Source organism: Pseudomonas sp. NY8896, from assembly GCF_039634505.1.
Genome location: NZ_CP132350.1, coordinates 4,241,833 through 4,297,718, shown reverse-complemented (window position 1 = coordinate 4,297,718; position 55,886 = coordinate 4,241,833). Strand labels below are relative to the sequence as shown.

Here is a 55,886-nt window from a genome sequence, read left to right as displayed (position 1 = left end):
TCGACCCACGGTTCACCAACACCATGATCAGCGTGACGGTGTGGGTCGAAGGCACGGCTGAAGAGGTGCGTGGCCGGTTGTTTGAAGAGGCCAATATGAAGGTGACTCAGGCCAGCAGCGCGGCACAGATAGCCTTGGTGGATGTCTCGGTGGCGGCGGGGACGCTGGAGGCGAATGCGCGCAAGGTGTTGCAGGGGATGAGGATCACTTCGCAGCAGGCGGCGCAGTTGGTGCGAACCGGCTTTCGCGGCTTGCGCGGTGTGGCGGGAAGTTGGGAGTTGCTCCTGGCGATTGGAGGGCTGTACTTGCAAAGTAACAGCCTCAAAAAAAACCTGGAAAAAGCCGACATGGAGGTGGGGCCTAAATCCAAGGAGTCTGTGATGGCTTTATATGCTTCTGGGTTTGGCTTGTTAAGTGGTGGGGTAGAGGCGGTCGGACTATCCGTCAGGGCAGCCGCAATATCATTAAATGGCAGGGTAGTGGTCAATGCCGAGAATTCAGGTGCGACGCGGACACCTGCCCTGCCGGGGCAAGCAATTATTAAGCTAGGCGCATTACTAAGTGCGGTGACAGGTGCATTTGACGCAGTGCAAATGTACTTTGCTATGCGCCGAGCTGAAGCAGCAGGTGATAAGACTGCCGCTAATCTGTATAAGTTGGCAGCAGGGAGCTATGTTTTTGCAACCGGCGCTGCCGCGCTAGCTGTATTTTATCCTTTCATACTGGGGCCGCTTGGATTAGCTGTCGTGTTTGCGCTGGCGGCTTACGGTTTGAGTGAATGGGCCGAGAAACATGAATCGACTCAGTTGGAGTTATGGGTAAGGCGCTGTTATTTTGGCAGGGCCGATGAGCTACCAGCTATCCATTGGAATATGCCCGAGCACGCTGATATGGCGTTTGCTGAACTGAACGCAGCTACGTTAGGCGTTCAAGCAAAGGTAGGGTTTGAAACGCGTCCGGCAATGCCAAACATTGGGGAAAAAATAGGAGGGTTTGCCTACCTTTCCAGCGAGCAGAGAATAAAATTTCAGATAATTATGCCTTGTTTTGGTGAGGCCTCCGTCTATAGATGGGTGTTAACGGTCCACCGGGTTGGAGATGGGGTTTATCCTGAATTTTTTGGTGGGGAGGCGGTGGCGGAAGGAGGGTTGTGCTCCACGCACGTAAATTCCAAAATTCAGGGGCTGGTATTTGATAGCTTCAATCCACCTCATATACCTGATTACAAACATGAGCGTGCGTTTGCCAAGGAGGAGATCAAGCATACCGTCGACGCGAAAGGCAACAAAATCTCATGGAAGCACATCTTTGGCGAGATAGAGCTGATTAAAATTTTGGCTGGGCACAGTATATTGGCTGCAAGCCTCGCCTTGGCGTATTGGCCGGATCGAGGTGTGTCAGATGCTTTCGTTCAAGTGACGATGCGGAGTGAAAATGAATAAATTTGATTATTTGCCTGTGCGCGGCATAGGTTGGAAATATGACCTGCCAGGTGTGGGTGAGCTGCCGGAAAGGAAATGGAGTTTGGAAGATGTTGAGCCTGCACCCAATCAGCTAGACGAGAATTATATCGAGCTTTCGACACGTACCATTAGTGTGAGAGGCGTTGGTGTTTTGATTGGCTCTATAACATTGGTGGTGGGTGTGTGGCTGTCGCTGTGGGTTTTCTACGATATGCTTGTAGCGTTCTCGGAGGGGAAGGGAGGGAGGTTGGATTTTTTGTTCATGATCTTGGGTTTTGCTATGGCTTGGAGTTTTATTCCTTACGTGAAGTTGGACTTTGTGCTTCCTCGTGATGAACCGATACGTTTCAATAGATTGCGCAGAAAAATCTATGTGTATCGCTACCGTTTCGATCGGTTCTACGTATTCAGCCGCATACGCTGGGGCGTCAAACCTGTGGTCTACAACTGGGACGACCTGACAGCTGAGGTCTATCGGTTTTACGCCCCAGGCTGTGGAGGTTTGATCGAAAACGTCATGCTGTCAGTTCGCAATCCCATAACTGACCAAGTAATCGACCGCTTCATTTTTACCCACGACCTCTACCAAGGCGAGGCCTACTGGGCCATCGCCCGGCTGTTCATGCAGCAAGGCCCCGAAGCCCTTCCGAAGTTCGTCCATCCCCCCCGGGACTGGAACGATGACGATGGTCTTAGCCCCATGCATCGCCTAGCACCCAAGGTCCGGTGGCCAACGGAAATCGACCTTGAATCTCGCAGTGCACCCGCAACAAACGATGTCCGCTAAAACGCTTGCCCCCAAGGCCCTGTGCTGTTCACTCAGACTGCCTGCTGCGCAATCAACGCCAGGCACCGCTGCACCACCGGGCTCACATCCCCCTTGCGCCGGCTAAGGATGATCGGGCTGACCGCGCCGCTATCCAGCAAACCGACATACTCGATATCGGTGCGATGCTGCTGCTGTACCGACGCCGGCACCAGGGTTATCCCTACACCTACAGCCACCAGGCCGATAGCGGTCTGCAGTTCGTTGGCCCATTGGCTGACGCGGATACTCATGCCGTGCTGCGCGAACAGCGCCAGCACATGGTCGGCATAACTGGGCCGAGGGTTGGCCGGGTAGAGGATGAACGCTTCGCCCGCCAGCTGGGCCAGGCTGAGCGGGCTGCCCGCCAGCGGGTGGCCCTTGGGCAGCACGGCCACCAGCGGGTCTTCGCGCAGTACCTGTTGCTGAATGGCCGCGTCATCGATGCGAATGCGCCCGAAGGCGATGTCGATGCGCCCGGTCTTCAACGCTTCCACTTGCTGCAGCGTGGTCATCTCGCTCAAGCCCAGCTCCAGCTCGCTGTCCTGACGTAGCTCGCGGATCAGCTCTGGCAGCACGTTGTACAGGGTGGAGGGGGCAAAACCGATGCCTAGCCACTGGCGCTGGCCCTGGCCAATACGACGAGTGTTGTCGCTGATGTTCTGCAACTGCTGCAGCACGGTGCAGGTCTGCTCGTAGAAGAAGCGACCCGCTTCGGTCAGCCGCAGCGGGCGTTCGCGCACCACCAGCAGGGTGCCGAGCTGGTCCTCCAGCTGGCTGATCTGCCGGCTCAACGGCGGTTGAGCGATGTGCAGCAACTCGGCGGCGCGGGTGAAGTTCAGGGTCTCGGCCAGAACCTTGAAGTAACGCAGGTGGCGCAGCTCCATCAGACCTCCAGGGTATGGTGGGAGATTCATTTGATATTGGACTGTCATCAGGGTCTCGCGCAATCCTTGAACAATCAAGTAAATGCACCATTCGGGCCTGCAACTGGCAGCCCGATCTGACGGGACCTGGCAACAATGACAAGTGCGCTGATTGAACGTATAGAGGCAATTATCGTCGACCTGCCGACCATTCGCCCGCACAAGCTGGCAATGCACACCATGCAGCAGCAGACCCTGGTGGTATTGCGCGTGCGCTGCAGCGATGGCGTGGAAGGTATCGGTGAGGCCACCACCATCGGCGGCCTGGCCTATGGCTACGAAAGCCCCGAGGGCATCAAGGCCAATATCGACGCGCACCTGGCACCTGCGCTGATCGGCCTGCCGGCAGACAACATCAATGCCGCCATGCTCAAGCTGGACAAGCTGGCCAAGGGCAACACCTTTGCCAAGTCCGGCCTCGAAAGCGCCTTGCTCGACGCCCAGGGCAAGCGCCTGGGCCTGCCGGTCAGCGAGCTGCTGGGCGGCCGTGTGCGTGACAGCCTGGAAGTGGCCTGGACCCTGGCCAGCGGCGACACCGCCCGCGACATCGCCGAAGCTCAGCACATGCTGGAAATCCGCCGCCACCGTGTGTTCAAGCTGAAGATCGGCGCCAACCCGGTGGAGCAGGACCTCAAACACGTGGTGGCGATCAAGCGTGAGCTGGGTGACAGCGCCAGCGTGCGTGTCGACGTCAACCAATACTGGGACGAGTCCCAGGCCATTCGTGCCTGCCAGGTACTGGGCGACAACGGCATCGACCTGATCGAGCAACCGATTTCGCGCATCAATCGCGGTGGCCAGGTGCGCCTGAACCAGCGCAGCCCGGCACCGATCATGGCCGATGAGTCGATCGAAAGCGTCGAAGACGCCTTCAGCCTGGCCGCCGACGGCGCCGCCAGCATCTTCGCCCTGAAAATCGCCAAGAACGGTGGCCCGCGCGCCGTGCTGCGCACCGCGCAGATCGCCGAGGCCGCCGGCATCGCCTTGTACGGCGGCACCATGCTCGAGGGCTCGATCGGCACCTTGGCCTCGGCCCATGCCTTCCTCACGCTGCGCCAGCTCACCTGGGGCACCGAGCTGTTCGGGCCACTGCTGTTGACCGAGGAAATCGTCAACGAGCCGCCGCAGTACCGCGACTTCCAACTGCACATCCCCCATACCCCAGGCCTGGGCCTGACCCTGGACGAACAGCGCCTGGCGCGCTTCGCCCGTCGCTGATAAGCAAGCAAGGAGATAACCATGCTGTTCCACGTGAAGATGACCGTGAAACTGCCGGTCGACATGGACCCGGCCAAGGCCGCCCAGCTCAAGGCCGACGAAAAGGAACTGGCCCAGCGCCTGCAGCGCGAAGGCACCTGGCGCCATCTGTGGCGCATTGCCGGGCACTACGCCAACTACAGCGTATTCGATGTGCCCAGCGTCGAGGCGCTGCATGACACGCTGATGCAGCTGCCACTGTTCCCGTACATGGACATCGAGGTCGACGGCCTGTGCCGGCATCCCTCGTCGATCCACAGCGACGACCGCTGATTCGCACCTGTCTACCTGACAAGAACAATATGAGGTAAGCACGATGACCGTGAAAGTTTCCCACACTGCCGACATTCAAGCCTTCTTCAAGCAGGTGGCTGGCTTGGACCACGCCGAAGGCAACCCGCGCTTCAAGCAGATCATCCTGCGCGTGCTGCAAGACACTGCACGCCTGGTCGAAGACCTGGAGATCACCGAAGACGAGTTCTGGCACGCCGTTGACTATCTCAACCGCCTGGGCGGCCGTAACGAGGCGGGCCTGCTGGCTGCTGGCCTGGGCATCGAGCACTTCCTCGACCTGCTGCAAGACGCCAAGGACGCCGAAGCCGGCCTTGCTGGCGGCACTCCGCGCACCATCGAAGGCCCGCTGTACGTCGCCGGGGCGCCGCTGGCGCAAGGCGAAGTGCGCATGGACGACGGCACCGACCCAGGTGTGGTGATGTTCCTCCAGGGCCAGGTGTTCGATGCCGACGGCAAGCCGTTGGCCGGTGCCACCGTCGACCTGTGGCATGCCAACACCCAGGGCACCTATTCGTACTTTGACTCGACCCAGTCCGACTACAACCTGCGCCGGCGCATCATCACCGATGCCGAGGGCCGCTACCGTGCACGTTCGATCGTGCCGTCGGGGTATGGTTGCGATCCGCAGGGGCCGACCCAGGAATGCCTGGACCTGCTCGGCCGTCATGGCCAGCGCCCGGCGCATGTGCACTTCTTCATCTCGGCGCCGGGGTACCGCCACCTGACCACGCAGATCAACTTCGAGGGTGACAAGTACCTGTGGGACGACTTTGCCTACGCCACCCGTGACGGGCTGATTGGCGAGCTGCGCTTTGTCGAAGATGCGGCGGCGGCGCGTGACCGTGGCGTGCAAGGCGAGCGCTTTGCCGAGCTTTCGTTCGACTTCCACCTGCAGGGGGCCGCGGCGCCGGAGGCCGAGGCGCGCAGCCACCGGCCGCGTGCGTTGCAGGAAGGCTGAGTACCAGGCGCAGAACGTTGGGGCTGCGCAGCAGCCCCCGGCATTCTGAGCGTCTTTCACTGTGTTTTTTGCCTGGGCCTTTCCGTGCGGGGAGGGCCTGGGCTTTTTGCTGTCCGCTGAAAATCCATCTGCATTTCCCTTCTGTTTCCCCCCTCTGGTCCTTTCGAAATATCCCTCGCCGAATTACGTGAAAAGTGGTCTAAATATTTTTCGCTTGCGCGTGAGCTCAGGTCTATCTGTTTCTTATAAAAACCCACATAAATCAACGATTAACGTGGTTTTATCTGTTTTCAAGCGCAAATGAGTGAGGTGATTTTCTTTGTTTTTAGCGTGAAAATTCAATTGACAATTCACGTAAATAATCGCAAATATCTGTCACCGGCACCCAAAACAAGAGAGACAGATATGCCGCCCCAACCTGCCTTCGCTTCCCCGCGTGGCCGGTGCTTGCCAGTGGCCAGCGCCGCCCGCCATTCCCAGCCTCAACACCCGAACCGCGCCTGAGACGGAGATAGTCCATGGATTCGCTTTGCCTGCGTGACGCGCCCCTGTCGGCGCTTGCCTGCGGCCCTGCTTTCGAGGCCTTGCTTGACGGCGTTCGTGATCGTGCCCGCCTCGGCGAGTTCGATCGCCAGCGCCATATTTCCCGCGACGTGATCGATGCGTTCAAAGCACATGGCGTATACCGCGCCCTGGTGCCCAAGCGCTTTGGTGGGTTGGAGTGCTCGCCAGCGGCCTTCTGCGAAATGATCGAGCGCATCGCCCACGCTGACGGCTCTGCCGGCTGGGTCGCCAGCTTCGGCATGAGCCCGGTGTACCTGGCGGCGCTGCCGCTGGATACCATCGCCGAAATCTACGGCAACAGCCCTGACACCGTGTTCGCCGGTGGCATCTTCCCGCCGCAGCCGGCCGAAACCGTGCCCGGCGGTTTCAAGGTCAACGGCCGCTGGAAGTACTCCAGCGGCTCGATGGGCGCCGATATCGTTGGCGTCGGTATCACCCCGCGCAACGGCGACAAGCTCGACCTGCCGCGCCTGGCGGTGCTGCCGCGCAGCCAGGCGCGCATCGAAGAAACCTGGGACACCGTCGGCCTGCTCGGCACCGGCAGCCACGACCTGGTGGTCGAGGATGTGCGGGTGGGCGAGCAGTGGACCTTCGTGCGCGGCGGCAAGCCGAACCTGGACGAGCCGTTCTTCCGCTACCCGTCGCTGTCGTTCGCCACCCAGGTGCTGTCGGTGGTCGGCCTGGGCATTGCCCGCGCCGCACTGGACGAGCTGTCGGGCATGGCCAGCGGGCGCATTTCGGTCACCGGCGCCCCGGCCCTGGCCGACCGGCCGCTGGCCCAGGTGGACGTGGCCAAGGCCGAGGCCGCCCTGCGTTCGGCGCGGGCCTTCTTCTACGAAGCCATCGAGCAGGCCTGGGGGCATGTGCTGGCTGGCGACCCGGTGCCGGTCGAGGTGACCAACCTGCTGCGCCTGTCCTCGACCCATGCCGCGCGCGTTGCCGCCGAAGTGGCGCGCAGTGCGCAACTGCTGTCCGGCATGACTGGCATCTACAACGAGAGCCCACTGGCGCGCTGCGTCAACGATGCGCAAGTGGTCACCCAGCACGCCTTCATGGGCGACGTCACCTACCAGAACGCCGGAGCCATGTTCTTCGGCAAACAGCCCCTGCCGGGCTACCTGTAACCCTCGGGAGATTTGTCATGAGCGACACAAAAGCCTTGCGCGTGCTGTTCTGCATGGGCATCAACCAGAACTTCTTCGATGCCCCGCGTGAAGAGCAACTGCAGGTGTGGGCCGCCTTCAGCGCCATGTGGAACGGCATCCACGACCTGCCCGGGGTACGCGTGCTGGGCAACATGGACGATGACCAAGCCATGGTCGGGCCGTCCGATGGCTTCCCCTGGACCACCTACCTGCTGGCCGATGTGCCCAACATCGAGGCCGTGCACGCCGCCTGCAACCTGTTCCGCACCACGGCGGTGGGCGAGGGGCCTTACAAGCTGTGGCGCTACGCCAAGGTCGAGGCCCGTGTTGGCCGTGAACTGATCATCCAGCGCGCCTGAGAAGAGGAATAATCCCGTGAGCAACCTGATTCCCGCCATCAACCTGGCAATCGATCCGGCCGAGCTGGTGCAGCCCGACCGTGTCCACACCTCCCTGTACACCGACCCGGCGCTGTTCGATGCCGAGCTGGAAAAAATCTTCCACAGCACCTGGATCTGGGTCGCCCACGAAAGCGAAATCCCCGAAGCCGGCAGTTACAAGACCACCTACATCGGCAAGCAGCCGGTGATCGTGGTACGCGACCGCAAGAAGGCCATCAACGTGCTGCTCAACCGCTGCCGGCACCGTGGCGCCACCGTCTGCGAGCACAAGAAGGGCAAGACCAACAGCTTTGTCTGCCCGTACCACGGCTGGGGCTATGCCCTGGATGGTTCGCTGCGCGGTATCCCGCACCCGGAAAGCTACGGCGACTGCCTGGACAAGGCCGAGCTGCCCTTGGTCAGCCTGCGCACCGAAAGCTACGCCGGCATGGTCTTCGCCACGTTCAAGGATGACATCGAGCCGCTGGAGGACTTTCTCGGTGCGGCGAAGAAGTGGATGGACCTGTTCATGAAGCAGGGCGCCGGTTATGGCATCAAAGTGCCGGGCGAGCACCGCTTCCGCTTCCCCGGCAACTGGAAGATCCAGCTGGAAAACACCACTGACGCCTACCACTTCCCGCTGGTGCACAAAAGTTTCCTGTCCTCGGTCGATGAGCAGACCCTGGAGCTGTTCGACTTCGTCAAGGGCCCTGGCTATGTCGAAGACCTGGGCAACGGCCACAGCGTGATGGTGATGATCCCCGAACTGGTCGACCTGGAGGCCGACCTCGACAAACCGATCCCGGAGCGCTTCGAAAGCCTTGCCGCCGAACTGCGCGACGAAGGCATCGACGAGGCGCAGGTGCGGCGCATCGTCCGCGCGGTCGGTGGTTCGGGCTTCAACCTCAATTTGTTCCCCAACGTGGCCTGTTCGATGGCGTTCTTCCGTGTGCTGCAGCCGATTTCGGTGAGCGAAACCGAAATCCATCATGCGGTAATCACCATGGATGGCGGCCCGGCGGCGGCCAACCGCTATCGCCTGCGCTTGCACGAGCATTTCCAGGGGCCGATGGGCTTCGGCACCCCGGACGATTCCGAGGCGTGGGAGCGGGTGCAGAAGGGCGCCCGCGCCGGTGAAGACCTGTGGATCATGCTCAACCGTGGCCTGGTGGGTGAAAAGCCCAGCGCCGATGGCCTGATTTCCGACGTCAGTGCCGAGACCGGCATGCGCGCGGCGTACCAGCAGTGGAAGAAGATGATGACCGCGGAGGCCAAATGATGAACCTGAACCTGTTCAACGAAGTCACCGCGTTCATCTGGCAGGAAGGCGACATGCTCGACCATGGCGAGTACGACGCCTGGCTCAACCTGTGGACTGACAAAGGCACCTACATCATCCCGATCGACCCCAAGGAAAGCGACTACGAGAACACCTTGAACTACGCCTATGACGACCACCACATGCGTGCCCTGCGTGTGCAGCGGCTCATCGGTGGCGAGTCGATCTCGACCAGCCCGCAGCCACGTACCGTGCGCACGATTTCGCGTATCCGTGTGCTCGCGGACGACGGCGTCAATGTCACCGTGCGCGCTGCGCAGAACGTGCGCGAGTTCCGCAAGGAAAGCCTCAAGCACTACAGCGCCGACCTCACGTACACCCTGGTGCGAGCCGAGGGCGGGTTCAGGGTCCATCGCAAGGTGATCAGCCTGATCAACAGTGACGATACCCTCGCCGGTATCGGCTACATCCTCTGAGGGCAAGGCCATGAACCAAGTCGCATTGGTAACCGGCGCCGGCCAGGGCCTGGGCCAGCGTTTCTGCGCCCGGCTGCTGGCCGCAGGCTTCGACGTAGTGGTCTCGGACCGTGACCTGGCACTTGCCCAGGCCACTGCCGAGCAGCTGCAAGGGCAGGCTGGACGCACGTTGGCGGTAAAGCTGGATGTCGCCAGCAAGGCCGATTTCGAGCAGGCCCTGGCCCAGGTGCTTGAGCGCTTCGGCGGCTTGCACGTGGTGGTGAACAACGCCGCCGTGACCAGGATCACGCCGCTGATGCAGATCAGCCCGGAAGAGTTCGACGCCGTGGTCGGCCTGAACTTGCGCAGCGTGTTCCTCGGCTGCCAGGTGTTCGGCGCGTACCTGGCCGAGGCCGGTTACGGGCGGATCATCAACATGGCTTCGCTGGCAGGGCAAAACGGCGGCACGGCCACCGGCGCGCACTATGCGGCGAGCAAGGGCGCGATCATCACCCTGACCAAGGTGTTTGCCAAGGAGTTTGCCGCTCGCGGCGTTACCGTCAATGCCATCGCCCCGGGCCCTGTCGACTCGCCAGCGGTGCATGCCGCGGTGCCGGTCGAACGGCTGCCGGGCCTTCTGGCCAACATTCCGGTACAGCGCCTGGGGGATGCCGACTTTCTGGGTGACCTGATCGTGCAACTGGCACGGCCCGAGGCCTATTTCACCACCGGGGCGACCTGGGATGTGAACGGCGGCTTGTTCATGCGTTGACATTGACGGGGCGCCCGCGCGCCCCTGGTTACTACAGGACACCGAGCATGAATGAAGAACTGTTGAACGTAGTCGTGCGCAAGCGCGAGATTCAAGGGGCCGACGTGGTCGTACTCGACCTTGGGCGAGCCGACGGCGCTGCCTTGCCGGCTTTCGAGGCCGGCGCGCACGTGGACATCCATGTGGCGCCCGGCCTGGTGCGCCAGTACTCGCTGTGCAGCGACCCGGCGGATGTGACGGTGTATCGCCTGGGCGTCTTGAAAGACCCGGCGTCCCGTGGTGGTTCGGTGGGTGTGCACGAGGCCCTGATGGAGGGGCGCGAGGTACAGATCAGCGCACCGCGCAACCTGTTCCCGTTGGCGGCTGGCGCCGCCCGTTCGATCCTGCTGGGTGGCGGCATCGGGATCACACCCATGATTGCCATGGCCCACGCCTTGCACCAGCAGGGCGCCGATTTCGAACTGCATTACTGTGGGCGCTCGCGTAGCCGCAGTGCGTTTCTCGAAGCGCTGGCCGATGCGCCATTCGCGGCACGGGTGGTTACCCATTTTGACGATGAAGAGGCGACGCAGCGCCTGAACCTGGCCGATGTACTCGGCGCTGGCATGCCCGGTACGCACCTGTACACCTGCGGCCCGTCGGGCTTCATGGACTGGGTGATCGCAGGAGCGCGCCAGCAGGGCTATGCCGAGGAGCACATTCACAAGGAGTACTTCCAGGTCGAGGTCGACGCCACTGGCCAGGGCTTCGAAGTGGTCGCTGCGCGCAGCAACAAGACTGTGCAGGTCGCCGAGGGCCAGACCATCCTCGATGCCTTGGCCCAGGTGGGTATACGCATCGATATTTCTTGCGAGCAGGGTGTGTGCGGCACCTGCATGTGCGAGGTACTCGAAGGCGAGCCCGACCATCGCGATGTGTACCTGACCGATGAAGAGAAGGCCGCGAACGACCAGATCCTGGTGTGCTGCTCGCGGGCCAAGTCGAACAAGCTGGTGCTGGATATCTGAGGAGCATGACCATGGTAGAGGTAACCCGTTTTCGCAACGCGATGGCCATGCTCGGTGGCGCCGTCTCGGTCATTACCACCGACGGCCCGGCCGGGCGCTTCGGCTTCACCGCTTCGGCGGTGTGCAGCGTGACCGACTCACCGCCCACCTTGCTGGTTTGCATGAACCGTGCTTCGTATTCCAACGAGCAGTTCAAGGCCAACGGCGCATTGTGCGTGAATGTGCTGGCCGGCACCCATCAGGAGTTGTCCGGGGTGTTCGCCAACCGCAACCTGAGCATGGAAGCACGCTTTGCCTCGACGTTGTGGACGGTCCTGGAGAGCGGGGCGCCGGTGATGCAGGAGGCGTTGGTGAACTTCGACTGCCGCATTGCCCAGGTGCATGAAGTTGGCTCGCACAGCATTTTCTACTGCGAGATCCAGGACATCCGCCAGGGCGGTGCCGATGATGGGCTGGTGTACTTCAACCGCGCGTATCACCGGGTGTGCGAAACCTCCAAGGCCTGCTGAACGCGCTCCTGCGGCCTAGAAGGTATCCAGGTTATGGAAAACCACTTCGAGCATCTTGTTCAACCGCTGCACCTGCGCCTCGGTCAGCCCCTTGAAGCTGCGCTGGAACAGGTCGCGGGTCACATCCTGCATGCGCGCGATGCTCTGCAGCCCAGCCTCGGTGATGCGTACCTGGGTCACGCGGCCGTCCTCGGGGCTGGGGGCGGTGTCGACCAGGCCGTCGTCTTTCATCCGATAGACGATTTTGGTGATGGTCGACAGCTTGGCGATGGCATGGGTGGAGATTTCGGAAATGCTCGATTCGCCGTTCTCGTTGAGGATCCACAATACGCGCCAGCGCGGCACGTCAAGGTCGATCTTCTTCAGCAGCCGTTCCATGTTCTGGGTGTAGCGGCCATGCACACGGGCCAGCCAGTAAAAAGGGAAGTCTTCCTTGCGAAACTCATCGCTGGCCGGATCGTGATGGCTGTGGCCTGTGTTCTTCGAAGTGCTCATCGCTTCACTACGTGTGCGGAAATAGTCGCGACATCATAGACGTTTCCATGCATTTGGCTATTACAAAGGTGCGCCTAGGTGCTGGAATATTCAGTTGACATTTCAAGTATCTGGCAAGGCTCCCTCATCCAAAGGGCGGTATGACAATGACAATAATCGTAGAACCCCTCGACCTTGGCGGCAGCGGCCCGCGGGTCGCGATCAAGGACACCATCGATGTCGCCGGCACCGCCACCCGTGCCTCTAGCCAAGCGCTGGAGGATGCGCCGTTGGCGGTGCGGCATGCCGAGGTGGTCAGCCACCTGCTGGCGGCCGGTGCGCGCTTGACTGCCAAGGTCGGCCTGCACGAGCTGGCCTTCGGCACTACCGGTATCAACCGCCACACCGGCACGGCGGCCAACCCGCGTTTTCCGGGGCGTATTCCCGGAGGCTCGTCCAGCGGCTCGGCGGCTGCAGTGGCTGCTGGCCTGGTCGACTTCAGCCTGGGCACCGACACCGGTGGTTCGGTGCGCGTGCCGGCCTGTTGCTGTGGCGTGTTCGGCTTGAAGCCGACCTTTGGCCGGGTCAGCCGCCAAGGGGTGATGCCGGCCAGCAGCAGCCTCGATTGTGTTGGCCCGTTCGCTGCGAGCCTACCGATGCTGGTGCGCGCCATGGCCATGATAGACCCGACGTTCGTGCCCGCCCAGGTACCTGCGAAGGCGCGTATCGGTGTGCTGCGGGTAACGGCTGAAGTGGGCATACATAAGGCGGTGCAGGGGGCACTCAGCGCCAGCGGCTTGCCGCTGGGCAATGTCGAGCTCAAGCATTTTGGCGCGGCGTATGAGGCTGGCATGGTGGTGATCAACCGCGAAACCTTCCAGGCCTGTGGCCACCTGCTGGAAACCGGCAAGGTTGGCAGTGACATCGCCGGGCGCCTGGCGGCGGCGGGGCAAACCCATGATGCCGCGCTGGCTGAGGCAGAGGCGGTACGCCAGCGGTTTACCGAGGAAGTCGACCAAGCCCTTGCCCGTTACGATGTACTGGCGTTGCCGACCATGCCGGACTTCCCGCTGCGGCTGGAGGAGGCCAGCGACACTCGCGCCGTACTGGGCATGACCTCGCTGGTGCGGCCGTTCAACCTGTCCGGGCACCCGGCGTTGAGCATCCCACTGGGTAGCGAGGCCGGCCTGCCGGTGGGCCTGCAACTGGTGGGGGCCAAAGGTGCGGACGAGAAGCTGTTGGCAGTGGCCGAGCGTTTGTTGCTCAACTTGTATGGCGGCAACGGGGGCAGCAATGACTGACTTGCATGAGTTGCAGGCCCGCTTGCAGGTGTTCGAGCGTCAGCAGGCCATTCGGGTGTGCATCAATCGCTATATGGAACTGTGCGATCAGCTCGATTGCAGCACCCCGCTGGACGAACTGGCTGGCTTGTTTACCCGTGAAGCCGTGTGGGAAGGCAAGGGCGCCCGGTATGCCGCCAGCTTTGGCGGCTACCGTGGCCGTGAGGCGATCCGTGCGATGTTTGCCACCTACATGAAAACCCCGGCGCACTTTGCCTTGAACGTGCACTTTCTCACCAGTGAGGTGATCGAGATGGACGGCGAGCAGGGTGTGGGGCGCTGGGTGATGTTGCAGACCAGCACCTTTGCCGACGGTGCATCGCACCTGAATGCTGCGCGGCTGACGGTGCGCTTTGCGCTGGAGGAGGGGCAGTGGCGCATGGCGCATTTTCAGACTGAGAACCAGTTCAGCCGACCGGTTACGGCCTGGAACAGTGAGGCCCCCTTGCCGGTGCCTAACGACTAAGCCCAGACGCGATCCCTGTAGGAGCGGTGCAAGTGCTTTAGAAGGTACTGACGAACACAACCTGGCTGTACAGGTTGTTGTTGTCATTGCCCAACTGTGTACCGCCTTGCTCGGCACTGCGCTCAGGCGTGTACAGCCCCACCAGTGGCACTATCATCAGGTGCTCGTTGAGGGTCCACTCCGCATACAGGTCCACCTCGTGGCCATCTACATTGCCCAGGCTGCGGTCGATCGTGTCGAACTTGAAGCCCATCAGCCCCACGTTCAGTGACGAAGCCGGGCTTACCGTCAACCCCACCTTCTGGATCCGCGCATTGCTGTTGAACGGCCCGGCATAGTTGCCCGCCACCTCGCCTTGAAACCAGGTGCCCAACCCACGGCCCAGGCCATAGAACAGCGTGTCGTATTGCTCCGAGAACCGGCTGTAGCGGTAGCTGACGTTCGGTGCCCAGGGCAGGTCGGCAAAGGTCCAGCCAGCTTCCAGATACCAGGCGTCTTCAGTCGCGGCGTGCGGTTTGTCCTGCTTGGCATATTCGCCAGACAGGAACAGGTTCTCCACCCCGGCATTGCCCTGGCCACGAATGCTGTAGGTCTTCATGCCGTCGCGTTCCTGCTGCATCGGCGAGGCGTATTGCTTGTCGATATGGGTGGTGTCGATGTAGGTCAGCCCGACCGTACCCGCGTCTGCCACATGCTCCAGGGTGGCCACATGCATTTCGGTGTTGGCCTGGGCGCGGTTGTCCGACTGCAGCCACATCAGATCGCCGCGCCAGCCTTTGCTGCCGCCAAGGCGCAACACGGCGGTTTTGTCGAAGCTCTTGCGCGCAGCCAGGTAGTACGCGCCGCCACGGTTGAACTCGCCATTAGCCAGGCCGTGGCCAACATTCAAGGAATCGCCCTGGATCAGGAAACCATCGCCTACCGCGACCATCTGCTTACCAAACGACAGGTCGATGCCGTCTTCGCCAAGCAGTGGCACCAGGTTGCCGGACTTCCAGCCCAGGTAGGCGTCCTCGATCTTGGTGGTGCGTTCGCTGCCATCGCTGAAGCCGGCGGCGTCGCCGTCGCCCCAGGTGCCAGAGCTGAGCAAGGCGAAAGCGCCGTACAGCGAACCGGCACTGCCCAGGCGTTGGTCACCGCTCAGGCCGTATTTTACATAGCCCTCGCGCCATGATGTGGAGCCGGGCTGGTCGCGCGCGACGGCGTAGCTTTCCTCGCTGTGGAATACACCGAACACGGCTTCGACATTGGCGTTCAGGTGGCGCTCGGCATCGCTGTAAAGCTCCTGCGCGCAGGTGCCCAGCGAAGCCCCGGCCAACAGTGCGGCCAAGGTGAGGCGGAATGGGCGGTGGTGCATGGTCTGGCTTCCTTTGTTATGGGTTTGGCAGAAGTCCTGAAGACATGCCAGTGATCATGCAGGAAGCCTCGGCGCGGGCTTTTGCCCTGGCTGCCAGTTGCCTTTGGCGTTGTGCCAGGCCGATAAAAACACAAGGCCCCGTGAAGGGGCCTTGGTGGGAATGCCTTGAAGGAATGCGTTATTTGAGCCCGGCGAGGAAGCAGGTCACCGCCTGGCGTTCGCCAGCATCCGGCAGCCCGGCGTAGGGCATGTAGGTGCCGGGGACTGCGGCCTGTGGTTGCTCGATGAAGGCGCCGATGGCTTGCGCCGTCCAGCTGGCCTGGCGGCTCTTCATGGCCTGCGAGTAGTTGGCGCCTGGCACGCTGCCAGGTGTACGGCCTACCACGTCGTGCAGGTTGGGGCCCATCATTGCCGGGCCGCCCTTTTGTGCCGAATGGCAGGCTGCGCAGTCACGGGCAAACACCTGTTCGCCTTGCTGGCGTTGTGGCGCGGCGCAGTCTTCGGCCAGGGCAAGGGGGCTGACCAGAGTGGCGAGCAGGAACGGGATTGCGAACTTGTGGGGGGCGAGGGTGGGCATCACGCACGGGTCCTGGGTGGGTTCTTGTCGGTATTCGGTTTGATTGTGCGCCAGCGTCGGTCGCTGGGTTTTGTTGTGCCTGCCAAGGTGTTTTCTGGTATTGCCACAGCGTTGTCGGTACCGCTCAATTGGCATGCTGACGCCGATACTCCCCAGGCGTTACCCCAAATCGCGCCTTGAATGCAGTGCTGAAATAGCTCGAATCCGAGAACCCCCAGGCATACCCCAGCGACGACACCTTCTGGTCCATCGCCGGGTTGCGCAGGTGCTCGGCGCAGAAGTCGAGGCGGCGGTTGCGGATGTACTGGGCAATCACCAAGCCATGCTTGGCAAAGATGCGGTACAGGCTACGCATCGAGATCCCCACTTCGCGGGCAATGAACTCGGGGGTGAGCTGTTCGCAGGTAATACGCTGGTCGATCAGCGCCAGGGCCTTGCGGAACATGCGCTCGTGGCTGCCGGGCACCGTGTCGTGGCTGATGGCTGGGCGCAGCAGGGCGATCAGTGCGTCGAGCACGGCCTGGCTCTCATGGTCGCTCATGTGCCGGGTACGCCCCGTTTCCAGCATCATCAGCCGGGCCATGTTGGCCAGCGGCGTTTGCGCCTCGATACGCTTGGCGCAGGCGACACCGGTGCCACGGGTGCCGCTTTCCACCCGCGCGCGCGGCAAGATCAGCGACAACTGCCGCGAGCGCTGGTGGAAGTGCATGTCCAATGGCGCGCTGGCGTCGATCAACGTGAGGTCGCCAGCCTGCAACTCGATGCGTGCACCCTGGTGTTCGATGTGCGACGTGCCGGCCATCTGCAGCACCGCATAGTAGTTGTCGGCACCGCTGGCGCGGATTTCCCGCGGGCCGCGGAACAGGTTCACCTGGGTCATGTCGACGATGCTCATGGAGATCTGGCCTGCCTGGCACTTTTCCAGCTGGCCGACGAACCCTGGGTCGAGCTTGCGGCCGTTGAAGTGGCCACAGGCTTCATTGACTTGGCTGAGCCAAGCCTGGAAACGGTCGTCGGTAATGCGGGTTGCAGGGATCATAGGGGCCTCGCACGGGGTAGCGTTGTAACGGGTCGCTTGGGCGACTCTTGGGAGATAAAGTTTAAAATTCACTTGAATATTCAAGCAAAAAGCGAGCCCTATTGCCGATACGAAACATGTGGATACACCCCAAGTCGTTGATATAAATAGCTATTAAATTTGTGTGCTGGGTCTGGTTTGCTCCTTGGTGGGATGTTTATGAGGGCTATTGGTGCAGCACTGTGCAGATACTTCCCACCCGATGTTTCGTCATCGCGACAATCTGACAGGCATAAAAAAGCCCGCTGAGCGGGCGGGCTGAAGGTACAACGCTTGCGTGATGCTTCAATGGCCAAGGCCGTCGCCGATGGCGATGCCCCTGGCCCGCATGTCTTCGATCAAGCCGGCGCGCACATGAGGCAGGTTCAGCATACTTTGCTGGCGCACACGGTGTACTTCCGCGCCGGTATAGGCCGCCCACTGTTCAGGCGAACTGTTACCGGCCATGCCATCGCGCATCAGCAACCAGTTGAGCAGGTCGGCGATCTGCTGGTCGTTCAGCGCCGACTGGGATATGCCCGGCACCCGCACCAGAAACTCGCGGCCACCGGGCACCCGCAGGAAGTTGCCGACAAAGCCCTGCATGCGCGGTGTGTCGTTGGCCGCCGAGCCTTCGCCATGGTCACGGTGGCAGCCGGCGCACTGCAATTGGTAGTTCACCGGCACCGAGTAGCCGGCCTGGGCGATCGGTACCGGTGGTACTTCGTTGCCGGGGGCAGGCCGCTGGTTGGGGTTGGGCAGGGTCCTGGCCTGGGCCACGGGGGCCAGCAGGCACAGGAGCAGCAACAGCGTCACACCGCGCATGGCGCTACACCGCCACGCCACGGATGATGGTGACGGTGCAGTTGTAGATCTTCGAGGCTGCACCCAGGCACCAGTTGATGTCGTTGTTGTTGAATGGCCGGTACAGCGGCTGTTCATCGTCGTTGCGCGAGCAGGCGCACTGGCCGCAAGCGTGCTTACCGCAGCAGTCGTTGTACGAGATGATGTAGTTCTTGCCGTCGGCCGGGTTGCGGCAGGTGCCGATCCAGGTCACCAGCGAGGCTTCGGTGCCAGGCGGGCAGGAGGTGATCGAGCCGCCGCAGCACGAACACAGGAAACCGTCGATCGAACAGTTGCGCCAGTAGTCGCAGCTGGTCGGGTCACCTGGGTCGCCCATCTTCGGCTGCTCGGCGGCCAATGCCTTGGCGGTGCGGTCGATGGGCAGCAGTACCGGCAGGGCGGCGCCGGCGACGATCAGCGAGCCCAGCCGCGCCAACACTTTGCGCCGCGAAGTGGTATCGGCGACATGGCGGCTGGAGCGTTCAAACAGTTTGTCGAGAAAACTCATGGTCGGCTCCGCGGTCAGTGCTGCGCGCTGTGCTGGTGGGTGTGGGCGTGTTCGTGGTCATGGCTGTGCGACGGGTCGCCGTGCAAGTAGTGCTGCAGGCTGGCGCTGCCCAGGTGCAGGGTTTCGAACAGGCTGTCCAGGTGTTCGCGCGAGTTGACCAGGCCTTTGGCGCGCAGGGTGCCGGCTGCGTCGATCAGTACGGCATAGGGCAGTTTGCCGATCTGGTAGGTCATGCCCACCTCCGGGCCGACTACGTAGCTGGCTTGCTGCAGGCCGTTGGCTTCGATCAGTGCCTGTTGCTCGGCGAAATCACCGTCGCTGACATAGATCACGTCCAGCGAACCGCTGTTGTCCCTGGCAATCGATTTCACCGCCGGCAGCAGCGATTTGCACACTGGGCAGCCGGGGGCGAGGAAGAACAGCAACTGCGAGCGTTCGCCGCGGTAGCCGATGTTCACCGGGCGGCCGTGGCGGTCGGCGGCAGTCACTTGTGGCGCGGGGTCGTTCACGGTGACGCCTTTGTCCACCATCAGCGCGCCGGCCGGGGCGATGCGCCCGTGCAGCACGCCAATCTGGCGCACGAGGGCCATGACGGTGAAGGCGACTGCGATCAGCAGCAGCCAGAGCAGGATGTTCGATGCGATAAGCAGTTGCATGGGGTTATCTCCCGTTCAATTTGGCAAGACGCGGTTGGTTGGCCAGCAGGCCATCCACCGCGACATGAAGCAGCAGCGCCACGGCTGCCGCCGCGCTCACCACGAAAATATCCAGCACGCCCAAGGCGCGTTCGGCCACGGGCCATGCGGCAAGGCCGGCGAGCAGGGCGATCACCAGGTTGCGCAGCAGCAACACCGGGCGCAGTGGCTGCGCGGCGCCGGGGCCAGAGCAACCGCAGTCGATGTCACGCCGGCCACGCCAAAGGTTCAGGCCGATGGCGCTGGCGTACAGCGCCATCAACAGCGCCACCCCCAGTGCTGCATCGGTGCGCCAGGCGGGCAGCAGCAGGGCCAGGGCCAAGGCCAGCTCGATCAGCGCCAGGCTGGCGGTGGCGCCTGGCGCCAGCGGAGCCGGCAGCAACTGATAGGCACGCACAATGGCGTTGAACGCGCGCCGGTCACGCAGCTTGTGGCTGGCAGCGCTGGCCAGCAGTGCGGCGAGTGCGGTGCTGCTGGCAATTACGAGGACAGGGTCGAGCATGGTCCGATCTCCTGCTTACCAAGGGGCCAGGGTGAGCACAGGGGTGTCGGTGATCTGGTCCATCGCGCCGCTGTGCTTGTTGCTGGTGAGGTCGAAGAACTGCACGCCGCCTTCCAGGTCGGTGGCCACCAGGATCGGTGCCTTGTCGTGGCTGGCTTGCAGGCTCCATACGGGTTTGGGCGAGTCCAGAGTGCCGAGCTTCTTGCCGGTCTTGAGGTCGAACGCCCAGATGGTGGTGCTCGGGTCTTCCCATTTGCCGTCGGTGTGCTGGTCGTGCATCAGTGCATACAAGCGGTTCAGGCCTGGTGCCACGGCCAGGGCCTGCCAGCCGCCCGGTGCCCAGCCTTGCTTGCGCTCTTCGTCGCTGACCAGCGACCAGGTGGGCAGCGGCTTGGCCTTGCCGCCCTCGAACGCCACCGGGTACACCTCACCCTGAGTGGTGGTGAAGTAGTAGGTGTCGCCGTTGGCGATGGCGCGTTCGTTGAGGCGCACCTTGTTCGGGTCGAAGAATGGCGTTTGCGTGCGTGATACTTCCTTGCCTGCGTCATCCAGGGTTACTACCAGCAGTTGGCCGTCACCGCACAGGGACGCAAAGCTGCGCTTGCCTACCGGGTAATTGAGCACGCAGCCGCTGATGGGCACTTCACTGGCGACCTTGCGCGCCTGGGTGTCTACCACGGTGACCGAAGTCGACGGCGTCAGGTTGAAGACGTAGGCCAGCTTGTTGTCGGCGCTGACACCCATGGCGTACTTCTCGGTCAGGGTCGAGGCGCGCTTGGCAGGCAGCACCACCTCCCAGGTCGGCTGCAGGGTCTGGGTGTCCCAGGCCACCAGCACATCCGTGCGTTCGCCGTAGGTGCCGCGCGAGTAGAACAGGTTGGCCGAATACAGCGTGCGGTTGTCCGGGCTCAGCGCGGTGGGGGCGACGAAGGCGTTGGTGGTCATGCCGAGCATGCGCTTGGCCTTGGGGTCCACCACCACCACCTTGCCGGCGATGGGGTTCTTGAAGTCCACATCCAGGATGTAGACCCGGTGAGGGTCTGGCGGGAACGGCAAGGTGTTGTGGCCGATCTCTTCGGCGGGCAGGTCGGCCCGCACCGCACTGCTGCCTGCCGCCAAGGCCAAGGCCAGGGCTGCCGAGATGCTGAGCCTGTCGACGCGACGCATTGGCTATCTCCGATGTTGTTATGGTTTGTGCAGAAATCGCAGTCATCGCAGTGTGCCGCCTGGCCAGCAGGGGGGATTTGGCCTGCGTGACATTCTCTTGAGGCTGCCTGACAAAACGCTGCAGAGGGCTGGCAGGCGGGCGGGCAGGCGCTTGAAGATCGGCCCGGCGCCACGTTGGCGCCGCCATCCAGGAGTGCATGTCATGAGCGATATCCCGCTGTTACCCGCCGTGGTCGAGTTCCTCGCCAGGCCCCATGGCCATTTCATCGAGGGCCGCTACCAGGCGGGCGAGGCCGGGCCTTCGGTGGACATTCACGACCCGTCCAGCGGCGCGGTCATCAGCCGTGTGGCCGAGGCAAGCGCTGCCGAGGTGGCACGTGCCGTGCGCAGCGCCCGGCAAGCCTTCAAGGGCAGCTGGGCCGAAGTCTCGCCATACCAGAAAGGCGTGGTGCTGAACCGCCTGGCCGACCTGATAGAGGCCAATGCCGAAGAGCTGGCGCAGTTGGAAACCCTGTGCTCGGGCAAGTCGATCAACCTGTCGCGCGGGCTGGAAATTGCCCAGAGCGTGGTGTTTTTGCGCTACTTCGCCGGTTGGGCGAGCAAGATCACCGGGCAGACCATGACCCCCTCGCTGCCTTCGTTTGGTGGTGAACGTTATACCGCCTTTACCCTGCGTGAGCCGGTGGGTGTGGTGGCCGGGATCGTGCCGTGGAATTTCTCGGTGATGATTGGCATCTGGAAGATCGCGTCGGCGCTGGTCACCGGCTGCACCATCGTGGTCAAGCCCAGCGAGTTCACCCCGCTGACCTTGCTGCGCATCGCCGAGCTGGCGGTCGAAGCCGGGGTACCGGCCGGCGCGTTCAACGTGGTCAACGGGCGCGGCCAAGCGGGCCAGATGCTGATCGAGCACCCCGAGGTGGCCAAGGTAGCGTTCACCGGCTCGGTGCCGACCGGCATCGCCGTGGGCAAGGCGGCCATGGCGGCCAACCTGACCCGCGCCACGCTGGAGCTGGGTGGCAAAAACGCGGCGGCGCTGTTGGCCGACGTGGATGTCGACGGCGCGGTAGCCGGCATCGTGCAAACGGCCTATGTGCACCAGGGGCAGGTGTGCGCCTCGCCGGAGCGCCTGTATGTGCACCGCAGCCGTGTGGACGAATTCACGGGCAAGCTGGCTGCCGCGCTGGGGCAATTGAAGATTGGTTCGGCACTGGACCCGGATGCCCAGTTCGGCCCTTTGGCCAATGCCACGCATCTGCAGAAGATTCTTGGCTTCTTCGAGCGGGCCCATGCTTCTAACACCGTGGTGTGCGGGGCCAAGGCCGTCGAGCGACCAGGTTACTTCGTCGAGCCCACGGTGGTGCTGGCCAACGACGCCCGCGACCCGTTGCTGCACGAAGAAACCTTTGGCCCGATCGTGTGCATATTGCCGTTCGATGACGAAGCGCAGTTGCTGGAAATGATGAATGACAGCCCTTACGGGCTGACCGCCAGCCTGTGGACCAACGACCTGTCCAAGGCTCTGCGCCTGATCCCGCAGATCGAGGCGGGTACGGTGTGGGTCAACATGCACACCTTCCTCGACCCGGCGGTGCCGTTTGGCGGGACCAAGGCATCGGGGGTAGGGCGTGAGTTCGGCAGTGCGTTCATCGAGGATTACACCGAACTGAAGTCGGTGATGATCAGGTACTGACCTGCCTACTGGCGCGCGCCTGTAAAGTGGGGCGCGCCCGGTTCCATGCAGTGGCGGTGAGTCATGGCGTAGAATTCAGGTTTTACCCGAGCCTTGCCCCATCATGCTGCCCATCGCGCTGCTGCCAACCACCGCCGACCAGGCCCCGCTGATCCGCAACCTCTACCAGTACTATTCCTATGAGTCGTCCGACTGGGAGCAGGAAGATGTCGAGGTGGATGGCCGCTTCTACATCCACGACGAGCACCTGCAACGCTACTGGCAGGACGACGGCTGGGCCGCGTACCTGGTGCTGGCGGACGGTTTCATCGCCGGCTTCGTGCTGGTGGAGCGCAGCGAACTGCGAGGTATCGATGCACGGGAGCTGGCCGATCTGTTCATCCTGAAAAAGTACCGCCGTCAGGGCATTGGCCAAGCGGTGGCGTTGCAGTTGCTGGGCGGCGAGGGTGACTGGCTGCTGCGCTGCTACGCCCAGGACCCGCCCGCCGTGGCGTTCTGCAAGGCCGTGCTGGCGAACCTGTCGCGCCCGGCACAGGCAATCGCCCTGGACGATGAACCGGACTTGCTCAATTTCCTGGTGAGCGGTGCCCGCCACTGAAGGGTGAGAAAGCGACATTTTTGTGAGCCACTTCACAAAATCGTCATGAGCGGCATAATGCCATCAACGCTTTCCAAAACCCGGCCGCCGCAAGCCGGGGTCCCTTTCATGCGCTTCGAAGGTTCAGGTAAAGTTCATGTCGCTAGCTGCAAACCCCGACATCATGTACCGGCTGTTGATCCAGAGCGTGGTGGATTACGCCATCTACCTGCTCACCCCCGAGGGTATCGTCGCCAACTGGAACCCCGGTGCCCAGCGCGCCAAGGGCTACCATGCCGATGAAATCGTCGGCCAGCATTACTCGCTGTTCTACACCGATGCCGAGCGCGCAGCCGGGTTGCCAGCGCTTAACCTGGAGCAGGCGCGCAGCACGGGGCGTTTTGAAGAAATGGGTTCGCGCCTGCGTAAAGATGGCTCGGCCTTTCTTGCCCATGTGGTGATTGAAGCGGTGTACGACGATGCCGGGCAACTGGTGGGTTTCGCCAAGGTCACCCGCGATGTTTCCGAGCGTCATCGCCAGGAACAGGAGTTGTTGCAGGCCAAGGAGCTGGCCGAGCAATACAGCCAGGAAATGGCCAAGCTCTCGCAGTTTCTTGATTCGGTGATCGCCAACATCCCCGCCAGCGTCATTGTCCAGGACCTGGAAAGCCAGCGCATCCTGCTGGCCAACCAGCAGGCCGAGCGCCTGTTTGGCGGGCCAGGGCGCAGCATGATTGGCCAGTTGCCCGGCGAATGCTTGGCACCGGCCGCTGCCGATTATCTGGAACAGCAGCTGGCGCGCGGTGCCCGCAGCCCCAAGGGGCATGCCGCTGAAACGCGTGTCGATACCGCCCGTGGCCCACGCACCTTGCGCAGCCGCACCTTGCTCAGTCAGAACCGCGAGGGCCAGGCCGACTACGTGTTGTTCGTAGCCGAAGATGCCACCGAAGAGCTGGCCGCCCATGCGCAGATCCACCACATGGCGCACCACGACGCGCTCACCGGGTTACCCAATCGCACGCTGTTCAATGAGCGCCTTCGCCAGGCGCTGGTGCGTGGTAGCGAAAACGCCAAGCTGACCGCCGCACTGTGCCTGGACTTGGACAACTTCAAGAACATCAACGACTCCCTCGGCCATGCCTTTGGCGACAAACTGCTGCGCGAGTTGGGCAAGCGCCTGCGCCGCGAGTTGCGTGAACACGACACCTTGGCCCGCTTGGGCGGTGACGAGTTTGCCGTGGTGCTGACGGGCCTGGAGGGGCGGGATGCCGCGTGCAACACCGCGCATCGCCTGATCAACGCCATCAGCCCGCCGTTCCAGATCGAAGGCCACCAGTTCAGCGTGGGGGTGAGCATCGGCATTGCCATCGCCCCGGATGACAACGACCAGGCCGAGCAGTTGCTGGGCTACGCCGACATGGCGTTGTACGAAGCCAAGCGCAATGGGCGAAACCGCTACGAGTGCTTCGACGTCGAATTGGACGTTGCCGCCCGCCAGCGCCGCCTGGTGGAAACCGACTTGCGCACCGCGTTGCACCTGGGCCAGTTGCAGTTGCATTACCAGCCGGTGGTCGACCAGCAGACCAGCAGCGTTACCGGTTATGAGGCGCTGCTGCGTTGGGAGCACCCGACTCGCGGCATGGTCATGCCCATGGACTTCATCCCCATTGCCGAAGAAACCGGACTGATCCATGAACTGGGCAACCGCGCACTCAACCTGGCCTGCCAGGAGGCTGCCAGTTGGGACAGTGAGCAGACGGTGTCGGTCAACCTGTCGGCGGTGCAGTTCAAGAACGCCAACCTGGTGCACACCGTGGCCTTGGCGCTGGCCGACTCGGGCCTGCCGGCGCAGCGACTGGAGCTGGAAATTACCGAGTCGGTATTGCTGGGCAACAGCGAGGAAAACGTGCGTACCCTGCGTGCGTTGAAAGACCTGGGTGTGTCCATTTCTCTGGACGACTTTGGCACCGGTTACTCATCGTTGGGTTACCTGCGTTCGTTCCCGTTCGACCGGATCAAGATCGACAAGTCGTTCGTGCATGACATGTGCGACAGCCGCGAAGCGATGTCGATCATCCGCGCCATTACCGACCTGTCCAACAGTTTGATGATCAAGACCACGGCCGAAGGTGTGGAGTCAGAGGAACAGATGCGCCGGCTGGCGGCGGAGGGCTGCTCGCACTTTCAGGGCTACCTGTACGGGCGGCCAGCGCCGGCGAGCGAGCGGTTGAAGCAGGTGGTAACCCTGAGCTAACCCGATGCGCGGTCGTGCAAGGGACCGCGCCAGCTTTCAAGGTTAACTGTTCCAGTCCGGCGCAAACGCCGGGCTCACCACGCGCTGATCTTTCGGCAGCCCGGCAATCGCCGCGCGGTCGTCTTCATCCAGCTGCACATTCAACGCTGCCAGGTTGGCCAGCTGGTTTTCCCGGCTGCTAGCCTTGGGGATCGCCGCCACGCCGTCCTGGTCCAGCAGCCATTTCAGCGCCACCTGGCTGGGCAGCACGCCATGCTTGCGGGCAATCGCCTGGATCACCGGCTGCGCGGCTGCCTGGCCACGTGCCAGCGGCGTATAGGCAGTGAGCAACAGGTCATGGCTGCGGGCGTAGTCGAGCAGCGGTTGCTGGCCGAGCAGCACGTGGTATTCCACCTGAATGGCCGACAATGGCGCACCCAGCGTTTCCACCACCTGGCGCAGCAGCCCCAGCGGGAAGTTGGCCACACCGATGTGGCGCGTCTTGCCCTCGTCACGCAGGGCTACCAGGGTGTCGATGCTGCGGGCCAGGTCCCAGTCCTTGCCGGGCCAGTGGATGTGAAACAGGTCAACCTGTTCGGTACCCAGCGCGCGCAGGCTGTCTTCCAGCGACTGGCGCATGGCTTTGGGCTCCAGGCGGTCCCACCAAACCTTGGTGGTCAGATGGATTTGCTCGCGTGGCACATCGCTGTCGCGCAGCGCCTGGCCAACGGCCGCTTCGTTTTCGTAGGCAGTGGCGGTGTCGATGTGTCGGTAACCCACGTCCAGTGCCTGGTGCACGGCCTGGGTGCATTCACTGCCGGTCATCGGCCAGGTGCCCAGGCCGATTGCAGGCAGGTCCAGGCCGTTACGGGTGGTGAGCCTTTGCATGTAAATTCCTTGTAGAGGGTGCAGGAGGTGGGTCGATGGTCGGTGATCAACAGCACACGGGCCATGCGTGCAAGGTGGAAAGTGGTCGATCAGCGAACAGAAATCGCACTCAGCCTGGACAAGCGGTAAATCAACTTCCTTATGCTGCGGCATCTCTTCTAGAATTCGAGCTGTTGCATCCGCCAGGCCAGGCCTGCGCGGCCTTCCCTGGGCGTGGCATGGCGCCGCGCCGTCATCGAGAGAGCCATGAGTTCCAGCACACCGCTGTCCGGCGTCAACCAACCCCTGCGCGGCATAGCCTTGGTGGTGGTGGCGACGTTCCTGTTCGCCAGCCACGATGCCTTGTCCAAATTCCTCGGCGGCCTGTACCCGATCGTCATGGTGGTGTGGGCGCGTTATGTGGTGCATACGCTGCTGATGGCCGGCATCTTCCTGCCCAAGTCTGGCCTGAACGTATTGCGCACCCGTCGGCCGCTACTGCAAACCTTGCGGGCCCTGAGCCTGTTGAGTACCAGCCTGCTGTTTACCACCGGCCTTCAGTATTTGCCGCTGGCCGAGGCGACGGCGGTCAACTTCCTTGCCCCGGTGCTGGTCACCGCGCTGTCGGCGCCGCTGCTCAAAGAGCGGGTGACGGTGGGGCAGTGGGTGGCGGTGGTACTGGGTTTCATTGGCGTACTGGTGGTGGTGCACCCGGGTGGGGCGATGTTTACCCCGGCCATTCTGTACCCGTTCGGTTCGGCGTTGGGTTTTTGCTTCTACCAATTGCTGACGCGCATCCTTGCCGCGCATGACAGCCCGACCACCAGCAACTTCTATGCAGGGCTGTGCAACACCTTGGCTATGAGTGCACTGGTGCCGTTCTTCTGGGAGGTGCCGCGTTGGGACCATGCCCTGCTGATGCTGGCACTGGGCGGCTTCGGCATGACCGCGCACCTGCTGCTGACCCAAGCCTTCCGCCATGCGGCGCCGGCGTTGCTGGCGCCGTTCAGCTATTGCCAGATCGTGTTTGCCGGGTTGCTTGGGTTTGTCGTCTATAGCCAGGTGCCGGATACCTTGAGCCTGGTGGGTATTTCGGTGATCTGCCTCAGTGGGTTGGGCGCGGCGTGGATGCAGCGGGGCAAGTAAGGCTGCTTCAGCTACCGGGCCATGAACTGCAGAATGCGCTCGCGTAGCCAGCGCTCGGCTGGGTCGTTGTCCTGGGCGCCGCTCCAGACCATCGACAGCTCGGCTTCGGTGATATCGAACGGCGCCGGGTCGGCGCGCAGGCTGCCGTCGTCGGCCAAGGCGCAGGCGGCATAGTCCGGGACCGTGGCGATCATCTCGGTGTTGCGCAGCAAGGCGCGCAGGCTAGCGAATTGCGGTACCGCCAGCACCACCTTGCGGCAACGGCCAATGCGCGCAAGGTCCAGGTCTATGTTGCCGCTCATGTCGCCGGAAAACGACACCATCACATGCGGGCGGGCGCAGTACTCGTCGAGGGTCAACGGGCCGGGGCGGTCATCGGCGCGCAGCACCCGCACGCCGATGTCGCGCAGCTTGCGGCGCTTGGCCGTGGCCGGCAGGTCGGTGGTGTAGCTTACGCCTACCGAGATTTCGCCACTGGCCAGCAGGCCAGGCATCAGCAGGAAGTTGGCCCGCCGTACCACGACGCTGATGTCTGGGGCCTCTTCGCGCAGGGCTTGCAGCAGGGCCGGAAACAGGCCGAACTCGGCATCGTCCGACAGGCCCAGGCGGAACACGTTGCTGCTGTTGGTGGGGTCGAACTCACGGGCGCGGCTGATGGCGGCGGATATCACGTCCATGGCCGGGCCCAGCTCGGCGAAAATCTGCATGGCCCGTGGTGTGGGTTCCATGGCGCGGCCACTGCGGATCAGCAACGGGTCGTCGAACAGTTCGCGCAGGCGGGCGAGGGCGGCGCTGACAGTGGATTGAGTGATGAACAGCTTTTCGCCGACGCGGGTCAGGTTGCGCTCGATCATCAGGGCTTCGAACAGCACCAGCAGGTTCATGTCGACGCGGCGGAGGTCGTTGCGGTTCATTGGCTTCAGGTTCCGGGAATAGAGGGCTGGCGGTGAATTGAAGCATGCGGGAGGCCGGCTTGCATCGTACGAATGTGCCGGCCTCTTGGTGGGCTGGTCGCGCCGCTGTTCAGGCTCACCTGACAGAGCCAGCCTATCAAGCTCCAACAGCCACTCTATTAGAACTCTGCCCAAGCTCGGCTAGTCTTTCCCGTGGCCCCGCGACTTCCGCGACCGGGCGGCGTGACAGCACCTGTGTGCAACGCCGCGCCAACCCGTCGTGACAGCTTCGCAAGCCCCGTGTAGACCTGATGAGGGGTGGCACGAGCCCACATGCTCGGCTGAAAGAACACCTGGCATAGACCGGAAATCTGGATAACCGACCCAAAGGTACCCGCAGATGTCGAACGAATCGAAATGCCCGTTCCATCAAACCGCAGGTGGCGGCACCACCAACCGTGACTGGTGGCCTGACCAGCTCAACCTGAGAATTCTTCACCAGCATTCCTCGAAGTCCAGCCCCGACCCGGACTTCGACTATGCCAAGGCATTCAAGAGCCTCGACTTCCAGGCCCTGAAAAAAGACCTCACCGCCTTGATGACCGACTCGCAAGACTGGTGGCCCGCTGACTTCGGCCACTACGGCCCGCTGTTCATTCGCATGGCCTGGCACAGCGCCGGCACCTACCGCATTGGCGATGGCCGCGGTGGCGCGGGCTCTGGCCAGCAACGTTTCGCCCCGCTCAACAGCTGGCCCGACAACGTCAGCCTGGACAAGGCACGGCGCTTGCTGTGGCCGATCAAGCAGAAGTACGGCAACAAGATTTCCTGGGCCGACTTGATCGTGCTCACCGGCAACGTTGCCCTGGAGTCCATGGGCTTCAAGACGTTTGGCTTCTCTGGCGGGCGCGCCGATGTGTGGGAGCCGGACGAAGATGTGTACTGGGGTTCGGAAAAGGTTTGGCTAGGCGGCGACACCCGCTACGGCAAGGATCAGCTCAAGGCGCAGGCGCCAGGCCAGGGTGACCTGGTGGCCGAGCCTGCCAAGCATGGCGAAGAACAGAACCGCGACCTGTCGGCCGAGCGGAACCTGGAGAACCCGCTGGCCGCCGTGCAGATGGGCCTGATCTACGTGAACCCGGAAGGCCCGGAAGGTAACCCCGACCCGGTGGCCTCGGGCAAGGACATCCGTGAAACCTTTGGCCGCATGGCCATGAACGATGAAGAAACCGTGGCGCTGATCGCCGGCGGCCACGCCTTCGGCAAAACCCATGGTGCCGGCCCCGCCGACAACGTGGGCCCCGAGCCCGAAGCGGCAGGCCTTGAGCTGCAAGGGCTGGGTTGGGCCAACAAGTTTGGCACTGGCAAGGGCGGCGATGCCATCACCAGTGGCTTGGAAGTGATCTGGACCTCCACCCCGACGAAGTGGAGCAACGAATACCTGAATAACCTGTTCAACTTTGAGTGGGAACTGACCAAGAGCCCGGCGGGCGCACACCAGTGGCGGCCGAAAGAGGGCAAAGGGGCGGGAACGGTGCCCGACGCGCACGATCCGGGCAAAAAGCATGCACCGTCGATGCTGACCTCCGACCTGGCGCTGCGCTTCGACCCGATCTACGAACCGATCGCCCGCCGCTTCAAGGACAACCCTGACCAGTTGGCGGACGCCTTTGCCCGTGCCTGGTACAAGCTGATTCACCGCGACATGGGGCCGCTGGCACGCTACCTGGGCCCAGAAATGCCCAATGAAGAGTTGCTGTGGCAAGACCCGCTGCCCAAAGCCGACCCATCCACGATCGGCGAGCAAGACATCGCGGCCCTCAAAGCCAAGGTGCTGGCCTCGGGCTTGAGTGTGGGTGAGCTGGTCTCCACCGCCTGGGCCTCCGCGTCAACCTTCCGTGGCTCCGACAAACGTGGTGGTGCCAATGGCGCTCGCTTGCGCCTGGCGCCGCAGAAGGGCTGGGCTGCAAACCAGGGTGTGGACAAGGTGCTGGCGGCACTGGAAAAAATCCAAGGCGAGTTCAACAACGGCGGCAAGAAAATCTCCCTGGCCGACCTGATTGTACTGGCGGGTACCGCAGCGGTTGAAAAGGCCGCCAAGGATGCCGGTTACAGTGGCAGCGTGGGCTTCCGCCCAGGCCGGGTCGATGCGTCTGAGGCGCAGACCGACGTCGAGTCGTTCGCCGTGCTGGAACCGCTGGCCGATGGGTTCCGTAACTTCAGCAAGGCCCGCTACAGCGTCAAGGCCGAGAAGCTGCTGCTGGACAAGGCCCAGTTGCTGACCCTGACCGCGCCGGAACTCACCGTGCTGGTGGGTGGCCTGCGTGTGCTCGGCGCCAACCATGGCGGCAGCAAGCTCGGTGTGTTCACCGACAAGCCGGGCACCCTGAGCAACGACTTCTTCCGCAACCTGCTGGACATGAGCGTGGAGTGGAAGCCTACCTCGGCGGACAATGAAACCTTTGAAGGCCGTGACCGCAAGACAGGGCAGGTGAAGTGGAGCGGTAGCCGGGTCGATCTGGTGTTTGGTTCGCATGCCCAGTTGCGGGCGTTGAGCGAGGTGTATGGCAGTAGTGATGGTGCTGACAAGTTTGTGCGGGACTTTGTCGCGGCTTGGCAGAAGGTCATGGAGCTGGATCGTTTTGACCTGAAATAGTGTTATTTGAAGCGGGGGCGCTTTGCGCCCCTTTCGCGGCGCAAGGCCGCTCCTGCAGGTACTGCGCAATCCAGAAGGTTGTGCGGTACCCGTGGGAGCGGCCTTGTGCCGTGAAGGGGCTGCAAAGCAGCCCCCAGGGCCAGTGGCGATCCCGCCAATTCCAGGTCGGATAGATACAAAAACGTCCTCGTCGGTTCTGTTGCAATGCTTCTCAGGCGGCCGGCCTGAACAGCGTGCTCACAACGACAAGGAACCCCGACCATGCAAATGCCCAAGACCCTGAAAATCCGTAATGGCGACAAGGTGCAGCCAACCTTCTCCGCCCAGGAATATGCGGCCCGCCACGCCCGGCTGCGGGCCTACATGGCCGAGCAGGACATCGAGGCGGCAATTTTCACCTCGTACCACAACGTCAACTACTACAGCGATTTTCTCTACTGCTCGTTCGGTCGCCCCTATGCGCTGGTGATCACCCAGCACAAGGTGGTTTCGATCAGCGCCAACATCGATGGCGGGCAGCCCTGGCGGCGTACGGTCGGCACCGACAACATCGTCTACACCGACTGGCAGCGCGACAACTACTTCGTCGCCATCCAGCAAGCACTGCCGCTGGCCTCGCGTATCGGCGTGGAGCATGATCACCTCAACCTGCAGAACCACGGCAAACTCGCCGCCTGCTACCCCAAAGCCGAGCTGGTGGACATCGGTGCGCCGTGCATGCGCATGCGCATGATCAAGTCGGCCGAGGAGCAGGCGCTGATCCGCCATGGTGCACAGGTGGCCGATATCGGTGGGGCGGCGGTGGTCGAGGCCCTGCGTGAGCACGTGCCCGAGTACGAGGTGGCGCTGCATGCCACCCAGGCGATGGTGCGGGAAATTGCCAAACGCTTCCCGGAGGCCGAGCTGATGGACACCTGGACCTGGTTCCAGTCCGGGCTCAACACCGATGGCGCGCATAACCCGGTGACCAGCCGCCGGGTGGGCAAAGGCGAGATCCTCAGCCTCAATTGCTTCCCGATGATCGCCGGCTATTACACCGCGTTGGAGCGCACGCTGTTCCTCGACCACTGCCCGGACGAGTACCTACGCCTGTGGCAGGCCAACGTCGAAGTGCACGAAGCCGGGCTGAAACTGGTGCGCCCCGGCATGCGCTGCAGCGATATCGCTCGGGAACTGAACGAGATCTTCCTGCGCCACGACCTGCTGCAGTACCGCACCTTCGGCTATGGCCACTCGTTCGGCACCTTGAGCCACTACTATGGCCGCGAAGCGGGGCTGGAGCTGCGCGAGGACATCGACACGGTGCTGGAACCGGGCATGGTGGTGTCGATCGAGCCGATGATCATGCTGCCAGAAGGGCGGCCGGGGGCGGGGGGCTATCGCGAGCATGACATCCTGATCGTCAACGACAATGGCGCCGAGAACATCACCAAGTTCCCGTATGGGCCGGAGCACAACATCATTCGCAAATAACGAAAGGTGGCGCCTTCTTCGCGGGCCTGCCCGTGAAGAAGGCCAGCCCCAGACAACAAAAAACACTGTATGACCACAAGACCCTGCCTCCAATTAAAAGAACCAGAGGGTACCCCGTCATGTCCAGCACCACCCTGAATCCCTCCACCTTCGAAGGCCCTGCGCACAACACCGAACGCCAGGCCTTGCGCAAGGCCGCACGGGCCAGCTTCATGGGCAATTTCGTCGAGTGGTTCGACTACGCTGCCTACGGCTATCTGGCCACCATCATCGCCGCCACGTTCTTCCCGCAGACCGACAAGACCACCGGCCTGCTGGCGACCTTTGCGGTATTTGCCCTGTCGTTCCTGGTACGCCCGCTGGGCGGCATTGTCTGGGGGCATTTCGGTGACCGCCATGGCCGGCGCAATGCGTTGTCGTGGTCGATCCTGATCATGTCGGTGTCCACCTTCTGCATCGGCCTGTTGCCCGGTTATGCGCAAATCGGCCTGTGGGCGCCGGGCTTGTTGCTGTTGATACGCCTGGTGCAGGGCTTTTCCGCCTCGGGCGAGTACGCCGGTGCTGCGGCGTTCCTGGCGGAATACGCGCCACCTGGCCGGCGGGGTTTGTACACCAGCATCGTGCCGGCCAGCACGGCGGCGGGGCTGCTGTTCGGGGCGGCGTTCGTCGCGGTGCTGCACGAGCTGCTCAGCAATGAGGCTCTGCACGAGTGGGGCTGGCGCTTGCCGTTTCTGTTGGCCGCGCCGTTCGGCCTGGTGGGGCGCTACATCCGCATGAGCCTGCAAGACACGCCCAAGTTCCTGGAGATGGAGCAGCGCCTGGAGCACAAGGCCGGCATGGCCCCGACACCGCTGCGCGAACTGCTGGGCCAGCACCGGCGCAGCCTGGCCATCGGTATTGGTGTCACCTGCCTGAACGCGGTGGCGTTCTACCTGTTGCTCAGCTACATGCCGACCTACCTGTCCAGTGAAATGGGCATGAGCGAGCGGGATTCGTTCATCGCTTCGACGGTGTCGCTGGCCACGTACATCGGCTTGATTTTCCTGATGGGGCGGCTGTCCGACCAGTTTGGTCGCAAGACCATGCTGGTGGTGGCTTCGCTGTTGTTCCTGGGGTTGACCGTGCCGTTGTTCCGCCTGCTCGACGGGCAGCCGTTGCTGGTGATTCTGACGATCCAGATTGTTTTCGGGGCGATGTTGGCAATGAATGACGGGACCTTGCCGTGCCTGCTGGCGGAAATCTTCCCCACCCGTGTGCGTTTCAGTGGCTTTGCCCTGAGTTTCAATGTGGCCAATGCGCTGTTTGGCGGGACAGCGCCGTTCATTGCCACCTGGTTGATACAGGTGACCGGCAGCAAGCTGGCACCGGCGGGGTATTTGCTGGCGGCAGCGTTGGTTGCTCTGGTGGCCATGCTGATGTGCCGGGAGACGGCCCACACGGCCCTGGAGGATTGACCAACCTGCACCGGCCTCTTCGCGGGCACGCCTGCGAAGAGGCCGGTAAAGCCATTGCAAATGCTGAATCAATGCAACGAAGCTTGCCGCCGCTCCCCCAACGGCGACAAACCAAAGAACCGGCTGTAACTCTTGGAAAAATGCGCCGGCGAGCTGAACCCGCAGGCCAGCGCCACCTCGCGCACCTGCACGTCACTGCGCAGCAGCAACTCCCGTGCCCGAGACAGCCGCAGCTCCAGGTAATACTGGCTGGGCGTGCGTTGCAGGTACTTGTGGAACAGCCGCTCCAGCTGACGCACGGTTATCTCGTTGAGGCTGGCCAACTCCTCCAGCCCCAACGGTTCCTCCAGGTTGGCCTCCATGATCGCCACCACCTGGCTCAGCTTGGGCTGAGCGCTACCCAGCAGGGTGCGCAGCGGTACCCGCTGGCGCTCACGCTCCCCGCGTACGCGGTCGCACAGCAACAGCTCAGCGGCCTTGGCCGCGATGTCCTGGCCACCGGGTTCGCGGGCAACCAGTTGCAGCATCATGTCCATGGCCGCCACGCCGCCCGAGCAGGTATAACGGTCGCGGTCCAATTCGAACAGCTGGCTGGAGATCACGATACCGGGGAAGTGGGCCTGCAACGTCGGCAGGTCTTCCCAGTGGATAGTGCAGCGGTAACCCTTGAGCAATTCGGCCTTGGCCAACAGGTAGCTGCCGGTGCAGATGCCGCCCAGTGGCAAGCGTTGGCGGGCCAGTTGGCGCAACCAGTCGATCAGCGGGCGGTTGCCACGGCTGCGGTCGATCGGGTTGGCGCCGACCACCAGCAGGGCATCCAGTGCGGGGGCATTGGCGATGCTGTAGTCGGGCAATACGCGCATGCCGTTACTGGCCACTACCGGCATATCGTCTGCCGCGATCAGCACGCTGCGAAACAGCGGCTTGCGCGCGGCCAAGTTGGCCATGCGCAAGGTTTCTACCGCCGACGCCAGGCCGATGGTGGTGAAATTGGGCAAAATCAGAAAGCCGAAGGTCTTTACGGAACAACTCTTTACAATAGACGGCGGGAGGTTTGCAGAAGCGGGGTGGACCATTGCGCTGTTCCTGTGCAAGCTGAGGCATTGTTCGTCAGGGGCAGTGAGAAATACAGCCTCGCGTGGTTCTTGTTGTTATGGGTCGTTGCCGGGTTGATCTTACACCCCGTGCGCAGCGGCCAGGAATGGCTCCGCCAACTGGCAGGGCCGACAGTGATTGCACACAGAAGGTGATCGTTCGTGAACCCCGAATCCATGCTGGCGGCGTTGCCAGGCTACGCCCTGGCGCCCGAGTCGATCCAGGTGCTGCCTGATGCCAAGGCCTATCGCACCTGCCTGTTCGACCGCATCCGCACGGCAACCCGGCGCATCGTCATCGTCGCGCTGTACCTGCAGGAAGACGAGGCCGGCCAGGAAGTGCTGGATGCCTTGTACCAGGCCAAGGCCGCGCGCCCTAACCTGGAAATCACCATTGTGGTCGACTGGTTCCGCGCCCGTCGCGGGTTGCTTGGTGGTGGGCGTCAACCGGGCAACGCTGCCTGGTACCAGGCTCAGCGCCAGCTGCGCGGGCTGGATATCGCCATTCATGGTGTGCCCGTGCAGACTCGCGAGCTGTTCGGGGTGTTGCACCTGAAGGGCAGCATCATCGACGATTGCGTGATCTACACCGGCGCCAGCCTGAACAACGTCTACCTGCACCGCTTCGACCGTTATCGCCTGGACCGCTATCACCTGTTCCAGTCACCTGAGCTGGCCGATGCCATGGTCGGCCTGGTGCAGCGTCTGCTGCACCCCACCGCCACACCGCGTCTCGACCTGCCGGCGCCGCCCTCTACCCGCAACTTGCGCGGCGACATTCGGCGTTTGCGCGCGCGGCTGCGGCGCATGGCCTACGAGGCGCCGGCCAGCGCTGCGGGGCAGGGGCTACGGGTGATCCCGCTGCTGGGTGTGGGCCGTGGCAACCCGCTGAACCGGGCGCTGTGCGCGTTGCTGGCTGCGGCGCGCACGCAGATCATCATCAGCACGCCGTATTTCAACCCGCCACGGGTGGTGATGCGCGAGCTTGACCATGCGCTTGAGCGGGGCGTGCAAGTTGAGCTGATGGTCGGTCACCGCACGGCCAATGACTTCTACATCGCCCCCGGTGAGCCGTTCAGTGCCAGTGGCGCCTTGCCTTATCTGTACGAAGACAACCTGCGTGCCTTCGCCAGGCGCCGCCATGCCGCGATTGCCAGCGGCCAGTTGCAAGTGCGGATCTGGAACGATCCGGGGCATACCTTTCATGCCAAGGGCGTGTGGGTCGACCAGCGCTATTCGCTGCTGACCGGTAACAACCTGAACCCGCGCGGGTTCAACCTGGACCTGGAAAACGGCCTGCTGATCGATGACCCGCAAGGGCAGTGGCTGGTACCACGGGAAGCGGAGCTGAACGCACTGCGCCGGCATGCGCCGAAGATTGGCTCGGCAGAGGCGCTGGGGGTGAAGGCCGAACACCCCAAGGAAGTACGCAAACTTCTGCGGCGGTTGCGTTTTAGCCGGTTGGAACCGTTGATCAAGCGAGTGCTCTGAGGCCTTGCGTCAGGCAGTGGCACCTTTGCCTGGCGCGGCCCCGATGTCCTTCTTGGCTCGGGGCTTGAGCCGCGATACGGCAAACAGCACCACCGCCAGCCCCACTACCTGGTACAGCGAAATCTCTTCATTCAAGATCGCCCATGAGGCCAATACCGTCAGTACCGGCCCCAGGTTACCCACCGCCGCTGTATGGGTCGGCCCCAGGCGCTGGATCGCCAACGCTACCCAGTAGATCGGCAGCACCGTGGAAAACACGGCCATCAGCCCGGCATTCACCCACACTGCGCTCGGTAACTGCCACAACTGCCCGACCGGCGCCACCATCAGGTAATGCGCCAGCACCATCAGCGAGGAGGCAGTACCGCACAACCCGGCCAGGCGCATCGAGCCCATGCGTTTGAGCATCATGCCGGTGCCGGCGTAATACAGCGCGTAGGTCACCGCGCTGGCGAACACCCACAGCGAGCCCAGCACCACCTGCTGGCCAACCCCGGCGACACTGATGTCGTGGACAAAGGCAATGCCCAGCCCCAGATAGCACAGGCCCATGGCCGACAAAGTGCGCAGGCTCGGCCGTTCACGCAGGGCAATGGCCTGGAACACCAGCACCAGCGTCGGGTAGGTGAACAGGATCAGCCGCTCCAGCCCAGCACTGATGTACTGCAGGCCATAGAAGTCGAACAGGCTGGCCAGGTAGTAGCCAAACAGGCCAAGCAGGGCGACGCGCAACCCGTCACCCAGGTTGAGCGGGGCACTGCCCTGACCACGGCTGGCCCATACCAGCCAGGCGAACAGCGGCAGCGACAGGCCCATGCGCATGGCCAGCAGGCTGATGGCATCCACCGGCCCGGCGGCGTAAGCCAGCTTGACGAAAATGGCCTTGAAGCTGAAGCCCAGGGCCGCCAGTACGGCGTACAGGGCGCCGCTTTGCAGTTGGCGCTGTATCAAGCTGCGGAATGCGTTCATGCGTTACCTACGTGGAAGAAAGGCGAGGCTTATTCTGAACAGAAGGCTGTCGCGCTAGAATCGCTTTTTATAGAACAGGGCATTCGTATTTGGAGAATGGCATGCAATTCGACCTGACTGACCTGCGCCTGCTGCTGGCCATTGCCGCCACGGGCAGCCTGAGCAAGGCGGCTGCGACCTTTCCGGTGGCGGTGTCGGCGGCAAGCAATCGTCTGCGCTTGCTGGAAGAACGTTGTGGCTTGGTGCTGTTCACCCGCAAGGCAGATGGCATGCAGTTGACGCCTTCCGGGCGCCTGGTGCTGGAGGGCGCACGCAGCGTGCTGGGTGAGGCGCAAAAACTGCAGGAGACCTTGCAGCAACTGTCTGGCGAGCACCGCACCACCTTGCGCCTGGCGGCCTCTACGGTGTCCAACAGCACATTGCTGCCGGCAGTGTTGGGGCCGTTTCTGGCGGACTACCCGGAGGTCGACCTGCAACTGATGGAGCACAAGAGTGTGGACGTGCTGCGGGTGGTGGTGGCCAACGAGTGCGAGATCGGTGTGTACGATGGCATTTTGCCCAGCGAGGGGGTGGTATCGCTGCCGTTTCGCACCGAGCGCTTGGTCATGCTGGTGCCCGCCGACCATCCCCTGGCTGGGCGCGAACAGCTGCGCCTGGTCGATGCCCTGGGCTACGCGTTCATTTGCCTGCCGGGTGGGCGGCCGATGCAGCGCTTTGTCGAAGAGCTGGCGATGAACTTGGCCATGCCGCTGAAGGTGCGCGTGCGAGCGCCCAGCTTTGAGGCAATCGCACAGTTGGTGGCACAGCGCGCAGGCGTGGCCATGCTGCCTGAAACCGCCGCTGTGCGTGCGGAGCAGGAGCTGCCGGTACGCCGGGTGGCCCTGGCGGAAAGCTGGGCCACCCTGGAGCTACGCCTGTGTTTCCGTGACTGGGAGCGCCTGAGTTCGCACGGGCGGCAACTGGTGAGTTACTTGTCCGGGCAGCGGCTTACTGCGCCGGGGCCAGGCGAATACCGCTCACCTGCACCTGATCACCGGGCTTGAAGTGGGCATTCGGCGAACGGTAGCGCTGGGTGCTGCCGTCGTCGTGGCGCACCACATAGGCCGCGTCGCTGTGCCCGCTGCCTTGTTGCACGGCGGCACCACCAAAGGCGCCCAGGGCGGCACCTGCGATGGCGCCGAACGGGCCGCCAAGCGCGGCGCCGATCATCAGGCCGCTGACGCCACCAGCGCCATAGCCGACGGTATTGTCGGCGCTTTCCGAGAGCACCTGGTCGGCGCAGGCGGGCAGGGCGATGGTCAGGGTCATCGCCAGAGGGAGCAGAGGATTTTTCATGGTTTTTGGTCCGCAAGGCAGTGTTTGGCGAAAGGTCACGCTTCAGCTTTCGTGCCAGTTGGCCAGCCCTTCCGGTACGGCACTATCCGACCAAGTGTGGTCATTACGACCGCGGTTCTTGTGGTGCGAATGACACGATGATGTCAATATGACATGTCGCTCGCACGGGTATCTGCAAGGGCTGGGCTATCATTTGCAGGCAACCGTGCAAGGCCCCTCTGAAAAGTCATCACGAGCGCATACAATCGGGCCTTTCTTCGTTAACCAGATAGGCCAATGCGTATATGGCGCTAGATCCACCCACGATGTTGACCATTTCGGTTGCCTTGGCTGCTGCCGCTGCCTTGTACCTGGCAATTGAATGGCGCAGTGTCCGCGAAACCTCTCTGCTGTTCTGGAGCGCCGGTTTCGCCACCATTACTGTCGGTTGCATCCTGGCTTTGCTGCGCGGGATCGGTTTGTTGTTCATCGGCATCTGGTTCGCCAATGGCTTGCTGGTGGTCGCGCACGGTTTTTTTCTGATGGGCGTGCTGCGATTTACCCAGGAGCGCTTGTCGCGTGCCTGGCTGATGATCGTGGTGGTCTGGTTCGCCTTGCTGCTGTTGCCTGTGGGGCCGCAGTGGTCGAAGGTGATGCTGATGGTCAACTCGTTGCTGGTGGCGGCGTTGACGCTCAAGGCCAGTTTCCTGTTGCGGCCGCATGGCAGATCGCTGAGTGTTGGCGCGGTGCAGTTGCGCTATGTGCTGCTGATTCATGGGGCATTCTATGTAGCCAAGGCGATCATTGCGATTACGCCGGGTACGTTGATTGACCTGGCCACCTTTGGCGGGCTGATCATTCAGGTTTCCCTGGTCGAGGGGGCGATGGCGATCATGCTGATTGCCTTGTCGATGACGGGAACCGTGCGTTACCGGCGTGAGGAACGGATTGCCCGGCTGGCGGCCCGTGATCCGCTGACCGCGCTGTACAACCGGCGAGCGCTGGAGGTGCGGGCTGGGCATTTCTTCAAGGACGTGAGCCCTGCGCAACCTGGGGCGTTACTGCTGATCGACATCGACAATTTCAAGCTGGTCAACGACCTGCACGGGCATATAGCCGGGGACCGCTTGCTGATTGCCTTGAGCGAGATGATTCGCACGGCGCTGCCCGAGCGCTCGCTGGCGGCGCGGTTGGGGGGCGATGAGTTTGTCATCTTGCTGAGTGGGGCGAGTAGTGAACGGGTCATGGAGCTGGGTGGGATGCTGCGTGAGCAGTTCCAGCAGTACGCCTGCAAGACCGTGCCAACGCCGCAGGCGGTTACCTTGAGCATCGGTGCCAACCTGTTCGACCAGCCACCGGCGAGCCTGGCGGCGTTGATCGAGCAGGGGGATGTGGCGCTGTACCAGTCCAAGCGTGGAGGGCGCGACAGCATTCGGTTTGTCGAGCGGCCCATGGCAGACATTAGCCACTAGTCTGTTTTTTGCTTTTGCTTTTGCTTTTGCTTTTGCTTTTGCTTTTGCTTTTGCTTTTGCTTTTGCTTTTGCTTTTTAGCGCGCGGTAGTTCAGGCGACGCAGGTTGCGACTTCAGGAGGCCGAGCGCAGGGCTTGCGGAGGGAGGTGACGGGCATGGATGCCCGTCAAGCGCTGGGCCCCAGGATGGGGCCTGCAGCGCGGTCCTCCCGGGAGCAAGCCCGGAGCGAGGGGACCCCGGAGCGCAGCGCAGGGGCCGGATGATGGGAGCGGACGGTTTTTGGTTCCTTTTTGCCACGACAAAAAGGGACCCGCCGTAAGGGCGGAAAGGTGACTGTGCGCCACCTGCGAGAATGAATGTTTACTTGGTGTGAAGGCCCACATCCAAGAAGCAAGAAGCAAGAAGCAAGAAGCAAGAAGCAAGAAGCAGAATTTGTCTGTTTTGACTCAGCGAACAGTCCGTTTGCGATGGCGACACTGACTCACCTTTTCGCCCTTACGGCGAGTCACTTTTTGTCAAACGCGACAAAAAGTAACCAAAAAACGCTGCGCTCCCATCATCCGGCCCCTGCGCTGCGCTCCGGGGTCCCCTCACTCCGGCCTTGCTCCCGGGAGGACCGCGCTGCAGGCCCCATCCTGGGGCCCAGCGCTTGACGGGCATCCATGCCCGTCACCTCCCTCCGCAAGGCCTACGTTCGGCCTCCTGAAGTCGCGAAGATCAAGATCAAGATCAAGATCAAGATCAAGATCAAGATCAAGATCAAGATCAAGATCAAGATCAAGATCAAGATCAAGATCAAAACATGTACGATGCGGCGGTTGTATTTACTTGTTGTTGATGCACTGCGACTGCGCGCTGTAGCGAATGGTCTGCAAGCGCCCCTGGCTGTCTTCGAAAGTCATCAGCTTCGGCGTTACGGTGCAGGTTCGTGGGTCACCGGACTGTCGCACGACACTGGCGATATCCAGTTTCATGCCGTAGCGATAGTCCTCGACCGTCGGCATCGGCTTGCCCGCCTTGGCCGCATACGCCAAAACCGCCTGCTGGTGTTCAGCCAGCTGCTGCTCGGTACGGTCATCGGAAAAGGCCAGCGCCTGGCCAGTCAGCACTAGCAGCAATGCGCCGCCAGAAAGTAAGGCTTTCATCCTCGAACCTCTGTAGGTCAGTCATCTCGGCACTCAGGCTATCGATGGCCAACCCACAGGGGCATGACGGCAAACTTACATTTCAGAAAGGGACGCTCAGGTCGCCACCTGGTAGCACGGTACGTACGCCGCGCCGCCGGGCAATTTCATGCGGTGCTGGTCGACGAACGCCTGCAGCAGCCGGCCCAGTGGGTCCAGCACGGCACTGTCGCCGTGAATCTGATAGGGCCCGTGTTCCTCGATCAGGCGGATGCCTTTGTCCTTGACGTTGCCGGCGACGATGCCAGAAAACGCCCGACGCAGGTTGGCTGCCAGCTCATGGGGCGGTAGCGCGCGGCGTAGGTCCAGTTCGGCCATGGCTTGGTGGGTCGGATCGAACGGGCGCTGGAAGCTCTCCTCGATCTTCAGCAACCAGTTGAAGTGGAAGGCATCGTTGCGCTCGCGGCGGAACTGCTTCACCGCCTTGAGCCCTTCGACCATGTGCCGGGAGACTTCCGCCGGGTCGTCGATGATGATCTCGTACAGGCGGTGCGCTGCTTCACCCAGGGTGGCGCCGACGAAGGCGTGCAGCTGTTGCAGGTACGGCTCGGCACTGCGCGGGCCGGTGAGAACCACAGGGAAGGGCAGGCCTTGGTTGTCCGGGTGCATGAGGATGCCCAGCAGGTAGAGGAACTCCTCTGCCGTACCGGCACCGCCGGGGAAGATGATGATGCCATGGCCGACACGCACGAAGGCTTCCAGGCGCTTCTCGATGTCCGGCAGGATCACCAGTTCGTTTACGATCGGGTTGGGTGCCTCGGCGGCGATGATGCCTGGCTCGGTCAGGCCCAGGTAGCGGCTGCCGTGCATGCGTTGCTTGGCGTGGGCGATGGTGGCGCCTTTCATCGGCCCCTTCATCACGCCAGGGCCGCAGCCGGTGCACACATCCAGCTTGCGCAGGCCCAGCTCGTGGCCGACCTTCTTGGTGTACTGGTATTCCTCGGTGCTGATCGAGTGGCCGCCCCAGCACACCACCATCTTCGGCTCCACGCCCGGGCGCAGGGTGCGCGCGTTGCGCAGCAGGTGGAACACGTAATCGGTGATGCCCTGGGAGCTTTCCAGATCGATGCGCTGGCTGGCCAGCTCGCTTTCGGTGTAGACGATGTCGCGCAGGGCGCTGAACAGCATTTCGCGGGTGCTGGCGATCATTTCGCCATCGACGAAGGCATCGGCCGGCGCATTGAGCAGCTCCAGGCGCACGCCACGGTCTTGTTGGTGGATCCTGACCTCGAAGTCCTTGTAGGCCTCAAGGATGGTCTTGGCATTGTCGACATGGGCGCCGGTGTTGAGGATGGCCAGGGCGCACTGGCGGAACAGGGTGTAAAGGCTACCGGTACCGACTTCACTCAGTTGCTGCACTTCACGTTGTGACAGCGTTTCCAGGCTGCCTTTGGGGCTGACGGATGCATTGATGACATTGCGTTGAGGCATCTAAGTCTTTCCTGTGCGGGTAAAACATCCTTCTTTGACAACACCATACCGAGAAATGTGGACGGCAACGAGGGGGGTACTGAAAAACCTTGCGATCGAGTTGGCTTCTTCGCGGGCTTGCCCGCTCCCACAGGGTGTGGGGGCAGGCAAACCGGCCTCGGATCATCCCAGCAGCTTCTGCACACCGAAGGTAATGGCCAGCCCACCCCCGACCAGCCACAGGTTCAGAATTGCCCCGGTGGCCAGGGCCTTTGGCCCGGCCTGGCGGATCTGGCTGAAGCGGGTTTCCATGCCCAATGCAGTCATGGCCATGGTCAAGGCAAAGGTGTCCAGGCTGTTCACCGCCTGGGTCACGCTGCCGGGCAGCACCTGCAGCGAATTGACCAGCACCAGAGCAAGGAAGCCGAAGGCGAACCAAGGCATGGCGATGCGCCCGTTGCCCTGCGCCAGGCCAGCCTGGCGTGAACGGCTGATCCACAGGCCCACCACCAGCAGCACCGGCACCAGCAGCATGACCCGGGTCATCTTGACGATGGTGGCGATGTGCGTGGCCTCGGGGCTGACGTTGCTGGCCGCGCCGACCACCTGCGCCACTTCGTGGATGGTGCCGCCCAGCAAAAGCCCGGCGCCCATGGTGTCAAGGTGCAGCCAGCCGGCGTTGATCGCCAGTGGGTAAAGGAACATCGACAAGGTACCGAACAGCACCACGCTACCGACCGCCATGGCGCTTTTATGCGGGGCGCTGCGCAGCGCCGATTCGAATGCCAGCACGGCGGCGGCGCCGCAGATGGCGCTGCCGGCGGCGGTCAGCAAGGCAGTATCGCGGTCCAGCTTGAATACTTTCATGCCGCACCACAGGCCGATCAGCAGGGTGCTGGACACCACCAGCACCGACACGATGAGCCCCGACCAGCCGACCTCGGCAATTTCCTGCAGGCTTACCCGCAGGCCGAAGAATGCCACGGCGATGCGCAACAGGCCGCGAGCGGAAAAGTTGATACCTGCCGCCCAGCTTGCCGGTACACCGTCTCGCAGCGCGTTGCCATACAGTGCACCGGCGACGATACCGACGATCAATGGGCTGATGCCCAGGTTGGCGATGGCGGGCAGGGCAGCCAGTTGAGTGACTGCAAGCGCGAACAGCGCGACGAACAGGATGCCATTGAGCCGCCCTCGGGTGGAGAGGGTAGGGGCAAAGGCAGGGTTGGACGGAACCGTGGCCATGTGAGTCCTCCGGAAAGTGTTTCGACAAGGCCTACGTTAATCTGGTTATAAGCTTATAAAAAATCGTAATTTAGGATGGCAAATATCCGAATAGCTGATATTTTTAATTCATGACCCCAGAACAGCTGATAACGTTCGCCACCGTTGCCGAGCACGGCAACATCAGCCATGCAGCCCAGGCCTTGCACTTGTCGCAGCCGGCGGTGTCCGGCCAGCTCAAGCTGTTGCAGGAGGCCTTTGGCGAACCGCTCTATCAACGTGCCGGCCGTGGTGTGCGGTTGACGGCAGCCGGCGAGCAGTTGCTGGCCCATGCCGAGCGCCTGCGCGAAACCTTCCGCCAGGCCCAGGCATTGCGCGAGGCCATGCGTGGCCTGGAGCGCGGTACCTTGCGTATCGGTGCCAGTACCACACCCGCCAGCTACCTGCTGCCTTACCTGATTGCCGACTTCCATGCCCGCCACCCGGAGGTGCTGGTGACGACATCGCACGGCAACACGGCGGAAATCGTCGCTGCGCTGGACAGTGTCGACATCGCCCTGATCGAAGGGCCGCCCGGGCAGGAGTTGCCCTTGGGCACGGCAGTGACGGCCTGGCGGGAGGACGAGATCGTTGCCATCGTGCCCAGTGGTCATCCGCTGGCTGGCAGTGACCAGCAGGCCTTGGCGTCGCTGGGTGCCTACCCGTTGGTGCTGCGCGAGAGCGGCTCGGGGGTGCGGCAGATCGTCGAGCGGGCATTTGCCCGTGATGGTGTAGCGATGCGCGTAGCGCTGGAGATTGCCGGGGTGGAAGGGGTGAAGGAGGCGGTGCGTGCGGGGATGGGCGTTGGTTTTGTGTCGGCGATGTCCATCCGCCATGAGGATGGGGCGCTGCACAGGTTGCAGGTGGCGCCCCAGGCACTGGTGCGGCGGTTTTCCATACTGGTGCCGCATGCGGCTACACCGTCGCGGGCGGCTTCGCGGTTCCTTGAATTGTGTGTTGATATGCAAGGGGCAGGAGCGGGTGAAGTCCATTCACCTTGAAGATGTTTCTGTAACCGGTGGGAGACGTGCGGCCAGTTGCCGAAGTCTGCTACCTGATAGCGCCAGCACGAGGGTCGATATAACCAAGTAACCTGTCAAAAACGCCAGTGTTCAAAGCCCCCGTATCTATTTAAGGTGAAGGCATTCGATGTTTGAAATCTGGAGTAGTCTAGATGAGATGCAACCTTCGAAATGCTGGTATCCAGAATCGCCCGACTTATGGTCAATCCTATACACCTTACGGCTTTTCCGGTAAATCACAATATTCGCCCATTGTCGGATTCGCCGGCCAGTGGTTTGACACGATAAGTGGCTTGTATCCGCTAGGAAATGGTCGGCGTCTGTACAGCCCTTCAATCTGCCGTTTTACCCGTCCTGATTTTTTAAGCCCGTTTGGTGGCGGGGGGATAAATGCGTATGCCTATTGCTCTGGTGATCCTATGAATTATGTTGATCCTTCTGGGTCTTCCAGGAATACGTCCAGGGGGCACGTGAACCCTCAAACGACCTTGGATATCAATATTTTGCAAAAGGAGGGTTTTCCATCAAGCTTGCACCCACAGCTTTCGCATTTCCGGAAAGTGGCGAAGGGAATACATCGAGGGCCGATGGAAAAGAATGTCGTAGTTGCACGGTTATATAAGCATGATGCTCCGCACTATGCGTACACTCGATGGGACCTAAAATACAATTTTGCAACCAATGGGTTTGCAGCGGATTTTGTGGCTGGTAGCCCCATTTTTCATTTGCCGGTTGGTCACTATGAGGCGAAGCTGAATATTTTTGTCTTGGGCGTGGGACCTTTCAAACCCGCACGAGGGCTCGGAAATTCTAAATCTTACGAAGTCCGTAAAAGAGATCTTAAGGGTTTCTCTCTTCCTGCTGCTCAGCACGAGAGACCGCAGCTTGCAGGGGCAGCGTGGCCTGAAGTAGCTAAAGCAATGTGGGATGTGCGTTTCCAAAGGGAGATTGACCGGTTTGATGAGATGCTTGAGCGCTATGGACCACCAAAAGCGCCCCCTTCTCCACCCCCTAGGCGACGCTAACTCCAGAAATAAGCCTTCTCGCTTTCGTTAAGCAGGCACGGCATGCGTTGAGCCACGCCCAGGACACACATTCAATGCGCGCAGCGACTGGTATCGCCTTGCGCCGCTGGCGCCTTTCGCGCTGCCGCCAGAAGGGTAGCCAGCACGATCAACGCGGCACCCGCCGCCATACGCAGGCTCGGCTGGTCACCAAACAACCACCAGGCACCCATGATCGCGTAAACCGGCTCCAGCGCGATGATCATGCCCGCCGTGCGCGCTTCCAGCCCTTTCAGGCTCCTGACGAACAGGAATTGCGACAGGCCGGTGCAGAACACCCCGAGCAGTGCCAGGTTGATCCAGTCGCTGCTGGCTAGGCTGGTGTTGCCCAGGTGGGTGAAGGCAAACGGCGCCACCAGTACGGCCACCACCACGTTTTGCCAGAAGGCTACCTGCATGGCATTCATGCTCGATGCATTGCGGCGGTTGGCTACGGTCAGCAAGGCGAACGCCAGGCCCGAGCCCAACCCCCAAAACAGGCCGAGGGTGCCTTTGTCGAGCAGGTCGAAGGTGGGTACTACCAGCACCAGGCCGGCCGTGACCATCAGCAACAGCACACCTTGTACCGCACCGATGCGCTGGCCGAACACGCCACGCTCGACCATGGCGATGAACGCCGGGAAGCTGGCGAAGCCCAGGGTGGCAACCGCTACGCCACCGACTTTCACGGCAATGAAGAAGGTCACCCAGTGGGTCGCCAGCAGGGCGCCGGTCAGGCCCAGCACTGGCAGGTTGCGCAGGGTCAGCGCATCGAGCAGGCGTGTCCCCTTGAGCCCGGCGACGAAGCCCAAGGCAATGAAGGCGAAGGTGGCGCGGCCGAAGGTGATGATGCTGGCATCGGCTTCTATCAGGTGACCGAGAATGCCGGTCAGGCCGAACAACACAGCGGCAATATGGGCAACGCACAGGGCGTTGCGGTGGCCGGTGGCAGCACCGGCTACGGGGATTGAAGTCGCGATCATGGCAGTCAAGTCTTCACAATGTGGCGCGCGCAAACACTCCCGGCTGGCGCGGCGCGGGTCTCTAATACTGGGAGTTTTATCGTTATGAGCCCGGACGAATTGCCCGGTGCAAAAAGGCGCCACAGCGTTGGAATTGTGAAGCGAGGCTGTTTTACTCGCGGTTACCACGTCGTCCAGCCCACGGCGCGGGGCTGGTCGATGTGTGTATTATTTTTGTATACAGGGTTTTGCAGCCGATTGCGGGCGACGTGTGCTTGTCTGATCGCGACATCGATGGTTGCCTTGCAGCGCAGTCCTACTCGTCGCCGTAGTTCATGATCGACAGCAGGCGAATCGGCACTTGCACCAGTTGCTCCGGGCCGTGCGGGGTTTCGCCGTCGAAGGTCAGGCTGTCGCCAGCGTGCATGTGGTAGAGCTGGTTGCCGTGGCGGTACACCAGTTCGCCCTCCAGCAAATGGAGGAACTCGGTGCCTGGGTGGGCGAAGGTCGGGAACTCTTCGCTGGCGTCGTCCATGCTCACCATGTAAGCCTCGAAGTGCTTCTTCGGCCCTCTGGCGTGATTGAGCAAATGGTAGGTGTGGCCCTTCTCGGTGCCACGGCGCACCACCTCCAGCCCTTCACCGGCTTTTACCAGCAGGGCATTGCCGTCGGGCTGATCATATTGGCTGAACAGCTTGGCCATCGGCATACCCAGCACGTCGCACAGGCGGCTTAGGGTGTCAAGGCTGGTGGATACCTGGGCATTCTCGATCTTGCTCAGCATGCCCTGGCTGATGCCGGCGATGCGCGCCACGTCGGCGAGCTTGAGGGACTGGGCCTGGCGCTGGCGCTTGATCTGCAGGCCCAGGTATTGCTCCAGGCGAAGGCGCGGTTGGGTTTCGGTCGACATCTAATGCCCTGCACGGTTTCAGTTCAAGAATAATATTTTCGCACTTGGAAAGTGCGAAATGCAGCGGCGTGGCCGCTTCTTTCCTCAGAAGAAAACGAGTTTCCCATAAATAGAGCATAAAAAGCTGCCTGGGTTTTGCCCAGCCTGTACTGGCGTCTTGGCGGGTACAGGCCTGGATAAAGAACGCTTTGGATAAGTTGGCAAGCTCGTTGCATTCCTGTGAGGAAAGTAATTTTCTCGTGCGGAATCATTGCCCCTTACCCAGGAGTGTTCAACCCATGTTGCCAGCAGAAACCCAGCGCACGCTCGACCAACACGGCATCAAGTACGTGCTGGCGCAGTTCGTCGATATTCATGGCTCGGCGAAGACCAAATCGGTGCCGGTCTCCGGCCTGAAGATGGTCGCCGAAGAGGGCGCCGGTTTTGCCGGCTTCGCCATCTGCGGCATGGGCATGGAGCCACACGGACCGGACTTCATGGCCCGCGGCGACCTGACGACCTTGATTCCGGTGCCATGGCAGCCGGGTTATGGCCGCGTGGTATGCGTGGGCCATGTAAACGGCCAGCCGTGGCCCTACGACAGCCGTCACGTGTTGCAACAGCAGGTGCAGCGCCTGGCCGAAAAGGGGTGGACGCTGAACACCGGCCTTGAGCCCGAGTTCAGCCTGTTTCGCCGCGACGAGGGTGGCAAGCTGCAACTGGTGGATGCCTCCGACAACCTCGACAAGCCGTGTTACGACTACAAGGGCCTGTCACGCTCGCGGCTGTTCCTCGAGCGCCTGACCGAGGCGTTGCAACCGGTGGGTTTCGACATCTACCAGATCGACCACGAAGACGCCAACGGCCAGTTCGAGATCAACTACACCTACAGTGACGCCATGGAGTCGGCCGACCGTTTCACCTTCTTCCGCATGGCCGCCGGCGAGATCGCCAACGACCTGGGGATGATCTGCTCGTTCATGCCCAAGCCCGACCCCAAGCGCGCTGGCAATGGCATGCACTTTCATCTGTCGCTGGCCAGCAGCACCAACAAGAACCTGTTCCACGACCCGTCCGACAGCAGCGGCATGGGCCTGTCGAAGCTGGCCTACCACTTTGCTGCAGGGCTGCTGGCCCACGGCCCGGCGTTGTGTGCCTTCGCGGCGCCAACGGTCAACTCCTACAAGCGTCTGGTGGTGGGGCGCTCGTTGTCGGGTTCGACGTGGGCCCCGGCCTTCGTAGCCTGGGGGGCCAACAACCGCTCGGCGATGGTGCGCATTCCTTATGGTCGCCTGGAATTCCGCTTGCCGGACGCCGGTTGCAACCCGTACCTGGTCACCGCCGCAATCATTGCCGCCGGCCTCGATGGCATCGACCGCCAGTTGGAGCCAGGCGAGATGTGCAATGAAAACCTCTACAACCTGAGCCTTGAAGACATTGCCGCGCGCGGCATCAAAACCCTGCCGCAATCGCTGAAGGAAGCCGTTGACGCACTTCAAACCGACCCGCTGTTCCGCGAGGTGCTGGGCGCCGAGATCGTCGACGAGTTCATCAAGCTCAAGCGCATGGAGTGGGTGGAGTACTGCCGGCACGTTTCCGACTGGGAAATCCAGCGCTACACCGAATTCTTCTGACCGCCCCCAATCCCTTGGGCGGCCAGCAGCAAAGCGGTCGCCCACTGCCTAGTAAGGAGCATCACCATGTGTGGAATCGTAGGTCTGTACCTGAAAAAGCCCGAGCTGCACGCCCAGCTTGGCAAGCTCTTCGAGCCCATGCTCGAAGCCATGACCGACCGTGGCCCGGACAGCGCCGGCTTTGCCATCTATGGCGACGAGGTGGCCGATGGCTGGGTCAAGTTGACCCTGCAGGCCGCTGACATCGACTACCCCTGGGCAACCCTGATGGGCCAGTTGGAAGGCCGCCTGGGCTGCTCGCTGAACGGGTTCCAGAACGCCAGCGCTGCTGTGCTCAAAGTGCACACCGATGAAGCCACCGCCCGTGCTGCGTTGGCCGAGCTGGCGCCCGACGTGCGCATCATGAGCGCCGGGCAGAGCATCGAAATTCTCAAGGGCATGGGGTTGCCGGCAGAAATTTCCAGCCGCTTCGGCCTGGCCGCGATGAAGGGCAGCCACATCATCGGCCATACCCGCATGGCCACCGAAAGCGCCGTGACCATGGAAGGCAGCCACCCATTCTCTACCGGTGCCGACCTGTGCCTGGTGCACAACGGTTCGTTGTCCAACCACTTTCGCCTGCGCCAGAAACTCAAGCGCGAAGGCATCAGCTTCGAGACCGACAACGACACCGAAGTGGCCGCCGGCTACCTGACCTGGCGCCTGCAACAGGGGGACAGCCTGGCCCAGGCCCTGGATGGCGCGCTGGAAGACCTGGACGGCTTCTTCACGTTCGCCATTGGCACCCGCAACGGCTTTGCCGTGATCCGCGACCCGATTGCCTGCAAGCCTGCGGTGCTGGCCGAGACCGACGATTACGTGGCCATGGCTTCGGAATACCAGGCGCTGGCCAGCTTGCCTGGCATCGAGCACGCAAAGGTCTGGGAGCCGGCGCCGGCCACTTTGTACGTCTGGGAGCGCGAAAGCGCCTGACTTGCCATCGAACCCCTGGAGAACCTCATGAAAACGATCGACCTTTCCAACACTGCGGTGCGCGTGCTCAACCAGTCCCTGCATGGCGAGGTGCAAGACCAGGAATGGCGGGTTACCCACCCGGACGGCAAACACAACCTGGCTGTGGGCATCAACGCTGCCGTGGCCGTGGATATCGAAGGCCACGCTGGCTACTACTGCGCCGGCATGAACCAGCAGGCCAGCGTCACCGTGCATGGCAATGTCGGTGTGGGGGTGGCCGAGAACATGATGTCTGGCTCGGTGCGGGTCAAAGGTAGTGCTTCCCAGGCCGCCGGTGCTACCGCCCATGGTGGGTTGCTGGTGATCGAGGGTGACGCCGGTGCCCGTTGCGGCATTTCCATGAAGGGCGTGGACATCGTGGTGGGCGGCAGCATCGGCCACATGAGCTGCTTCATGGGCCAGGCCGGGCGCCTGGTGGTCTGCGGCGATGCCGGCGATGCACTGGGCGATTCGCTGTACGAGGTACGTATCTACGTCAAGGGCGCGGTGCAGTCGCTGGGCTCGGACTGCATTGAAAAAGAGATGCGCGCCGAACACCTGCAAGAGCTGCAGGAACTGCTGAACAAGGCCGGCCTGGACCATAAGGCTGCCGATTTCAAACGCTACGGCTCGGCCCGCCAGCTGTACAACTTCAAAGTCGACAACGCCAGCGCATATTGATCCAGGAGCATTCCAATGAGCGAGCAATTCCCCCCGGTACTGCGTGAGTCGGCCACTTTCGATCGCCTGACCATCCAGGAAATCCAGCGTGCTGCCGAAACCGGCATCTACGACATCCGCGGCGGTGGTACCAAGCGCCGCGTGCCCCACTTCGACGACCTGCTGCTGCTGGGGGCCAGCGTGTCGCGCTACCCGCTGGAAGGCTACCGCGAGAAGTGCGGCACTGATGTGGTGCTGGGCAACCGCTTTGCGAAAAAACCGATTCACCTGAAAATCCCAGTGACCATCGCCGGCATGAGTTTCGGCGCGCTGTCGGCCAACGCCAAGGAAGCGCTGGGCCGTGGTGCGACCATCGCTGGCACCAGCACCACCACTGGCGACGGCGGCATGACCCCGGAAGAGCGCGGCCAGTCGCAGCACCTGGTGTATCAGTACCTGCCATCGCGCTACGGCATGAACCCCGACGACTTGCGCAAGGCCGACGCCATCGAGATCGTCCTCGGCCAGGGCGCCAAGCCGGGCGGTGGCGGCATGCTGCTGGGCATGAAAGTGACCGAGCGAGTGGCCGGCATGCGCACCTTGCCGGTCGGCGTCGACCAGCGCAGTGCCTGCCGCCATCCGGACTGGACCGGCCCGGACGACCTGGCGATCAAGATTGCCGAGATTCGCGAGATCACCGACTGGGAAAAGCCGATCTACGTGAAGATCGGCGCCAGCCGCCCGTACTACGACGTCAAGCTGGCGGTTAAGGCGGGTGCTGATGTGATCGTGCTCGATGGCATGCAGGGCGGTACCGCAGCGACTCAGGAAGTGTTCATCGAGCATGTCGGCATCCCGATTCTGCCGGCCATCCCGCAGGCGGTGCAGGCGCTGCAGGAAATGGGCATGCACCGCAAGGTACAGCTGATTGTCTCGGGGGGCATTCGCAACGGTGCCGACGTGGCCAAGGCCATGGCTTTGGGGGCCGATGCGGTGGCTATTGGCACGGCGGCATTGATCGCCTTGGGTGACAACCATCCGCGTCTGGACAGTGAGCTGAAGAAGATTGGCTCGGCCCCCGGCTTCTATGATGACTGGCAGAACGGCCGCGACCCGGCCGGCATCACCACCCAGGACCCCGAGCTGGCCAAGCGCCTGAACCCGGAAGAGGCGGGGCGCCGGCTGGCGAACTACCTGCGGGTGCTGGTGCTGGAGGCGCAGACCATGGCGCGGGCGTGTGGCAAGTCGCACCTGCACAACCTAGACCCGGAGGACCTGGTGGCGTTGACCGTGGAGGCTGCGGCGATGGCGCGGGTGCCGTTGGCGGGGACTGCCTGGGTGCCAGGGCAGGCGCAGTATTGAGTTGAGCATCGGGGGCCGCTTTGCGGCCCATTCGCGACACAAGGCCGCTCCTACACGGTCCCTTGTAGGAGCGGCCTTGTGTCGCGATGGGCTGCACAGCAGCCCCAAAGCCACCCACCATTCCCACAGGAGTGACGTCATGAAGCACCTCACCCTCGCTGTAATGTTGTTAGCCCTGGCCACCCAGGCCACTGCCGCCGAAACCACCCTGGACACCGGCAACACCGCCTGGATGATCTGCGCCGCGATGTTCGTGCTGATGATGTGCATCCCCGGCCTGGCGATGTTTTACGGCGGCATGGTGCGGGCCAAGAACTTTCTTTCGGTGTTCACCCAGCTGTTCGCCGTGGCCGGCGTTATCGGCATTATCTGGGTGCTGTTCGGCTACAGTCTGGTGGTCGATACCACCGGCATGGTCGAGGGCCAGCTCACCTTCAACAGTTTCATCGGCGGGTTGGACAAGGCGCTGATGCTGGATATCGGCCATGACAGCCTGGTCGGCACCATCCCCGAAGGTGTGTTTGCGGTGTTTCAGCTGACGTTCGCCATCATCACCCCAGCGCTGATTGCCGGTGGTTTTGCCGAGCGCATGAAGTTCACCGCCTCGTTGCTGTTCATGACGGCGTGGTTCGTGCTGGTGTATGCACCTATTGCCCATATGGTATGGGGCGGGCCGGGGGCACTGATGGTCAACTGGGGGGTGCTGGACTTCGCCGGCGGCACTGCGGTGCACATCAATTCCGGCGTGGCGGCCTTGGCGGCGGCGTTGATGCTGGGCAAGCGCAAGGGCTACCCGCAGGTGGCCATGCCGCCGCATAACCTGGGTTTTACTCTGGTGGGCGCGGGGTTGTTGTGGGTGGGCTGGTTCGGCTTCAACGTTGGGTCGGGGCTTGCCGCGAACCAGGGGGCAGGGGTGGTGATGCTGGCGACCATGGTGGCGGCCTGCGCGGGGATTGTCGGTTGGTTGCTGACCGAGAAGGTGATGCATGGTCGACCGACTGCCTTGGGTGCTGCGTCGGGGGCACTGGCGGGGCTGGTGGGTATTACACCGGCCTGCGCATTCGTCGGGCCGCTGGGGGCACTGGTGATCGGTGTGTTGACCGGGGCCATCTGCTTCTTTGCCGTGACCCGGCTCAAGCAGGCGCTAGGGTATGACGACAGCCTTGATGTGTTCGGGCTGCATGGTGTGGGTGGGATGGTCGGGGCGATTCTGACCGGTGTGTTTGCCGCGCCGGCACTGGGTGGCTATGTGGAAGGCGCATCGCCCATTGGGCAAGCACTGGTGCAGTTGAAGGGTGTGGCGTTCACCTTCGTTTACTGCTTCGTGGTGAGCTGGGTAATTCTCGCGGCCATCAAGCTGACCATCGGGTTGCGGGCCAGCCGAGAGGAAGAAGAGCAAGGGCTGGACCTGGCGGAGCACAATGAGCGCGCTTATAACCTTTGACAACACGTTCTGCCTGCCGGCCTCTTCGTGGTTTTACCCGCGAAGGGGCCGGTGCAGTTTGAATCAGTGCCCCATGGCCAACTTGGCACTCATCTGCCGGCGACGGTAGGCACTGTCACGGCTGGCCAGCCACCAGTACAGCGGTGAAGTAATCGCCAGCCCTACCAGCCACGACAGGTCAGCCCCGTTGATGTGCTCGGAAATCGGCCCGACATACAGCGGTGTGTTCATGAACGGGATCTGCACCACGATACCCACCGCATAGGCGATCAGCGCCTGTGGGTTGTAACGGCCGTAGATACCGCCATCGACCTGGAAGATCGACTGGATGTCGTAGTCGCCCTTGTGAATGGCATAAAAGTCGATCAGGTTGATCGCCGTCCACGGCACCAGCACCACCAGCAGCACCAGCACCATGTCGACGAAGTGGCCGATGAAGTCCGCCGAAGCGAACACCGCTACCACGCTGCAGGCTGCCAGCACGATCAACGACAGCACGGCGCGGCTCTTGGCGGTAGGGATCCAACGGTAGGCGAAGGTCTGGATCAGGGTGATGATCGACAGCACCGCACCATACAGGTTGAGGGCATTGTGGCTGATGACGCTGAGCAGAAACAGCACCAGCATGATCGGGCCGAGGGTGCCGGTGGCCAGTTTGACCGCGTCCATGGTGTCCATGCCGGCCGGGATCGCCAGCACGGCCACGGCGCCGAAAATGAACGACAGGCTCGAACCCAGGGCTGAGCCCAGGTAGGTGGTCCAGAACGTCGAGCTGACTTTCACATCTGCCGGCAGGTAGCGTGAATAGTCCGACACATAGGGCGCAAAAGCGATTTGCCACAGCGCCGCCAGCGAAACGGTGGCCAACCAGCCAGCCAGGTTGAAGCCGCCGCGGGTGAGGAAGTCGTCGCTTTGTACATGGGTGAAGATGTAGCCGAAGCCGACCACGATGCCGATGCCCAGCACCCAGGTGCCGATGCGGTTGAGCACGTGAATGAAGCGGTAGCCGATGATGCCGATGATGCCCGAGCCCAATGCACCGATGACGATGCCGACCGGTACCGGTACGGCGTCGACCACGCCATGCAGTGACTTGCCGGCAAGCACGATGTTGGACGCGAAGAAGCCGATGTACATGACGCCGGCGATCACTACCACCAGCAGCGCACCGAGGGTGCCGAACTGGGCGCGGCTCTGGATCATCTGCGGGATGCCCATTTGCGGGCCCTGGGCCGAGTGCAGCGCCATCAGCACACCGCCGACCAGGTGGCCGACCAGGATGGCGACGATGCCCCATACCAAGTTCAGGTGGAACAACTGCACGCCCAGCGCGCCGGTGACGATGGGTAGCGGCGCGATGTTGCCGCCGAACCACAGTGTGAACAGATCCCTTACCTTTCCATGGCGGTCTTGCGGGGGCACATAGCCGATCGTGTGTTTTTCTATCAGGGGTGCCGAATTGGCTGCACTGGTCATGACTGACTCCAAGGCAAGGTAGGGCATCGGGAGCTGCCCGGGGGCGTGCCGGCGATGGGCGACGCGTTCTTGTTGGAGCGATGATGCGGGGCGCGGGGATAACGAGAAATTAGTAAATATGTACCCATAAACCTTAAAAAACCTAAGGCTGACAAAAGCTTAAGCGGGGGACGGTAGCAAGGAGGGTGCCAGCAGGCGGGAAGGCTTGGGATAGAGGGGGTGAGCCCTTTGCCCGTAGCAAGTGGTGGGCTTTGCTGGTGCATCATGCCCATTTTCAGGGCAGCTGAATGGTTGCCAGTAATGGCCCTTTCGCGGGGTTGTCCGCGAAAGGGCCAGCACAGGAGCAAACGGCTACATCGGCAACAACCGGTCTTGGATCACCTCTTTCATCACCAAGGTCGAACTCAGGCGCTTCA

53 protein-coding genes (2 of these 53 only partly in view) are annotated in these 55,886 nt (G+C 62.4%); 31 read left to right on the top strand and 22 right to left on the bottom strand.

What is annotated here, in order from left to right:
* Positions 1–1,442, top strand: the end of a protein-coding gene (locus tag Q9451_RS19185; protein WP_345960709.1) for a T6SS effector BTH_I2691 family protein. Its footprint begins 1,807 nt before the window's first position; 1,442 of the gene's 3,249 nt are visible here — the last part of the coding sequence; its start codon lies beyond the left edge, outside the window; it ends in the stop codon at positions 1,440–1,442.
* Positions 1,435–2,250, top strand: a complete 816-nt coding sequence (locus Q9451_RS19180) for a DUF6708 domain-containing protein (protein ID WP_223296408.1) — start codon at positions 1,435–1,437, stop codon at positions 2,248–2,250. Before Q9451_RS19185 ends, Q9451_RS19180 begins: the two co-directional genes overlap by 8 nt.
* Before the next feature lie 32 nt (positions 2,251–2,282).
* On the opposite strand, the gene catR is transcribed toward Q9451_RS19180, so the two are convergent.
* Positions 2,283–3,155 (bottom strand): HTH-type transcriptional regulator CatR, encoded by an 873-nt coding sequence (catR, locus tag Q9451_RS19175; protein WP_012271853.1) that lies wholly within the window; start codon positions 3,153–3,155, stop codon positions 2,283–2,285.
* 135 nt (positions 3,156–3,290) lie between these two features.
* Here catR and Q9451_RS19170 point away from each other — a divergent pair, with 135 nt between their 5' ends.
* The 10 genes from Q9451_RS19170 to Q9451_RS19125 all read left to right on the top strand — a co-directional run bounded on the left by Q9451_RS19170 (position 3,291) and on the right by Q9451_RS19125 (position 11,814).
* Complete coding sequence (locus Q9451_RS19170; protein WP_012271854.1) at positions 3,291–4,412, top strand: muconate cycloisomerase family protein; 1,122 nt, start codon at positions 3,291–3,293, stop codon at positions 4,410–4,412.
* Positions 4,413–4,433: 21 nt separating this feature from the next.
* Positions 4,434–4,724 (top strand): muconolactone Delta-isomerase, encoded by a 291-nt coding sequence (gene catC / locus Q9451_RS19165; RefSeq protein ID WP_003256111.1) that lies wholly within the window; start codon positions 4,434–4,436, stop codon positions 4,722–4,724.
* Positions 4,725–4,767: 43 nt separating this feature from the next.
* Positions 4,768–5,703: a catechol 1,2-dioxygenase gene (gene catA / locus Q9451_RS19160; protein ID WP_012271855.1), complete on the top strand. Its 936-nt coding sequence runs from the start codon at positions 4,768–4,770 to the stop codon at positions 5,701–5,703.
* A gap of 518 nt (positions 5,704–6,221) precedes the next feature.
* Positions 6,222–7,391, top strand: a complete 1,170-nt coding sequence (gene iacA / locus Q9451_RS19155; protein WP_012271856.1) for an indole-3-acetate monooxygenase — start codon at positions 6,222–6,224, stop codon at positions 7,389–7,391.
* 17 nt (positions 7,392–7,408) lie between these two features.
* Positions 7,409–7,771, top strand: coding sequence for a hypothetical protein (locus tag Q9451_RS19150; protein WP_012271857.1), 363 nt, complete (start codon positions 7,409–7,411; stop codon positions 7,769–7,771).
* 16 nt (positions 7,772–7,787) lie between these two features.
* Positions 7,788–9,071: an aromatic ring-hydroxylating dioxygenase subunit alpha gene (locus tag Q9451_RS19145; protein WP_012271858.1), complete on the top strand. Its 1,284-nt coding sequence runs from the start codon at positions 7,788–7,790 to the stop codon at positions 9,069–9,071.
* Positions 9,071–9,547, top strand: a complete 477-nt coding sequence (locus Q9451_RS19140) for an aromatic-ring-hydroxylating dioxygenase subunit beta (protein ID WP_041166471.1) — start codon at positions 9,071–9,073, stop codon at positions 9,545–9,547. Before Q9451_RS19145 ends, Q9451_RS19140 begins: the two co-directional genes overlap by 1 nt.
* A gap of 10 nt (positions 9,548–9,557) precedes the next feature.
* Positions 9,558–10,298 carry an SDR family NAD(P)-dependent oxidoreductase gene (locus Q9451_RS19135; RefSeq protein ID WP_012271860.1) on the top strand — a complete coding sequence of 247 codons (741 nt, stop codon included), beginning with the start codon at positions 9,558–9,560 and terminating at the stop codon, positions 10,296–10,298.
* Between the two features lie 47 nt (positions 10,299–10,345).
* The gene (locus tag Q9451_RS19130; protein ID WP_012271861.1) at positions 10,346–11,305 is read left to right on the top strand and encodes a PDR/VanB family oxidoreductase; all 960 of its coding nucleotides are present in this window, start codon (positions 10,346–10,348) and stop codon (positions 11,303–11,305) included.
* Positions 11,306–11,316: 11 nt separating this feature from the next.
* Positions 11,317–11,814: a flavin reductase gene (locus tag Q9451_RS19125; RefSeq protein ID WP_012271862.1), complete on the top strand. Its 498-nt coding sequence runs from the start codon at positions 11,317–11,319 to the stop codon at positions 11,812–11,814.
* Positions 11,815–11,829: 15 nt separating this feature from the next.
* Here Q9451_RS19125 and Q9451_RS19120 read toward each other — a convergent pair whose 3' ends face one another.
* Entirely contained in the window at positions 11,830–12,309 is a 480-nt protein-coding gene (locus Q9451_RS19120) for a MarR family transcriptional regulator (protein ID WP_012271863.1), read from the bottom strand.
* A gap of 146 nt (positions 12,310–12,455) precedes the next feature.
* On the opposite strand from Q9451_RS19120, the gene Q9451_RS19115 reads away from it, so the two are divergent.
* Together Q9451_RS19115 and Q9451_RS19110 are read left to right on the top strand one after the other, a co-directional pair.
* A complete protein-coding gene (locus tag Q9451_RS19115) occupies positions 12,456–13,589 on the top strand; it encodes an amidase (RefSeq protein ID WP_041166472.1) in 1,134 nt (377 codons plus the stop codon).
* Entirely contained in the window at positions 13,582–14,094 is a 513-nt protein-coding gene (locus tag Q9451_RS19110) for a nuclear transport factor 2 family protein (RefSeq protein ID WP_012271865.1), read from the top strand. Before Q9451_RS19115 ends, Q9451_RS19110 begins: the two co-directional genes overlap by 8 nt.
* A 37-nt stretch (positions 14,095–14,131) precedes the next feature.
* Here Q9451_RS19110 and Q9451_RS19105 read toward each other — a convergent pair whose 3' ends face one another.
* The 8 genes from Q9451_RS19105 to Q9451_RS19070 all read right to left on the bottom strand — a co-directional run bounded on the left by Q9451_RS19105 (position 14,132) and on the right by Q9451_RS19070 (position 20,800).
* Complete coding sequence (locus Q9451_RS19105) at positions 14,132–15,451, bottom strand: hypothetical protein (protein WP_012271866.1); 1,320 nt, start codon at positions 15,449–15,451, stop codon at positions 14,132–14,134.
* Positions 15,452–15,629: 178 nt separating this feature from the next.
* The gene (locus Q9451_RS19100; protein ID WP_012271867.1) at positions 15,630–16,028 is read right to left on the bottom strand and encodes a c-type cytochrome; all 399 of its coding nucleotides are present in this window, start codon (positions 16,026–16,028) and stop codon (positions 15,630–15,632) included.
* Positions 16,029–16,152: 124 nt separating this feature from the next.
* Positions 16,153–17,067 (bottom strand): transcriptional regulator FeaR, encoded by a 915-nt coding sequence (gene feaR / locus Q9451_RS19095; RefSeq protein ID WP_012271868.1) that lies wholly within the window; start codon positions 17,065–17,067, stop codon positions 16,153–16,155.
* A gap of 324 nt (positions 17,068–17,391) precedes the next feature.
* Entirely contained in the window at positions 17,392–17,910 is a 519-nt protein-coding gene (locus Q9451_RS19090) for a hypothetical protein (protein WP_012271869.1), read from the bottom strand.
* Between the two features lie 4 nt (positions 17,911–17,914).
* Positions 17,915–18,436: a methylamine dehydrogenase light chain gene (locus Q9451_RS19085; RefSeq protein ID WP_012271870.1), complete on the bottom strand. Its 522-nt coding sequence runs from the start codon at positions 18,434–18,436 to the stop codon at positions 17,915–17,917.
* A 14-nt stretch (positions 18,437–18,450) separates the two neighbouring features.
* Positions 18,451–19,092, bottom strand: a complete 642-nt coding sequence (gene mauD / locus Q9451_RS19080) for a methylamine dehydrogenase accessory protein MauD (RefSeq protein ID WP_012271871.1) — start codon at positions 19,090–19,092, stop codon at positions 18,451–18,453.
* A 4-nt stretch (positions 19,093–19,096) separates the two neighbouring features.
* Positions 19,097–19,633, bottom strand: a complete 537-nt coding sequence (locus Q9451_RS19075; protein ID WP_012271872.1) for a MauE/DoxX family redox-associated membrane protein — start codon at positions 19,631–19,633, stop codon at positions 19,097–19,099.
* A gap of 15 nt (positions 19,634–19,648) precedes the next feature.
* The gene (locus tag Q9451_RS19070) at positions 19,649–20,800 is read right to left on the bottom strand and encodes an amine dehydrogenase large subunit (protein WP_012271873.1); all 1,152 of its coding nucleotides are present in this window, start codon (positions 20,798–20,800) and stop codon (positions 19,649–19,651) included.
* Positions 20,801–21,002: 202 nt separating this feature from the next.
* Here Q9451_RS19070 and Q9451_RS19065 point away from each other — a divergent pair, with 202 nt between their 5' ends.
* The 3 genes from Q9451_RS19065 to Q9451_RS19055 all read left to right on the top strand — a co-directional run bounded on the left by Q9451_RS19065 (position 21,003) and on the right by Q9451_RS19055 (position 25,321).
* Positions 21,003–22,490: an aldehyde dehydrogenase family protein gene (locus Q9451_RS19065; protein ID WP_012271874.1), complete on the top strand. Its 1,488-nt coding sequence runs from the start codon at positions 21,003–21,005 to the stop codon at positions 22,488–22,490.
* Between the two features lie 103 nt (positions 22,491–22,593).
* Complete coding sequence (locus tag Q9451_RS19060) at positions 22,594–23,088, top strand: GNAT family N-acetyltransferase (RefSeq protein ID WP_012271875.1); 495 nt, start codon at positions 22,594–22,596, stop codon at positions 23,086–23,088.
* Between the two features lie 136 nt (positions 23,089–23,224).
* A complete protein-coding gene (locus Q9451_RS19055) occupies positions 23,225–25,321 on the top strand; it encodes an EAL domain-containing protein (RefSeq protein WP_012271876.1) in 2,097 nt (698 codons plus the stop codon).
* A 42-nt stretch (positions 25,322–25,363) separates the two neighbouring features.
* Here Q9451_RS19055 and Q9451_RS19050 read toward each other — a convergent pair whose 3' ends face one another.
* Positions 25,364–26,188: an aldo/keto reductase gene (locus tag Q9451_RS19050; RefSeq protein ID WP_012271877.1), complete on the bottom strand. Its 825-nt coding sequence runs from the start codon at positions 26,186–26,188 to the stop codon at positions 25,364–25,366.
* Positions 26,189–26,434: 246 nt separating this feature from the next.
* Between Q9451_RS19050 and Q9451_RS19045 the strand changes: the two genes are divergently transcribed.
* The gene (locus Q9451_RS19045; RefSeq protein WP_012271878.1) at positions 26,435–27,313 is read left to right on the top strand and encodes a DMT family transporter; all 879 of its coding nucleotides are present in this window, start codon (positions 26,435–26,437) and stop codon (positions 27,311–27,313) included.
* Between the two features lie 11 nt (positions 27,314–27,324).
* Here the strand turns inward: Q9451_RS19045 and Q9451_RS19040 are convergent, their stop codons facing one another.
* Positions 27,325–28,227: a LysR family transcriptional regulator gene (locus Q9451_RS19040; RefSeq protein WP_345960706.1), complete on the bottom strand. Its 903-nt coding sequence runs from the start codon at positions 28,225–28,227 to the stop codon at positions 27,325–27,327.
* A 379-nt stretch (positions 28,228–28,606) separates the two neighbouring features.
* Here Q9451_RS19040 and katG point away from each other — a divergent pair, with 379 nt between their 5' ends.
* The 3 genes from katG to Q9451_RS19025 all read left to right on the top strand — a co-directional run bounded on the left by katG (position 28,607) and on the right by Q9451_RS19025 (position 33,789).
* A complete protein-coding gene (katG, locus tag Q9451_RS19035; RefSeq protein ID WP_012271880.1) occupies positions 28,607–30,862 on the top strand; it encodes a catalase/peroxidase HPI in 2,256 nt (751 codons plus the stop codon).
* A 261-nt stretch (positions 30,863–31,123) separates the two neighbouring features.
* Positions 31,124–32,335 carry a M24 family metallopeptidase gene (locus Q9451_RS19030; protein ID WP_012271881.1) on the top strand — a complete coding sequence of 404 codons (1,212 nt, stop codon included), beginning with the start codon at positions 31,124–31,126 and terminating at the stop codon, positions 32,333–32,335.
* Positions 32,336–32,454: 119 nt separating this feature from the next.
* Entirely contained in the window at positions 32,455–33,789 is a 1,335-nt protein-coding gene (locus Q9451_RS19025; protein ID WP_012271882.1) for an MFS transporter, read from the top strand.
* Between the two features lie 68 nt (positions 33,790–33,857).
* On the opposite strand, the gene Q9451_RS19020 is transcribed toward Q9451_RS19025, so the two are convergent.
* Positions 33,858–34,865, bottom strand: coding sequence for a GlxA family transcriptional regulator (locus Q9451_RS19020; RefSeq protein ID WP_012271883.1), 1,008 nt, complete (start codon positions 34,863–34,865; stop codon positions 33,858–33,860).
* A gap of 180 nt (positions 34,866–35,045) precedes the next feature.
* Here Q9451_RS19020 and pssA point away from each other — a divergent pair, with 180 nt between their 5' ends.
* Positions 35,046–36,374 (top strand): CDP-diacylglycerol--serine O-phosphatidyltransferase, encoded by a 1,329-nt coding sequence (gene pssA / locus Q9451_RS19015; RefSeq protein WP_012271884.1) that lies wholly within the window; start codon positions 35,046–35,048, stop codon positions 36,372–36,374.
* Positions 36,375–36,383: 9 nt separating this feature from the next.
* On the opposite strand, the gene Q9451_RS19010 is transcribed toward pssA, so the two are convergent.
* Positions 36,384–37,343: a DMT family transporter gene (locus Q9451_RS19010; RefSeq protein WP_012271885.1), complete on the bottom strand. Its 960-nt coding sequence runs from the start codon at positions 37,341–37,343 to the stop codon at positions 36,384–36,386.
* A gap of 101 nt (positions 37,344–37,444) precedes the next feature.
* Here Q9451_RS19010 and Q9451_RS19005 point away from each other — a divergent pair, with 101 nt between their 5' ends.
* A complete protein-coding gene (locus tag Q9451_RS19005; protein ID WP_012271886.1) occupies positions 37,445–38,386 on the top strand; it encodes a LysR substrate-binding domain-containing protein in 942 nt (313 codons plus the stop codon).
* Here Q9451_RS19005 and Q9451_RS19000 read toward each other — a convergent pair.
* A complete protein-coding gene (locus tag Q9451_RS19000) occupies positions 38,331–38,678 on the bottom strand; it encodes a hypothetical protein (RefSeq protein ID WP_012271887.1) in 348 nt (115 codons plus the stop codon). The genes Q9451_RS19005 and Q9451_RS19000 overlap by 56 nt on opposite strands.
* Positions 38,679–38,983: 305 nt before the next feature.
* Between Q9451_RS19000 and Q9451_RS18995 the strand changes: the two genes are divergently transcribed.
* Complete coding sequence (locus Q9451_RS18995) at positions 38,984–40,129, top strand: GGDEF domain-containing protein (protein ID WP_041166473.1); 1,146 nt, start codon at positions 38,984–38,986, stop codon at positions 40,127–40,129.
* Between the two features lie 823 nt (positions 40,130–40,952).
* Here Q9451_RS18995 and Q9451_RS18990 read toward each other — a convergent pair.
* The 3 genes from Q9451_RS18990 to Q9451_RS18980 all read right to left on the bottom strand — a co-directional run bounded on the left by Q9451_RS18990 (position 40,953) and on the right by Q9451_RS18980 (position 43,967).
* Complete coding sequence (locus Q9451_RS18990; protein WP_012271889.1) at positions 40,953–41,273, bottom strand: DUF2790 domain-containing protein; 321 nt, start codon at positions 41,271–41,273, stop codon at positions 40,953–40,955.
* Positions 41,274–41,369: 96 nt separating this feature from the next.
* Positions 41,370–42,743, bottom strand: coding sequence for a nucleotide 5'-monophosphate nucleosidase PpnN (ppnN, locus tag Q9451_RS18985; protein ID WP_012271890.1), 1,374 nt, complete (start codon positions 42,741–42,743; stop codon positions 41,370–41,372).
* A gap of 162 nt (positions 42,744–42,905) precedes the next feature.
* Positions 42,906–43,967 carry a YeiH family protein gene (locus Q9451_RS18980; protein WP_012271891.1) on the bottom strand — a complete coding sequence of 354 codons (1,062 nt, stop codon included), beginning with the start codon at positions 43,965–43,967 and terminating at the stop codon, positions 42,906–42,908.
* A gap of 110 nt (positions 43,968–44,077) precedes the next feature.
* Here Q9451_RS18980 and Q9451_RS18975 point away from each other — a divergent pair, with 110 nt between their 5' ends.
* Together Q9451_RS18975 and Q9451_RS18970 are read left to right on the top strand one after the other, a co-directional pair.
* The gene (locus Q9451_RS18975; RefSeq protein WP_012271892.1) at positions 44,078–44,986 is read left to right on the top strand and encodes a LysR family transcriptional regulator; all 909 of its coding nucleotides are present in this window, start codon (positions 44,078–44,080) and stop codon (positions 44,984–44,986) included.
* A gap of 173 nt (positions 44,987–45,159) precedes the next feature.
* Positions 45,160–46,032: an RHS repeat-associated core domain-containing protein gene (locus tag Q9451_RS18970; RefSeq protein ID WP_071984368.1), complete on the top strand. Its 873-nt coding sequence runs from the start codon at positions 45,160–45,162 to the stop codon at positions 46,030–46,032.
* Positions 46,033–46,103: 71 nt separating this feature from the next.
* Here Q9451_RS18970 and Q9451_RS18965 read toward each other — a convergent pair whose 3' ends face one another.
* Positions 46,104–47,033, bottom strand: a complete 930-nt coding sequence (locus Q9451_RS18965) for a DMT family transporter (protein WP_012271894.1) — start codon at positions 47,031–47,033, stop codon at positions 46,104–46,106.
* Between the two features lie 295 nt (positions 47,034–47,328).
* Positions 47,329–47,922: a cupin domain-containing protein gene (locus Q9451_RS18960; protein WP_012271895.1), complete on the bottom strand. Its 594-nt coding sequence runs from the start codon at positions 47,920–47,922 to the stop codon at positions 47,329–47,331.
* 278 nt (positions 47,923–48,200) lie between these two features.
* Here Q9451_RS18960 and glnT point away from each other — a divergent pair, with 278 nt between their 5' ends.
* The 5 genes from glnT (at position 48,201) to Q9451_RS18935 (ending at position 53,994) form a co-directional block, all read left to right on the top strand.
* Positions 48,201–49,535 (top strand): type III glutamate--ammonia ligase, encoded by a 1,335-nt coding sequence (gene glnT, locus Q9451_RS18955; protein ID WP_012271896.1) that lies wholly within the window; start codon positions 48,201–48,203, stop codon positions 49,533–49,535.
* A 66-nt stretch (positions 49,536–49,601) separates the two neighbouring features.
* Positions 49,602–50,507, top strand: a complete 906-nt coding sequence (locus Q9451_RS18950) for a glutamine amidotransferase family protein (protein WP_012271897.1) — start codon at positions 49,602–49,604, stop codon at positions 50,505–50,507.
* A gap of 27 nt (positions 50,508–50,534) precedes the next feature.
* Positions 50,535–51,209, top strand: coding sequence for a protein glxC (locus Q9451_RS18945; RefSeq protein WP_012271898.1), 675 nt, complete (start codon positions 50,535–50,537; stop codon positions 51,207–51,209).
* A gap of 15 nt (positions 51,210–51,224) precedes the next feature.
* Entirely contained in the window at positions 51,225–52,550 is a 1,326-nt protein-coding gene (locus Q9451_RS18940) for an FMN-binding glutamate synthase family protein (RefSeq protein WP_345960705.1), read from the top strand.
* Positions 52,551–52,689: 139 nt separating this feature from the next.
* Complete coding sequence (locus tag Q9451_RS18935; protein ID WP_012271900.1) at positions 52,690–53,994, top strand: ammonium transporter; 1,305 nt, start codon at positions 52,690–52,692, stop codon at positions 53,992–53,994.
* A gap of 63 nt (positions 53,995–54,057) precedes the next feature.
* Here the strand turns inward: Q9451_RS18935 and Q9451_RS18930 are convergent, their stop codons facing one another.
* Entirely contained in the window at positions 54,058–55,470 is a 1,413-nt protein-coding gene (locus Q9451_RS18930; RefSeq protein WP_012271901.1) for a cytosine permease, read from the bottom strand.
* 351 nt (positions 55,471–55,821) lie between these two features.
* Positions 55,822–55,886 carry the final stretch of an Lrp/AsnC family transcriptional regulator gene (locus tag Q9451_RS18925; RefSeq protein WP_012271902.1) on the bottom strand. 388 nt of this gene lie beyond the right edge of the window, so only the last 65 of its 453 coding nucleotides appear in the window; its start codon lies off the right edge, out of view; its stop codon occupies positions 55,822–55,824.

Excerpts from the sequence above, each read along its gene's own strand:
- Q9451_RS18930 (WP_012271901.1), bottom strand. The coding sequence starts at position 55,470 with ATGACCAGTGCAGCCAATTCGGCACCCCTGATAGAAAAACACACGATC.
- feaR (WP_012271868.1), bottom strand. The coding sequence starts at position 17,067 with ATGATCCCTGCAACCCGCATTACCGACGACCGTTTCCAGGCTTGGCTC.
- Q9451_RS18940 (WP_345960705.1), top strand. The coding sequence starts at position 51,225 with ATGAGCGAGCAATTCCCCCCGGTACTGCGTGAGTCGGCCACTTTCGAT.
- Q9451_RS19170 (WP_012271854.1), top strand. The coding sequence starts at position 3,291 with ATGACAAGTGCGCTGATTGAACGTATAGAGGCAATTATCGTCGACCTG.
- Q9451_RS18975 (WP_012271892.1), top strand. The coding sequence starts at position 44,078 with ATGACCCCAGAACAGCTGATAACGTTCGCCACCGTTGCCGAGCACGGC.
- katG (WP_012271880.1), top strand. The coding sequence starts at position 28,607 with ATGTCGAACGAATCGAAATGCCCGTTCCATCAAACCGCAGGTGGCGGC.
- Q9451_RS19135 (WP_012271860.1), top strand. The coding sequence starts at position 9,558 with ATGAACCAAGTCGCATTGGTAACCGGCGCCGGCCAGGGCCTGGGCCAG.
- Q9451_RS18950 (WP_012271897.1), top strand. The coding sequence starts at position 49,602 with ATGTGTGGAATCGTAGGTCTGTACCTGAAAAAGCCCGAGCTGCACGCC.
- catR (WP_012271853.1), bottom strand. The coding sequence starts at position 3,155 with ATGGAGCTGCGCCACCTGCGTTACTTCAAGGTTCTGGCCGAGACCCTG.
- catC (WP_003256111.1), top strand. The coding sequence starts at position 4,434 with ATGCTGTTCCACGTGAAGATGACCGTGAAACTGCCGGTCGACATGGAC.
- Q9451_RS18965 (WP_012271894.1), bottom strand. The coding sequence starts at position 47,033 with ATGATCGCGACTTCAATCCCCGTAGCCGGTGCTGCCACCGGCCACCGC.
- Q9451_RS18995 (WP_041166473.1), top strand. The coding sequence starts at position 38,984 with ATGTTGACCATTTCGGTTGCCTTGGCTGCTGCCGCTGCCTTGTACCTG.
- Q9451_RS19150 (WP_012271857.1), top strand. The coding sequence starts at position 7,409 with ATGAGCGACACAAAAGCCTTGCGCGTGCTGTTCTGCATGGGCATCAAC.
- Q9451_RS19045 (WP_012271878.1), top strand. The coding sequence starts at position 26,435 with ATGAGTTCCAGCACACCGCTGTCCGGCGTCAACCAACCCCTGCGCGGC.
- Q9451_RS19000 (WP_012271887.1), bottom strand. The coding sequence starts at position 38,678 with ATGAAAAATCCTCTGCTCCCTCTGGCGATGACCCTGACCATCGCCCTG.
- iacA (WP_012271856.1), top strand. The coding sequence starts at position 6,222 with ATGGATTCGCTTTGCCTGCGTGACGCGCCCCTGTCGGCGCTTGCCTGC.
- Q9451_RS19010 (WP_012271885.1), bottom strand. The coding sequence starts at position 37,343 with ATGAACGCATTCCGCAGCTTGATACAGCGCCAACTGCAAAGCGGCGCC.
- Q9451_RS19085 (WP_012271870.1), bottom strand. The coding sequence starts at position 18,436 with ATGAGTTTTCTCGACAAACTGTTTGAACGCTCCAGCCGCCATGTCGCC.
- Q9451_RS19180 (WP_223296408.1), top strand. The coding sequence starts at position 1,435 with ATGAATAAATTTGATTATTTGCCTGTGCGCGGCATAGGTTGGAAATAT.
- Q9451_RS18970 (WP_071984368.1), top strand. The coding sequence starts at position 45,160 with ATGAGATGCAACCTTCGAAATGCTGGTATCCAGAATCGCCCGACTTAT.
- Q9451_RS19090 (WP_012271869.1), bottom strand. The coding sequence starts at position 17,910 with ATGCGCGGTGTGACGCTGTTGCTGCTCCTGTGCCTGCTGGCCCCCGTG.
- Q9451_RS19050 (WP_012271877.1), bottom strand. The coding sequence starts at position 26,188 with ATGCAAAGGCTCACCACCCGTAACGGCCTGGACCTGCCTGCAATCGGC.
- Q9451_RS19120 (WP_012271863.1), bottom strand. The coding sequence starts at position 12,309 with ATGAGCACTTCGAAGAACACAGGCCACAGCCATCACGATCCGGCCAGC.
- Q9451_RS19105 (WP_012271866.1), bottom strand. The coding sequence starts at position 15,451 with ATGCACCACCGCCCATTCCGCCTCACCTTGGCCGCACTGTTGGCCGGG.
- glnT (WP_012271896.1), top strand. The coding sequence starts at position 48,201 with ATGTTGCCAGCAGAAACCCAGCGCACGCTCGACCAACACGGCATCAAG.
- Q9451_RS19020 (WP_012271883.1), bottom strand. The coding sequence starts at position 34,865 with ATGGTCCACCCCGCTTCTGCAAACCTCCCGCCGTCTATTGTAAAGAGT.
- Q9451_RS19070 (WP_012271873.1), bottom strand. The coding sequence starts at position 20,800 with ATGCGTCGCGTCGACAGGCTCAGCATCTCGGCAGCCCTGGCCTTGGCC.
- Q9451_RS19030 (WP_012271881.1), top strand. The coding sequence starts at position 31,124 with ATGCAAATGCCCAAGACCCTGAAAATCCGTAATGGCGACAAGGTGCAG.
- Q9451_RS18945 (WP_012271898.1), top strand. The coding sequence starts at position 50,535 with ATGAAAACGATCGACCTTTCCAACACTGCGGTGCGCGTGCTCAACCAG.
- Q9451_RS18935 (WP_012271900.1), top strand. The coding sequence starts at position 52,690 with ATGAAGCACCTCACCCTCGCTGTAATGTTGTTAGCCCTGGCCACCCAG.
- Q9451_RS19065 (WP_012271874.1), top strand. The coding sequence starts at position 21,003 with ATGAGCGATATCCCGCTGTTACCCGCCGTGGTCGAGTTCCTCGCCAGG.
- Q9451_RS19130 (WP_012271861.1), top strand. The coding sequence starts at position 10,346 with ATGAATGAAGAACTGTTGAACGTAGTCGTGCGCAAGCGCGAGATTCAA.
- Q9451_RS19060 (WP_012271875.1), top strand. The coding sequence starts at position 22,594 with ATGCTGCCCATCGCGCTGCTGCCAACCACCGCCGACCAGGCCCCGCTG.
- Q9451_RS19055 (WP_012271876.1), top strand. The coding sequence starts at position 23,225 with ATGTCGCTAGCTGCAAACCCCGACATCATGTACCGGCTGTTGATCCAG.
- Q9451_RS19110 (WP_012271865.1), top strand. The coding sequence starts at position 13,582 with ATGACTGACTTGCATGAGTTGCAGGCCCGCTTGCAGGTGTTCGAGCGT.
- mauD (WP_012271871.1), bottom strand. The coding sequence starts at position 19,092 with ATGCAACTGCTTATCGCATCGAACATCCTGCTCTGGCTGCTGCTGATC.
- Q9451_RS19100 (WP_012271867.1), bottom strand. The coding sequence starts at position 16,028 with ATGCCCACCCTCGCCCCCCACAAGTTCGCAATCCCGTTCCTGCTCGCC.
- Q9451_RS19005 (WP_012271886.1), top strand. The coding sequence starts at position 37,445 with ATGCAATTCGACCTGACTGACCTGCGCCTGCTGCTGGCCATTGCCGCC.
- Q9451_RS19025 (WP_012271882.1), top strand. The coding sequence starts at position 32,455 with ATGTCCAGCACCACCCTGAATCCCTCCACCTTCGAAGGCCCTGCGCAC.
- Q9451_RS19075 (WP_012271872.1), bottom strand. The coding sequence starts at position 19,633 with ATGCTCGACCCTGTCCTCGTAATTGCCAGCAGCACCGCACTCGCCGCA.
- Q9451_RS18960 (WP_012271895.1), bottom strand. The coding sequence starts at position 47,922 with ATGTCGACCGAAACCCAACCGCGCCTTCGCCTGGAGCAATACCTGGGC.
- Q9451_RS19115 (WP_041166472.1), top strand. The coding sequence starts at position 12,456 with ATGACAATAATCGTAGAACCCCTCGACCTTGGCGGCAGCGGCCCGCGG.
- Q9451_RS19140 (WP_041166471.1), top strand. The coding sequence starts at position 9,071 with ATGAACCTGAACCTGTTCAACGAAGTCACCGCGTTCATCTGGCAGGAA.
- Q9451_RS18990 (WP_012271889.1), bottom strand. The coding sequence starts at position 41,273 with ATGAAAGCCTTACTTTCTGGCGGCGCATTGCTGCTAGTGCTGACTGGC.
- Q9451_RS19125 (WP_012271862.1), top strand. The coding sequence starts at position 11,317 with ATGGTAGAGGTAACCCGTTTTCGCAACGCGATGGCCATGCTCGGTGGC.
- Q9451_RS18980 (WP_012271891.1), bottom strand. The coding sequence starts at position 43,967 with ATGGCCACGGTTCCGTCCAACCCTGCCTTTGCCCCTACCCTCTCCACC.
- Q9451_RS19040 (WP_345960706.1), bottom strand. The coding sequence starts at position 28,227 with ATGAACCGCAACGACCTCCGCCGCGTCGACATGAACCTGCTGGTGCTG.
- catA (WP_012271855.1), top strand. The coding sequence starts at position 4,768 with ATGACCGTGAAAGTTTCCCACACTGCCGACATTCAAGCCTTCTTCAAG.
- ppnN (WP_012271890.1), bottom strand. The coding sequence starts at position 42,743 with ATGCCTCAACGCAATGTCATCAATGCATCCGTCAGCCCCAAAGGCAGC.